Origin of the sequence: Rhodococcus qingshengii JCM 15477 (genome assembly GCF_023221595.1) — a bacterium.
Lineage (GTDB): Bacteria > Actinomycetota > Actinomycetes > Mycobacteriales > Mycobacteriaceae > Rhodococcus_F > Rhodococcus_F qingshengii.
Window position 1 is genome coordinate 288,358 of sequence record NZ_CP096567.1, and the last position, 56,822, is coordinate 345,179.

The 56,822-nt window shown below is 63.9% G+C and carries 53 protein-coding genes and 4 pseudogenes (2 of these 57 only partly in view); 36 read left to right on the forward strand and 21 right to left on the reverse strand.

Annotated features, from left to right (window positions below):
* The 6 genes from M0639_RS32445 to M0639_RS32470 all read left to right on the forward strand — a co-directional run.
* On the forward strand, positions 1–354 hold the 3' portion of the coding sequence (locus M0639_RS32445; protein WP_064074859.1) for a quinone oxidoreductase family protein. Its footprint begins 567 nt before the window's first position; only the last 354 of its 921 coding nucleotides appear in the window; the start codon falls outside the window, past its left edge; the stop codon is at positions 352–354.
* A gap of 492 nt (positions 355–846) precedes the next feature.
* The gene (locus M0639_RS32450; protein ID WP_058228054.1) at positions 847–1,455 is read left to right on the forward strand and encodes a helix-turn-helix domain-containing protein; all 609 of its coding nucleotides are present in this window, start codon (positions 847–849) and stop codon (positions 1,453–1,455) included.
* Positions 1,347–1,679, forward strand: a complete 333-nt coding sequence (locus M0639_RS32455) for an IclR family transcriptional regulator domain-containing protein (RefSeq protein ID WP_231915187.1) — start codon at positions 1,347–1,349, stop codon at positions 1,677–1,679. The genes M0639_RS32450 and M0639_RS32455 overlap by 109 nt, the downstream gene beginning before the upstream one ends.
* Before the next feature lie 110 nt (positions 1,680–1,789).
* Positions 1,790–3,349, forward strand: coding sequence for a long-chain-fatty-acid--CoA ligase (locus M0639_RS32460; protein ID WP_167349902.1), 1,560 nt, complete (start codon positions 1,790–1,792; stop codon positions 3,347–3,349).
* 92 nt (positions 3,350–3,441) lie between these two features.
* The gene (locus tag M0639_RS32465) at positions 3,442–4,179 is read left to right on the forward strand and encodes a dienelactone hydrolase family protein (protein WP_058228056.1); all 738 of its coding nucleotides are present in this window, start codon (positions 3,442–3,444) and stop codon (positions 4,177–4,179) included.
* A gap of 152 nt (positions 4,180–4,331) precedes the next feature.
* Complete coding sequence (locus M0639_RS32470) at positions 4,332–5,648, forward strand: aromatic ring-hydroxylating oxygenase subunit alpha (RefSeq protein ID WP_058228100.1); 1,317 nt, start codon at positions 4,332–4,334, stop codon at positions 5,646–5,648.
* A gap of 165 nt (positions 5,649–5,813) precedes the next feature.
* On the opposite strand, the gene M0639_RS32475 is transcribed toward M0639_RS32470, so the two are convergent.
* On the reverse strand, positions 5,814–6,788 hold the full coding sequence (locus M0639_RS32475; protein WP_064074860.1) for a zinc-binding dehydrogenase: 975 nt from the start codon (positions 6,786–6,788) through the stop codon (positions 5,814–5,816).
* Positions 6,789–7,249: 461 nt separating this feature from the next.
* Here M0639_RS32475 and M0639_RS32480 point away from each other — a divergent pair, with 461 nt between their 5' ends.
* The 6 genes from M0639_RS32480 (at position 7,250) to M0639_RS32505 (ending at position 12,589) form a co-directional block, all read left to right on the forward strand.
* Positions 7,250–8,014, forward strand: a complete 765-nt coding sequence (locus M0639_RS32480; RefSeq protein WP_058228058.1) for an ABC transporter ATP-binding protein — start codon at positions 7,250–7,252, stop codon at positions 8,012–8,014.
* On the forward strand, positions 8,011–8,721 hold the full coding sequence (locus M0639_RS32485) for an ABC transporter ATP-binding protein (protein WP_058228059.1): 711 nt from the start codon (positions 8,011–8,013) through the stop codon (positions 8,719–8,721). The genes M0639_RS32480 and M0639_RS32485 overlap by 4 nt, the downstream gene beginning before the upstream one ends.
* Positions 8,722–8,734: 13 nt before the next feature.
* Positions 8,735–9,625 carry a branched-chain amino acid ABC transporter permease gene (locus M0639_RS32490; protein WP_058228060.1) on the forward strand — a complete coding sequence of 297 codons (891 nt, stop codon included), beginning with the start codon at positions 8,735–8,737 and terminating at the stop codon, positions 9,623–9,625.
* The gene (locus tag M0639_RS32495) at positions 9,625–10,758 is read left to right on the forward strand and encodes a branched-chain amino acid ABC transporter permease (protein WP_058228061.1); all 1,134 of its coding nucleotides are present in this window, start codon (positions 9,625–9,627) and stop codon (positions 10,756–10,758) included. The genes M0639_RS32490 and M0639_RS32495 overlap by 1 nt, the downstream gene beginning before the upstream one ends.
* A gap of 148 nt (positions 10,759–10,906) precedes the next feature.
* Positions 10,907–12,214, forward strand: a complete 1,308-nt coding sequence (locus tag M0639_RS32500) for an ABC transporter substrate-binding protein (RefSeq protein ID WP_058228062.1) — start codon at positions 10,907–10,909, stop codon at positions 12,212–12,214.
* A 174-nt stretch (positions 12,215–12,388) separates the two neighbouring features.
* Entirely contained in the window at positions 12,389–12,589 is a 201-nt protein-coding gene (locus tag M0639_RS32505) for a hypothetical protein (RefSeq protein WP_231915181.1), read from the forward strand.
* Positions 12,590–12,778: 189 nt separating this feature from the next.
* Here the strand turns inward: M0639_RS32505 and M0639_RS32510 are convergent, their stop codons facing one another.
* The 3 genes from M0639_RS32510 to M0639_RS32520 are packed head-to-tail and all read right to left on the reverse strand — an operon-like array spanning position 12,779 to position 15,630.
* Complete coding sequence (locus M0639_RS32510; RefSeq protein ID WP_058228063.1) at positions 12,779–13,678, reverse strand: SDR family NAD(P)-dependent oxidoreductase; 900 nt, start codon at positions 13,676–13,678, stop codon at positions 12,779–12,781.
* Positions 13,675–14,178, reverse strand: a complete 504-nt coding sequence (locus M0639_RS32515; RefSeq protein ID WP_058228064.1) for a nuclear transport factor 2 family protein — start codon at positions 14,176–14,178, stop codon at positions 13,675–13,677. Before M0639_RS32515 ends, M0639_RS32510 begins: the two co-directional genes overlap by 4 nt.
* A gap of 39 nt (positions 14,179–14,217) precedes the next feature.
* Positions 14,218–15,630 (reverse strand): FAD-dependent oxidoreductase, encoded by a 1,413-nt coding sequence (locus M0639_RS32520; RefSeq protein ID WP_063892161.1) that lies wholly within the window; start codon positions 15,628–15,630, stop codon positions 14,218–14,220.
* A 179-nt stretch (positions 15,631–15,809) separates the two neighbouring features.
* Here M0639_RS32520 and M0639_RS32525 point away from each other — a divergent pair, with 179 nt between their 5' ends.
* On the forward strand, positions 15,810–16,667 hold the full coding sequence (locus tag M0639_RS32525; protein WP_231915182.1) for an alpha/beta fold hydrolase: 858 nt from the start codon (positions 15,810–15,812) through the stop codon (positions 16,665–16,667).
* A gap of 87 nt (positions 16,668–16,754) precedes the next feature.
* Positions 16,755–17,078, forward strand: coding sequence for a non-heme iron oxygenase ferredoxin subunit (locus M0639_RS32530; protein ID WP_054801916.1), 324 nt, complete (start codon positions 16,755–16,757; stop codon positions 17,076–17,078).
* Here the strand turns inward: M0639_RS32530 and M0639_RS32535 are convergent.
* On the reverse strand, positions 17,063–18,706 hold the full coding sequence (locus M0639_RS32535; RefSeq protein ID WP_197486194.1) for an FAD-dependent monooxygenase: 1,644 nt from the start codon (positions 18,704–18,706) through the stop codon (positions 17,063–17,065). The genes M0639_RS32530 and M0639_RS32535 overlap by 16 nt on opposite strands.
* Positions 18,707–18,886: 180 nt before the next feature.
* Between M0639_RS32535 and M0639_RS32540 the strand changes: the two genes are divergently transcribed.
* The 4 genes from M0639_RS32540 (at position 18,887) to M0639_RS32555 (ending at position 23,626) form a co-directional block, all read left to right on the forward strand.
* The gene (locus tag M0639_RS32540; protein WP_064074862.1) at positions 18,887–20,086 is read left to right on the forward strand and encodes an NAD(P)/FAD-dependent oxidoreductase; all 1,200 of its coding nucleotides are present in this window, start codon (positions 18,887–18,889) and stop codon (positions 20,084–20,086) included.
* A 68-nt stretch (positions 20,087–20,154) separates the two neighbouring features.
* Positions 20,155–21,126 carry an alpha/beta fold hydrolase gene (locus tag M0639_RS32545; RefSeq protein ID WP_058228103.1) on the forward strand — a complete coding sequence of 324 codons (972 nt, stop codon included), beginning with the start codon at positions 20,155–20,157 and terminating at the stop codon, positions 21,124–21,126.
* Positions 21,127–21,163: 37 nt separating this feature from the next.
* Complete coding sequence (locus M0639_RS32550) at positions 21,164–22,030, forward strand: alpha/beta fold hydrolase (RefSeq protein WP_058228067.1); 867 nt, start codon at positions 21,164–21,166, stop codon at positions 22,028–22,030.
* Between the two features lie 531 nt (positions 22,031–22,561).
* Positions 22,562–23,626, forward strand: a complete 1,065-nt coding sequence (locus M0639_RS32555) for a DODA-type extradiol aromatic ring-opening family dioxygenase (protein WP_058228068.1) — start codon at positions 22,562–22,564, stop codon at positions 23,624–23,626.
* 54 nt (positions 23,627–23,680) lie between these two features.
* Here M0639_RS32555 and M0639_RS32560 read toward each other — a convergent pair whose 3' ends face one another.
* On the reverse strand, positions 23,681–24,484 hold the full coding sequence (locus M0639_RS32560; protein ID WP_231915183.1) for an IclR family transcriptional regulator: 804 nt from the start codon (positions 24,482–24,484) through the stop codon (positions 23,681–23,683).
* 217 nt (positions 24,485–24,701) lie between these two features.
* Between M0639_RS32560 and M0639_RS32565 the strand changes: the two genes are divergently transcribed.
* Positions 24,702–25,763 carry an amidohydrolase family protein gene (locus tag M0639_RS32565; RefSeq protein WP_063892154.1) on the forward strand — a complete coding sequence of 354 codons (1,062 nt, stop codon included), beginning with the start codon at positions 24,702–24,704 and terminating at the stop codon, positions 25,761–25,763.
* On the forward strand, positions 25,760–26,962 hold the full coding sequence (locus tag M0639_RS32570; RefSeq protein WP_063892155.1) for an FAD-dependent oxidoreductase: 1,203 nt from the start codon (positions 25,760–25,762) through the stop codon (positions 26,960–26,962). The genes M0639_RS32565 and M0639_RS32570 overlap by 4 nt, the downstream gene beginning before the upstream one ends.
* A 70-nt stretch (positions 26,963–27,032) precedes the next feature.
* On the opposite strand, the gene M0639_RS32575 is transcribed toward M0639_RS32570, so the two are convergent.
* Complete coding sequence (locus M0639_RS32575; RefSeq protein WP_058228070.1) at positions 27,033–27,833, reverse strand: enoyl-CoA hydratase/isomerase family protein; 801 nt, start codon at positions 27,831–27,833, stop codon at positions 27,033–27,035.
* A 183-nt stretch (positions 27,834–28,016) separates the two neighbouring features.
* On the opposite strand from M0639_RS32575, the gene M0639_RS32580 reads away from it, so the two are divergent.
* The 5 genes from M0639_RS32580 to M0639_RS32600 all read left to right on the forward strand — a co-directional run bounded on the left by M0639_RS32580 (position 28,017) and on the right by M0639_RS32600 (position 31,700).
* Positions 28,017–29,684: an acetate--CoA ligase gene (locus M0639_RS32580; protein ID WP_063892163.1), complete on the forward strand. Its 1,668-nt coding sequence runs from the start codon at positions 28,017–28,019 to the stop codon at positions 29,682–29,684.
* A 4-nt stretch (positions 29,685–29,688) separates the two neighbouring features.
* Positions 29,689–30,444, forward strand: coding sequence for an SDR family NAD(P)-dependent oxidoreductase (locus M0639_RS32585; protein ID WP_082908868.1), 756 nt, complete (start codon positions 29,689–29,691; stop codon positions 30,442–30,444).
* A 58-nt stretch (positions 30,445–30,502) separates the two neighbouring features.
* Entirely contained in the window at positions 30,503–30,991 is a 489-nt protein-coding gene (locus M0639_RS32590) for an FAS1-like dehydratase domain-containing protein (protein ID WP_064074881.1), read from the forward strand.
* Positions 30,992–30,993: 2 nt separating this feature from the next.
* Positions 30,994–31,416 carry a MaoC/PaaZ C-terminal domain-containing protein gene (locus M0639_RS32595; RefSeq protein ID WP_082893239.1) on the forward strand — a complete coding sequence of 141 codons (423 nt, stop codon included), beginning with the start codon at positions 30,994–30,996 and terminating at the stop codon, positions 31,414–31,416.
* 140 nt (positions 31,417–31,556) lie between these two features.
* Positions 31,557–31,700, forward strand: a complete 144-nt coding sequence (locus M0639_RS32600; protein WP_156525060.1) for a hypothetical protein — start codon at positions 31,557–31,559, stop codon at positions 31,698–31,700.
* Between the two features lie 227 nt (positions 31,701–31,927).
* On the opposite strand, the gene M0639_RS32605 is transcribed toward M0639_RS32600, so the two are convergent.
* The 3 genes from M0639_RS32605 to M0639_RS32615 are packed head-to-tail and all read right to left on the reverse strand — an operon-like array spanning position 31,928 to position 35,883.
* Positions 31,928–34,270 carry a CoA transferase gene (locus M0639_RS32605; protein ID WP_064074864.1) on the reverse strand — a complete coding sequence of 781 codons (2,343 nt, stop codon included), beginning with the start codon at positions 34,268–34,270 and terminating at the stop codon, positions 31,928–31,930.
* Positions 34,271–34,291: 21 nt separating this feature from the next.
* Complete coding sequence (locus M0639_RS32610) at positions 34,292–35,092, reverse strand: SDR family oxidoreductase (RefSeq protein ID WP_064074865.1); 801 nt, start codon at positions 35,090–35,092, stop codon at positions 34,292–34,294.
* An 8-nt stretch (positions 35,093–35,100) separates the two neighbouring features.
* Positions 35,101–35,883 carry an enoyl-CoA hydratase/isomerase family protein gene (locus M0639_RS32615; RefSeq protein ID WP_064074866.1) on the reverse strand — a complete coding sequence of 261 codons (783 nt, stop codon included), beginning with the start codon at positions 35,881–35,883 and terminating at the stop codon, positions 35,101–35,103.
* Between the two features lie 234 nt (positions 35,884–36,117).
* On the opposite strand from M0639_RS32615, the gene M0639_RS32620 reads away from it, so the two are divergent.
* Both M0639_RS32620 and M0639_RS32625 read left to right on the forward strand, forming a co-directional pair.
* Positions 36,118–37,230: an acyl-CoA dehydrogenase family protein gene (locus M0639_RS32620; protein WP_064074867.1), complete on the forward strand. Its 1,113-nt coding sequence runs from the start codon at positions 36,118–36,120 to the stop codon at positions 37,228–37,230.
* 14 nt (positions 37,231–37,244) lie between these two features.
* Positions 37,245–38,435 carry an acyl-CoA dehydrogenase family protein gene (locus M0639_RS32625; protein ID WP_064074868.1) on the forward strand — a complete coding sequence of 397 codons (1,191 nt, stop codon included), beginning with the start codon at positions 37,245–37,247 and terminating at the stop codon, positions 38,433–38,435.
* 73 nt (positions 38,436–38,508) lie between these two features.
* Here the strand turns inward: M0639_RS32625 and M0639_RS32630 are convergent, their stop codons facing one another.
* The 6 genes from M0639_RS32630 to M0639_RS32655 form a co-directional block, all read right to left on the reverse strand.
* A complete protein-coding gene (locus M0639_RS32630; RefSeq protein WP_064074869.1) occupies positions 38,509–39,315 on the reverse strand; it encodes an SDR family NAD(P)-dependent oxidoreductase in 807 nt (268 codons plus the stop codon).
* 143 nt (positions 39,316–39,458) lie between these two features.
* On the reverse strand, positions 39,459–40,457 hold the full coding sequence (locus M0639_RS32635; RefSeq protein ID WP_064074870.1) for an NADPH:quinone oxidoreductase family protein: 999 nt from the start codon (positions 40,455–40,457) through the stop codon (positions 39,459–39,461).
* Between the two features lies 1 nt (position 40,458).
* The gene (locus M0639_RS32640) at positions 40,459–41,202 is read right to left on the reverse strand and encodes an SDR family NAD(P)-dependent oxidoreductase (RefSeq protein ID WP_064074871.1); all 744 of its coding nucleotides are present in this window, start codon (positions 41,200–41,202) and stop codon (positions 40,459–40,461) included.
* Between the two features lie 47 nt (positions 41,203–41,249).
* Entirely contained in the window at positions 41,250–42,260 is a 1,011-nt protein-coding gene (locus M0639_RS32645; RefSeq protein WP_064074872.1) for an NADPH:quinone oxidoreductase family protein, read from the reverse strand.
* Positions 42,257–42,934, reverse strand: coding sequence for a nitroreductase (locus M0639_RS32650; protein WP_064074873.1), 678 nt, complete (start codon positions 42,932–42,934; stop codon positions 42,257–42,259). The genes M0639_RS32645 and M0639_RS32650 overlap by 4 nt, the downstream gene beginning before the upstream one ends.
* A gap of 87 nt (positions 42,935–43,021) precedes the next feature.
* A complete protein-coding gene (locus tag M0639_RS32655) occupies positions 43,022–43,714 on the reverse strand; it encodes a TetR/AcrR family transcriptional regulator (RefSeq protein WP_054801403.1) in 693 nt (230 codons plus the stop codon).
* Positions 43,715–43,835: 121 nt separating this feature from the next.
* Here M0639_RS32655 and M0639_RS32660 point away from each other — a divergent pair, with 121 nt between their 5' ends.
* The 7 genes and pseudogenes from M0639_RS32660 (at position 43,836) to M0639_RS32690 (ending at position 51,782) form a co-directional block, all read left to right on the forward strand.
* Positions 43,836–44,879, forward strand: a complete 1,044-nt coding sequence (locus M0639_RS32660; protein ID WP_064074883.1) for a phosphotransferase family protein — start codon at positions 43,836–43,838, stop codon at positions 44,877–44,879.
* A 232-nt stretch (positions 44,880–45,111) separates the two neighbouring features.
* A pseudogene (locus M0639_RS32665) lies at positions 45,112–46,015 on the forward strand (enoyl-CoA hydratase-related protein).
* A gap of 89 nt (positions 46,016–46,104) precedes the next feature.
* Complete coding sequence (locus M0639_RS32670; protein WP_082893240.1) at positions 46,105–47,247, forward strand: CaiB/BaiF CoA transferase family protein; 1,143 nt, start codon at positions 46,105–46,107, stop codon at positions 47,245–47,247.
* A 162-nt stretch (positions 47,248–47,409) separates the two neighbouring features.
* The gene (locus tag M0639_RS32675) at positions 47,410–48,600 is read left to right on the forward strand and encodes an FAD-dependent oxidoreductase (RefSeq protein WP_064074875.1); all 1,191 of its coding nucleotides are present in this window, start codon (positions 47,410–47,412) and stop codon (positions 48,598–48,600) included.
* Between the two features lie 74 nt (positions 48,601–48,674).
* Complete coding sequence (locus M0639_RS32680; protein WP_064074876.1) at positions 48,675–49,712, forward strand: zinc-binding dehydrogenase; 1,038 nt, start codon at positions 48,675–48,677, stop codon at positions 49,710–49,712.
* 70 nt (positions 49,713–49,782) lie between these two features.
* The gene (locus M0639_RS32685) at positions 49,783–50,955 is read left to right on the forward strand and encodes an acyl-CoA dehydrogenase family protein (protein ID WP_248671237.1); all 1,173 of its coding nucleotides are present in this window, start codon (positions 49,783–49,785) and stop codon (positions 50,953–50,955) included.
* Positions 50,952–51,782 (forward strand): NUDIX hydrolase, encoded by an 831-nt coding sequence (locus M0639_RS32690; RefSeq protein WP_058228089.1) that lies wholly within the window; start codon positions 50,952–50,954, stop codon positions 51,780–51,782. Before M0639_RS32685 ends, M0639_RS32690 begins: the two co-directional genes overlap by 4 nt.
* Positions 51,783–52,092: 310 nt before the next feature.
* On the opposite strand, the pseudogene M0639_RS35295 reads toward M0639_RS32690, so the two are convergent.
* Positions 52,093–52,316 (reverse strand): annotated as a pseudogene (locus tag M0639_RS35295) (IS6 family transposase); the annotation flags it as partial.
* A gap of 791 nt (positions 52,317–53,107) precedes the next feature.
* Positions 53,108–53,242, reverse strand: a complete 135-nt coding sequence (locus M0639_RS35040; protein ID WP_270923085.1) for a hypothetical protein — start codon at positions 53,240–53,242, stop codon at positions 53,108–53,110.
* A 2-nt stretch (positions 53,243–53,244) separates the two neighbouring features.
* Between M0639_RS35040 and M0639_RS32700 the strand changes: the two are divergent.
* Positions 53,245–53,567 (forward strand): annotated as a pseudogene (locus M0639_RS32700) (SDR family oxidoreductase); the annotation flags it as partial.
* A 105-nt stretch (positions 53,568–53,672) separates the two neighbouring features.
* Here M0639_RS32700 and M0639_RS32705 read toward each other — a convergent pair.
* Positions 53,673–54,545, reverse strand: a complete 873-nt coding sequence (locus M0639_RS32705; protein WP_064074434.1) for a LysR family transcriptional regulator — start codon at positions 54,543–54,545, stop codon at positions 53,673–53,675.
* Between the two features lie 83 nt (positions 54,546–54,628).
* On the opposite strand from M0639_RS32705, the gene M0639_RS32710 reads away from it, so the two are divergent.
* The gene (locus M0639_RS32710; RefSeq protein WP_197486169.1) at positions 54,629–55,354 is read left to right on the forward strand and encodes an SDR family oxidoreductase; all 726 of its coding nucleotides are present in this window, start codon (positions 54,629–54,631) and stop codon (positions 55,352–55,354) included.
* 283 nt (positions 55,355–55,637) lie between these two features.
* On the opposite strand, the pseudogene M0639_RS32715 reads toward M0639_RS32710, so the two are convergent.
* A pseudogene (locus M0639_RS32715) lies at positions 55,638–56,374 on the reverse strand (IS6 family transposase).
* A gap of 84 nt (positions 56,375–56,458) precedes the next feature.
* On the reverse strand, positions 56,459–56,822 hold the 3' portion of the coding sequence (locus M0639_RS32720; protein ID WP_082893181.1) for an SDR family NAD(P)-dependent oxidoreductase. Its footprint extends 248 nt past the window's final position; the window shows 364 of its 612 coding nt (coding positions 249–612); the start codon falls outside the window, past its right edge; it ends in the stop codon at positions 56,459–56,461.

Genomic DNA, 56,822 nt, shown 5'->3' on the forward strand with positions numbered 1-56,822 from the left:
CTCGTCGACGCCTCCGAGGGGGGCTTCGATCTCGTCGTCGACTCTTTGTTCGGCGACCCCATGGTGGCCGGCATCCGGGCGACCCGGGCCGGCGGGCGGATCGTCAACCTCGGAATGCGCGCAGGCCGGACCGTCGAACTCCCCGGGATCCCCCTCAAAGGGCGTGACCTGCTCTCGTGCAGCATCGACATGGTGCCGACCGCCGTCAAGGCGCGGGCCTTCGGCGACCTGTGCCAGGTGGCACGCACAGGTGGGATCCACGTCGAGTTCGAGCGTACGGCCCTCGCAGACGTCGCCGAGACGTGGAAACGCCAGGCAACCAGTCCACACTGCAAGCTGCTCATCGTGCCCTAAGCGTGGGACCTCGGCTCAGGTGGTGATGGCGGTCATGATCGTGCAACTCGGGCGCGTGCCGTTCGAGTCGGCCCGAGTTGCCGCCACATTGCGGTTCAGCCATGCATGGGCTGGCGGTCTCCAGAGTCGTGACCAGGAGCGCGATGGTGTCGGCTCTTGCACCGGGGTGGGGCGATACGCCCGCGTGCCTCGACCCTGTGTGACTCGACATAGACGAGGAATCCGTCCTCGGTCTCGATGACCAACAACAGTGCAGGCTACCGCTGTTCCATCTGACGGGACGGTACTCATGCTGACCGTGATCAGGGAACCCGGGCGGTGCGCAGACGTTCCAGCGGTCGGAACCGTGGGTGCCATTTATCGGACACGGATCCCACGATAGCCATTGATTACGGCGTTATCTACGTCACACCGATTTGGCTGCACCGATAGCGACACTCCCGTCGCACCAGCGCGCTCTGGGTAGGTGGCAGCGATGAGGAAGAGGTCCAAATGAGCATCGACATCATTGAACCGTTCACGCTCGACCGGGAAGTCAACGCGTCCCGTGAACCGACTGAGAATGTAGCGCAGTCTTCCGCGTCGAAGGCGCTGGAACTGCTCGAGGTCATCTCGAAGGCCCGCGGAAACTCCTTCGGACTCACCGAGGTCGCGGCCGACATCGGCGTCCCCAAGAGCACGGCGCACCGGCTGCTCAAAACTCTCGTTGAGCACGGCTTCGTTGGACGCAGCGGCTCACGCTACCGAGTTGGCGGCACATTCTTCGAGCTCAGCGAAGCAGCTCGGTGGTCGGAGTTCGGCGAGTTGCGTGATGTCGCGTCCGGACCGCTCAACTGGCTGTTCGAGCGCTCGAACGCCGACGCTGTCCACGTCGCGACCCTGAGCGGTCGCGACGTGCTCTACCTCGACAAGATCACCAGACCAGCTGGAACCGGCTGCCGAGCCGAGTCGGCGGTCGCTTCCCAGCTACCTGCACGGCACTCGGCAAGGCGATCCTCGCCTATAGCTCGCGGGCGACGGTGTTGTCCGTCATCGGACAGCCACTGTCCCGGGTCACCCCCTACTCGGTTGCTCTACGCAACCAGTTCGTCGAGCAGTTGAGCAAGGCGCACACGGATGGTTACGCGATCGAGCGTGAGGAGGCATGCCACGGAACGATTTGCGTCGCTGCCCCGGTTCTGCGCGATGGAAAGACAATCGCTGCGATCTCGCTGAGTGTCCCGACTGCGGGTGTGGCGCGCACCGGTGACGCCGGTCTGGATTCCTTGGGCCGGCTCGCGGTCGACGCTGCTGCCCGAATCACGCGCCTGCTCCCTCTCGACTGAAAGAGGTCGCTATTGCCCGTGAAAACGACCCGTCCTTAACCGAGCACGCGCATCGCTTCCCGAATCGCCTGCCTGTTTCATCTCGTCCATCTACCCTGAAAGAGGTCCCTGTGCCCATAGACACCGACCCGTCCATTGCCGAGCATGTTCGCCGCTGGGCGACCACGGCGCCCGATAAGCCCTGCATGAGTTGCGATGATGTGACCCTGACGTGGGCCGAGCTCCACGACAGGGCTAGCCGGCTCGCACACGGGCTCACCGAGTCCGGAGTCGGACCGCAAGACCGGGTCATCTTCCTCGACAAGAACAACCCGGAGTTCTTCGAAATCACGGCCGGCTCCGCGATGGCAGGGGCCGTGACCGCAGCGGTAAATTGGCGCCTCGCGCCACGTGAGATGCTGCAGATCATCAACCACTCCACGGCCAAGGTGTTGTTCGTGGGGGAAGAGTTCGTAGGGCAGTACGAGCAGTTTCGTGACGATCTGACGACGGTCGAGAAAGTCGTCGTGATCGGCAGGGCGCAGGGCCTGGAAAGCTACGAAGACTGGCTCGAGCGTCACGTCGCGAAGGATCCCCTCGTCCCGGTCCGGTCCGACGACACCGCGATGCAGATGTACACCTCGGGCACGACGGGCCTACCCAAGGGAGTTTTGTTCAGTAGCCGCGCCGTGCTCGCGACGGAGGGAATGGCCGAGGTCCTGCGCATTGACGAGACGTCAACCCTGCTGATCTCGATGCCGGTCTTTCACTCGGCAGGAGCATGCTTGGGGGTACTGGGTTTCCGCACAGGTGCCCACATCGTCATCGCGCGCGATACCGCTCCGACCACAGTCTTGTCGCTCATCGCACGGTGGCGGATCACGATGACGACGCTCGTTCCGGCGGTGCTCAAGATGATCGCCGAGTCGTCCGAGATCGACCGATATGATCTCTCCAGCCTGGATACGATCGCTTACGCCGCTTCACCGATCTCACCTGAACTGCTTCGTCGGTGCCTGGCCGTCTTCGATGCCAGGTTCCTGCAAATGTACGGTCTGACCGAGACGCAGAGCGCCACTACCTTGCTCCCCGAGGACCATCTCGACCCCGAGCATCCCGAACGTATCCTGTCGGTCGGCAGGGCCATACCTGGTGTCACCTTGCGCGTCGTCGACCCCGGGACGGGCGACGACGTCGAGGACGATGTCGTCGGTGAGGTCTGGATCAAAGCGCCTACCAATATGCACGGATACTGGTGCAACGAAGAAGCCACGCGCGACACGCTGACCGAGGATGGTTTCGTCCGAACCGGTGACGGTGCATTGCTACGGGACGGATACGTTTACATGCGTGACCGGCTCAAGGACATGATCGTGAGCGGGGCCGAGAACGTCTACCCGATCGAGATCGAGAACGTCCTGATCGAGCATCCCGCCATCAACGACATCGCAGTGATCGGCGTCCCGTCGAACCGGTGGGGTGAGACGGTCAAGGCGATGGTCGTCCTGAACGCCGATGCTGCACTGACCGAGGCCGAAGTCATCGCCTACGCGCGGGCCAACCTTGCGGTCTACAAGTGTCCTACATCCGTTGAATTCCTCGACGAATTACCGCGCAATCCCTCAGGCAAAATCCTCAAACGGGTACTGCGCCAGCCCTATTGGAACGATGCGGAAGGCCACATCGGCTGACCGGCAGCGTTCCAGCGTCCAGAACGTTCACGTGACGGGTGGTGGTCGGTGGGACACCATCGACCGATAGACGACGAGAGGGGCAAGGAACGATGATTCCCGTTCCCAGGATCATACCAACGTACGCCGAAGTCGTTGCTGCAGGTGGTAATTGGCCGATCGCGCAGATCAACCTGCCCGGCATCCCCCGCGGCGCCGTGATCTTGCTGTTTGACCAGGATGGGCTGGGCGAACAGTCGGTCGAACTCATGAACGGGTTCGCGGAGCAAGGCTACGAGTCGCTCGCGGCCGACATGACGGCCGTCAGTCCCGATCTCATTGATGACGACCGCGTGCTTGAGGTCCTGCGATCCTTCGTGGCGCAGCTCGAGAAGCGAGGCTGGCGCGAGGAACAGATCGGCATCGTGGGCTACGGCTTCGGTGGACGGATCGCCCTGCGGGCGGCCGCCGATCTGGACCTCGGCGCCGCCGTCAGCGTCTCGCCAGACGGAGTGGCCCGCGGCACCGACGTCCGACCCGCACTGGTCGACGACGCCCGACCGGTCACGACGCCCTGGCTGGGCATGTTCGGAGCCGACGACGAGGCCGCGCCGATTGAATCCGTCAGGCTTCTGGCCGAGCGGCTGACGGACTCGTCACCGGCATACACCGAGGTCGTGACTTACCCCGGTGTCGGCGATGACTTCTTCCGCGAGTCGGCCGAGGCCTTGGGCCATGCAGCGATGTTCGACTCCCGGCAGCGTGTCATGGAGTGGCTAAACCTGCGGGTCGTGCCGCGGCAGTCGCCGTTCGCCGAGATCTGGTCCCTCAAGGAAGCCATGAGTGACTGACATGGCTTCGTTCGATCTCCCCGCGTTTCCGATGATCGGAACGTCCACTATCCCGTGCCGTATGGCCCAGGCACGTTTGACCGAGCAATGATTCGGCGGAGGTCAGTTCTCCGCAGCACCCAGAGCACCGAGAATACAAAGGAAGTGTGCTGATGTCGCAATTCATCGACGACGACCGCGAGATGCCCCGTTTCCGGGTAAACCGTCAAGCGATGGTCGATCCCGAGGTCTTCGCCAAGGAACGCGACCAGATCTTCAGCCAGGTTTGGCTCTACCTCGGTCACGAGACAGAGCTGAAGAAGCCCAACGACTTCAAGACGCGCAACGTCGCGGGTCGTCCGCTGATCTTCGGTCGTGACTCCAAGGGCAAGATTCAGGTCTGGATCAATTCGTGCCCGCATCGCGGCGCGATGATCTGCCGCGAGCCGGAGGGCAATGCCCGGTTCATGACGTGCTTCTACCATGGCTGGAGCTTCAGCTCTGCGGGCAAGCTAGTCTCTGTCCCTGGCGACACCTCGTACGGTCCGGCTTTCGAGCGTCCAGGCTTGTCGACCCCAGCGAAGGTCGACTCGTACCGAGGCTTCGTTTTCGTCAGCTTCAACCCTGACGTCGAGCCGCTGGTCGACTACCTCGCTGGTGCAACAGACTTCATCGACCTGGTCGCAGATCAGTCCGAGGCGGGCATGCAGATCCTCGAGGGGTCGCACGAGTACTCGGTCAAGGCCAACTGGAAGTTACTCGTTGAGAACAGCGTCGATGGCTACCACGCGGTCTCGGCGCACCAGCGCTACTTCGAGATGGTTATGGCATCCGGGGTCGAAATCGACAGCGCCAAATTGTCGCAGTCCGTGGGCCTCGATCTGGGTAACGGACATGCTGTCGTCGCCGGCGGACCCGATACAGGCGGACTGTTCGGACGTCCGCTTTCCGTAGAGGGCAATGCTGAGAGGGAGTCGCGCTTCGAGGAGTTCCGGGCGAAGTACGGCGACGAGTGGGTCGACCGGATGTCAGGGTCCCGCAATCTTGTGATCTTCCCCAATCTGGTCATCATCGACTTGGTTATGGGCGTCGTGGTCCGCAAGATTGACCCACTCGCACCCGACTATATGGAAGTCTCGGCCTGGCAGCTCATCCCGCCGGAGGAGGGCGACGAACTCAAGCGCCAGCGCCTCGACAACTTTCTGACGTTCTGGGGGCCGGGCGGCCTGGCCTCACCCGACGACGTCGAGGCGCTCGAGACCTGTCAACGGTCCTTCGCCTCATACCAGGAATTGCCGTGGTCGGACGTTTCGCGCGGCATGGCAGGGGAGGACCAGCCCGTAGGATCCGACGAGTTGCAGATGCGGGCATGGTGGCGGCGCTGGAACGCACTGATCACCGGAGAGGTCCTGCCCCCGGAGCAGCACAATCCGCCGGCCGCGGGATACACCGCCGCACGTAGGGTCCAAGAGCAGCAGCCCGCCACCTGAGTGCGAGAACGCGAGACGTAACGATGCCCACCAGATTCACGACTGGTGGGCATCGTCCGTTTTTCGGGGCACCTCAGGAGCCGCATGGCATCCCGTAGTGCGTAGAGCTGTGACGGTTGGTTCCGTTCCGGCGTTCTGCAGGGCTGAACGCCGGAACGGTTGACGTCACGGGTGGGTCACGAGTCGCCCCACGACCTCGCCACGCTCGAGCCGGGCGTAGGCCTCATTGAGGTCGGCCAGGTCGACGACGGTCGTTTCGGGCCGCAGATGCCCTTGCGCGAGTAGGTCGAGGACCTCGGCCATATCCGTGACGGTGCGGCCGAAGGAGCCGCGCAGGGTCTGGCGGCGCAATATCAGGCTGTGTGTGTCGACCTTCGCGGCGGCCGCAGACATCCCGACCACGACGACCCGCCCTCCGCTGCGCACGACACTTAAGGCTTGCTCGGTCGTGGAGCCGGTGCCCGCGAAGTCGACGAGGACATCGGGGCGCAGGTCACGCAGCGACTCGATCTCGGTGAAACACTCGGTCGCTCCAGCGCCTCGTGCCGCGTCGAACGTCACGGGGTTCACGTCTACGCCGTAGACCGTGCTGTCGAGCAGTGCTGCTGTCCGCACGCCGTTGAGGCCGAGGCCTCCCAGTCCGATGATCGCCACCGTTTCACCGGCATTGACTCCTGCGGTGGTTCGGACGGCCGAGTAGGCCGTTGCGATCGAGTCGGTCGCGACTGCTGCCTCATCGAAGCCGACACCGTCGGGGATGGGTTGCAGCTTCTCGTGCGGCACCGTGACGTACTGGGCGAAGCCGCCGTCGATAGTGAGGCCCGGTGTGGCTCGAGGGATCATCGGCCCGCCGGAGATAACTCGATCGCCCACCGAGAAGTGGGTGGGAACCCCGTTACCGATTTCGAATATGGTTCCGGCGATTTCGTGACCGAGCGTGATCGGTGCGGTGGTGGCGAGCAGCTCGCCCTCCTCGGTGGACATCGTGTGGACCAGTGAGCCGTCCAGGATGTGCAGGTCGGAGTGACACAACCCGGCGGCTTCGACGCGCAGCACGACCCATCCTGGTGCTGCGTCCGGTATCGGAATGTCCTGCAGTTCCATGGGTCGCCCGGCGACGGTCATGCGCATAGCTTTCATGGGCTCAGGATGTCTTCGAGGGCGACGTCGATAGGAAATGTTCCACGGGCCGAAACGGCAAAGCTGGCGTTATGCGCCGCGGTAGCTGACTTTGCGCAAGCGTTCCGTCTGCCGGAACTTGTGCTTCGCGCCACGGCTGTCTCGATGGAGGCTTCAGCCGATCACACGGATGGCACTTCCTGCATTGTCGCGTCCGGCATGCCAGGAAATTCCAGAGAAACGCGGGCATGCGGGAACGGCTCCACGTCGGAGACAGCAGCAGGATTTGTCGTCCGCAGAGTCTCCGCGGTGCCTCGTTCCGTTCGGTGGAACTAGCTGTGACACCTCGATGTAGTCCACATCACACTGACGAAAACGGATGGTCAGTGTGCCTTCGCTCACACCTAGTGCGACGCACATGCCACACGAACCACGGGAGACCACATGAAACAGTTCCTGGCCAGAGAGACGAGGAGATCACCATGAGTGGGCTCATCATCGACGACGTTTCGATGCACTTCGGCGGGATAAAAGCCCTCGACGGCCTTTCATTCACGATCGGCAGCGGACAGATCTGCGGCCTGATCGGCCCTAACGGGGCCGGCAAGACCACGCTGTTCAACTGTGTCAGCCGGATCTACCAGCCGAGCTCAGGCAGCATCAGGATGGATGGAGAGGAACTCCTTTCCGTACCTGCTCACAAGATCGCCGGGCACGGCGTTGCACGCACGTTCCAGAACCTCGGCCTGTTCCCGTCGCTGACCTTCCTCGAGAACACGATGGCCGGCGCCTACTCCTGTGGCAGGGGCGGCTATGTGCGGTCTCTGCTTCGCTTCGGTGAAGACAAGGCAGAAAAGCAACTCCGGAGTGAGTCGTTCGAACTGCTCGAACGGCTCGACCTTGCGGACCTCGCCTTCCTTCCCGCGGCTGATCAACCGTTCGGCACCCTCAAGCGGCTCGAGTTGGCACGCGCGCTGGCCGCCAAGCCCAAGTTGCTGCTGCTCGACGAGCCCGCCGGTGGGCTGACCCACAGCGAGGTCGACGAGCTGTCCAGCACGATACTGCGCGTCCGCGACGAGTTCGACCTCTCGATCCTGCTGGTCGAGCACCACATGGCGATGGTCATGGGCATCTCCGACCTCGTCGTCGCGATGAACTTCGGCAAGAAGATCGCCGAGGGAAAGCCCACCGAGGTCCGTTCACACCCCGAGGTCATCTCGGCCTATCTGGGAGCGCCCGCCGCATGAGCCTTCTCGAAGTACAAGATCTGTACGCCAACTACGGCACCGCTGATGTTCTGCACGGGATCAACCTGACTGTCGAAAATGGGGAGGTCGTCGTGATTCTGGGTGCCAACGGCGCTGGTAAGACGACGACGATGCGCGCCATCTCCGGCATGATCCAGCGTCGTGGCCGCGTGATGTTCGACGGTAACGACATTTCCGCAGCCTCACCCGACGAAGTCGTGCGACTCGGACTGGCCCAGGTCCCGCAGGGACGTGGCACGATCGCAGACCTCACAGTGGAGGAAAACCTTCGGGCAGGTGCACACGTGCGCACGGATAAGAAGGGGATCGTCGACGACATCGCGCGCTGGTTCGACACATACCCGCGCCTGTCGGAGCGACGCAAGCAAAAGGCCGGTCTGCTGTCCGGTGGCGAACAGCAGATGCTCGCGGTCTCGAGGGCCATGATGAGCCGCCCCCAGCTGTTGCTGTGCGACGAGCCGAGTCTGGGGCTCTCTCCCAAGCTCACGCAGGAACTTTTCGTCTCGCTGGCGCAGATCAGCAAAGAGATGAGCATGGCCATCCTGCTCGTCGAGCAGAACGCCACCCTGGCGCTCGGCATCGCCGATCGCGGCTACCTGATCGAGGTGGGCACGATTGCCGCATCTCGACCGGCAGCCGAACTTGCCGGTGACGACGCCATCCGCGCCGCATACCTCGGGTACTAGGGAGAACTGACTCATGGATCTCTTGATCGCCCGCATCATCGACGGGCTCAACAACGGCGTGATCTACGCGTTCCTCGCCCTCGCGCTGGTATGCGTCTACCGCAGCACCAAGCACCTCAACCTGGCCCAGGGCGAGATGGCCATGTTCAGCGCCTTCCTCGCCTTCGCATTTACCCAAGCCGGTGTCCCGGTTGTGTTCGCGATCCTTTTGGCCGTTGCGGCGGGTGCGATCGGCGGCGGACTGATAGAGCGGGTACTCGTGCGGCCGCTGGGTAATAACGCCGATTACTCGATCCTGTTGGTCGGGATCGGCGTCTTCCTCGCCCTCAATGCGGGAGCGGGGTTGATCTGGGGAGGCGAGCCGCTGCCCTTCCCCAGCGTGCTGCCATCTGGTCCCGACGACTACATCTCGATCTTCGGCGGTCGACTGCGATACCAGCAGCTGTTGATGATGGTCCTGTTGGGACTCGTCCTTGCCGGCATCTTCGCGCTGTTCAAGTACACCAAGCTCGGCCTGGCGATGCGCACCGCGACCAGTAACCCCGAGTCCGCGAAGCTGCTGGGCATCCGGGTCAATCGGATCAACGCGTTGGGCTGGATCATGGCCGGCGCCGTCGGCGGACTGCTGGGGCCGCTCGTGGCACCTGGCACGACCCTGACGACGTTCATGATGTTCAACTTCCTGATCTACGCATCCGCGGCGGCCACGCTCGGCGGTTTCGATTCCCCCGGCGGCGCGGTCGTGGCGGGGCTGATTATCGGTGTGCTCGAGAGTCTCGTAGGCGGCTACGTGTCCTTCATCGGCTCGGATCTCAAGCTGGCCGTGGCGCTCGGGTTGCTGCTCGTGGTCCTCATGGTTAAACCGTCCGGCCTTTTCGGGTCCAAGCGAGTGGAGAGAGTCTGATGGAACTTCCGATCACTGTTCACGAAGGCACGGCCGCGCACCGCGGCCTCAACCTCGGCCGTGCCATCCTCGTTGTGGCCGTCATCGTGGTGCTTCCGTACGTCGTGAAGTCCTACCTGCTCGACCAGATCACAGGCGCGCTGATCCTGGCGATCGCCGCGGTCGGCCTCAATCTGCTGTCGGGATTCGGCGGACAGATATCGCTGGGCCATGCAGCCTTCTTCGGATTCGGTGCATACTCGACCGCCATCCTGGTGACCGACCACGGTTGGTCGGCTCCGCTGGCTTTCGTGATGGGCATGCTGGTCTGTTTCATCGTGGGAGTGCTGGTCGGCATACCCGCTTTGCGGGTGAAGGGCATGTACCTCGCGTTGGTGACACTGGCGGTGGGCGTGGTCTTCCCGAGTCTCGTCCGCCGGTTCGAGTCGCTGACCGGAGGCTCAGCCGGTCTGTTCGGCATCGAGTTCAAAGCTCCGGACATCGCCTACTTCGCCGGCCGGTCAGGTCAGGTGGTCTGGCTTTACTACGTAGCAGTCGTCGCACTGCTGCTGGCGTGCCTGATCGTCTGGAACATCATGCGGGGGCGGACGGGACGCGCCATTGTCGCCCTTCGCGACAACGAGTCGGCCGCGATCGTCATGGGTGTTGACCGCACCGTCGTAAGGACTGTGCTGTTCGGCATCTCGGCAGCGATCGCCGGACTCGCCGGCGGCCTCTTCGCTGTCGACACCGGCATTCTGACCCCCGATAGCTTCTCGCTGCTGTTCACGATCTACCTGCTGGTCGCGATGGTCCTGGGTGGCCGCGCGAGCTACTGGGGACCGATAATCGGCGGCTTCGCGATCTACTTCTTGCCGCTGTGGACGGGCGAGATCACCGAGGGACCCGCAGCTGGCGTTGTCTTCGGTGTCCTCATTATCGTCATGGTCTTCACCCTTCGCGATGGTGTCATCGGCGGTCTCAAGAGCCTCGGTGCCAGGTTCCTCGTCGTACAGCCGTCCCAGCCCGCGTCCAGCGTGAAACTCGGCGAGGACCCTCTGACGGGAGATTTCGAGGTCCTCGATCCCGACGAGGTGCCGGCCGCTCTGGAAGAGATGCCCGCCGGCAGATCACCCGTGACAGACCCCGTCTGACACCCAGAATTCTCGGGAAAACCGCCACCACATGTCGCGGGATCCCTTCGACTCGGTGCGCTTGATGAGGGCGCACTGCTGACAGCACCACTTGTTCTATTCGGCAATCTCTCGGTCCGTCCCGGACCCTTTCTTGAAGGAGTACGACGTGTTCACACATCGCAAACACCTGGCGGGAGCAGTGCTGGCTCTCGGCCTCCTGGTCACGGCCTGTAGTTCACCGGGCGGTGACAGCGCAGGCGCCGCGGACACGTCCAGCGAGTCGAATGCGGCCGCGAAGGCGCTCGGCATCGACCTGGCAGCCTGCCCGACCGACGTGACCAAGGCATTCGGCACGACAGTCAAGGTTGGGAACACGATCCCGCAGACAGGACCGGTTGCACCTGCCTTGGGTGGCATCGGACCTGCCATGAAGGAGGCGTTCCGTCAGTTCAACGAGACCTCGGGTCTGGGCACCACGTTCGAGTTGGTTCAGGGTGATGACGCTTTTACACCGGACAAGGCATTAACTACGACGCAGACTTTGCTGGACAAGGACGGCGTCGACCTGATCACCGGGGTTGTCGGCACCGCTCAGGTCGCTGCGATACGCGGAGTCCTCGGCGGGGAGTGCGTGCCGCTGATGCCCGGGATCTCGGGCGGTACTTCGGCCAACAATCCCGCCGAGTATCCATGGACATCGGTGTTCACTCAGCCGTCCGCTCTCGACGCGCGGATCATGATGGCCAGCATCAACGAAAACCACCCCGACGGCGCGAATGTCGCAGTGCTGTATTCCAACAACGAGTCGGGCAAAGATTATCTGAGTGCGCTCGAGAAGTACGCGGGCAAGAGCAAGATCGTAAAAACCGAGACGATCGAAGCAACCGAAACAGGGTCACCCTCCTCACAGATCACGACGCTGCGTTCCACCGGGGCCACCGTGGTGATCGCAGTTCCGACAGCTGCTCAGTGTGCGTCGACGATGCAGGAGGTCTCGAACCAGGGATGGAATGCCGACCGATACATGTCGTCAGTGTGCGCGAGCTTGACGTTTGACGTCGCCGGCGCGGCAGCCAATGGCTGGCACATCACGACGTATGCGAAGGACCCCACGCGTGGTGAGTTCGTCAACGACCCAGTCGTAGTGACCGCGATCGACTCAATTAAGAAGGCCTCGCCCAGTACGCCGATCACGACCACGACGATGACTGGCTTCCTCTACCCGCAGCCGTTCTTCGAAGCGGCAAAGGTTGCGGCGAAGTCTCCGCTGGGTCTGAGCCGACTCGGGATGATGGACGCCGTCACTCACCTGGACTTCCAGCCTGCACTCCTCAAGCCGGGCGTGAAGTTCAAACTCGACGGTCTCAAGGACCAGGTCGCGATCGAGGCGTCCTATCTGAGTGTCTACAACTCTGACACCAAGCTGTTCGAGGACGGCAAGCTGTACGACTTCGAAGGACAGATGACGGGGTAGTCGAGCACCAGCTCAGAGACCCGGCGGACGATCGTCCGCCGGGTCTCTGAACTACTTCCTGACCAGGCCCACGGGTCTGGCTTGCTCCGCCACATCCAAGGAGAAGACATATGACTGATAGACGTCTACTTCGACAGCGTCGGCGGTCGTATCTTGGAGGTTGCCCTGCACAATATGAACCTGCATGGTCGAGTCGTGTGCTGTGGTGCGGTATCCCAGTACGAAGGCCCGGCTGGATCTCCAGGCCCAGCGAACGTTCCTACTGTGCTCGTGACGAAGAGGCTCGCGATGCAGGGCTTCATCGTCTACGACTTCGCGGAGTCGTTCCCCACTGCACTCGCTGACCTCGAGGCCTGGTTTCCTCTGGCGATGTGAAGGTTCTTGAGGACGTCCGGGAAGGCATGCAGGCGGCCCCGTCAGCGTTGGTCGACCTGCTGGGCGGAGGCAACGTCGGCAAGTTGATGGTGCGTGTCGGTCCAGACGCCTGAGTCTCGACGCTCACCGGATCCATAGCCTTCGTTGGCGCCCGCGACGAGGACGTGATCCTCGGCGAGGGCGTCGCATTCAGTCGTTGAAGCGGGGGAGTAGTCCGTACTGCTCGACCGAGCTGTCGAGGATGCGGAACCCCTCGGCGTCGGTGACCTGGTCGAGTCCGGCCGCGACCTCCTCGATCGAGAGTGTTCGACTCGACAGTCCAGGCACCGCGGCGCTGAACAGCAGAGCCGCGCGTCCTCCGCCCGCAGCTAGCGTCTGGCAGGTGAGTTCACACGATCCGTGGGACAGGTAGGCCACCACCGGGGAGACGATCGACGCCTGTAGGTACCGAAGATCGAGATCGGGATGGTTCTCGAAATATGCCTTGGCATATCCGGTCGCAGCGACAGGCGCCAGCGCGTTTATCCGGATGTCGAGGTCGCGATTGTCCAGCGAGGCTGCTTTCGTGAGCCCGACGACGCCGGCCTTGGCGGTCACGTAGGGCACCGAGTCGGGCGCGCCGAACACACCGAGGGCTGACGTCGTATTGACGATGCGGCCGTGCCCCTGACCTCGCATGTGCCGCAGGGCCTCCTGCATTGTCCAGAAGGTCCCGAACAAATGCATGTTCAAAGTCTCGGCAAAGGTCTGCGTCGAGACCTCCTGGGCAGACCCGCTCCCGCCGGCCCCGGCGTTGTTGACCAGGATGTCGATGCGCCCGAAGGTGTCGACGGTCTGCCGGACAAGACCGATCGCCTCGGTCTCGACACCGACGTTCCCGGTGGCCGAGACGGCCGTCAAGCCCTCGTCGCGTAGCTGTTCGGAGACGACGTCGGCCAGTGGTCGCCCGTCGTCGGCGGTGCTGATGTCATTGATCACGACCTGGGCGCCACGCTCGGCCAGCAGCCGCGCGTGAGCCAGTTCCAGGCCTGCTCCCGACCCGGTGACCAAGGCGACTTGACCGTCGAAACGGTACTCGGCGGTGTTCATGAGGAGAGGGATTCGACTGTGATGTGACCGGCGATCGGTCGGCCGAACGCGTACGCGGACTGAATCGGGTTGTAATACTCGCGGACATGTTTGACCATGTTGTTCTCGGTGATCATCTTCATGATGTAGCGGTTGCGGTAGTCACGGCCGTTGGCCATCGTGAGCTTGCCGTAGGTCTCGAGGAACACCGTTGTGCCGTCAGCAGACAGCGTGATTTCGCAGTTACAGGGTCCCTCGCTTTCGCCTTCGGCAGTAAAGGCGACGGCCCAGAAGTCGGTTGCCGCATCGATGCCGACGTAGGAGCGGAACTTGCCCTCCTCTACCTGCCCCGACTCACTGAAGGGGATCTCGACCACGATGTCGTCGGCCATGCAGCTACGGACCGCTGCGAGATCCTGCGCGTCGACGGCCTCATGCCAGCGGCGGAACACGTCGAGGGTGGCTGTGGGGCCTTCGGTACGGGCCAGGACCTCATGGAAGTCAGGCTTGAGCTCGGTCATGATCGTCCTTCGTCGTGCGGTCGGTGATGGGATCTGGGGCTATGAGCGTGGAAGTTGCGCGACGCTGGACAGGCCGGCGGCCCGGCCGAAGACACCGGCCTTGCCGAGCCCGGTGCCGCTGAGATACGTCGCGCCGTGAAAGCCGCCGACGACCTCGCCGGCCGCGAAGAGCCCCGGGATCGGCTTGCCGAACACGTCGACGACGTTCAGTTGCTCGTCGACCCGGACACCACAGAAGGTCGTGGTCAGACCCGAGCGGCAGGGGAATGCATAGTAGGGCGCTGTGTCGAGGTGGCCGCCGCGCGCGACGCCGTAGTCGCTCAGCGATCGTCCGAACTCGGGATCGACGCCCTCGTCGACGAAGCCGTTGTAGGCATTGATCGTGGCCCGCAACATATACGGATCGATCTGCAGTTTCTCGGCGAGATCCTCGACCGTGTCGGCGACGATGACATACCCGTCGGCCAGAGCCGATTTGAAGTCCGCCGGCGTCGGGGCGACCTGAGAACGATTCATCATCCAGTCGTCGAACACCTGGAAGCCGATTCCCGCCGGCTGACGGACGCAGATCGAGCTGATGGTCTTGTAGTTGAGGTTCTCGTCGACGAAACGTTTGCCGTCGAGGTTGACGATGATGGCACCCTGCGAGTTCGGGTACAGCAGGCGGGGCTCCTCGTTCGGGTCTTCCGACAGGTCCGGGTAGTTCTTGATCGAGGCGCCGAAGGAAGCCTCGACGTAGCCCATGTCGGCGACGTCGGCGCCCAGTGCCCACGCCATGCGCAGCCCGTCACCGGTATTGTCGACACCGCCCATCTTGGTAGCGTCAGCCCACTGTGGGGCGAAGGTTTCCAGCAGCTCACGGCTGCGGGCGAAGCCCCCGCTCGTCAGGATCACGGCGGCGGCGTGCAGCACGATCTCCTGCCCGTCGCGCTCGAGGACGACGCCGGTGACGCGACCCTCCGCAGCCTGGACGAGCCGCCGAGCAGTGCTGGATGGCCAGTAGTGGGTGTGGTCGAGCGCCACGAACTTCTCGTGCATGACCTTCGTCGCGTAACCCTGAGGTGCCGCGTGCATGCGCGAGACCACGTCGGTGCCGGTGATCGTCAAAGTGAAGTCGATTCCGTGACCTCGCATGAACTCGAAGGTATCGAGCTGGTGCTCGAGGTAGGCCTGGACGGGTGCCGGATCGTTCTTGCCCCGTCCGGCGGCGAGGATCGACGCGCGCAACTGCTCGTTGTCGTCCTCGATGCCGGCGGCCGCCTGAATGTCGGTGCCGGCGAACAGCATTCCGCCACCGGATTTCACCGATGAGCCGCCGTATTGCGCGCCCTTCTCCAGTAGCAGAACCGTGGCGCCGCTCTCGGCGGCGGACAGTGCTGCGATGTTCCCCGCCAGGCCGGCTCCGACGACGATGACGTCGTATATGGCGGGCTGCGATTCGTGGATACTCATCGGTTCACTCCTGATTCGGACGGATCTGACGCCGGGAACGGCGTGCGTCATTGCCGCCGATGCTGCTCGCCGTCATCGATTGTCGACATCGAATGTTCCGACTGGCGAAACCGACCTGCGTCACGGGGCGGCGGACCTGTTAGTCCTTGGTTATGTTCTCTCCCACTACGGCCGCCCCGGTGACACTCACTCCAGCATGGTTCCAGCGGGCTCTGGCGCAGCACGCCATTGTCCACACGCTCGATGTGGACGGGGTCGCGGTGACCTGCCGATCGTGGGGTGAGCCCGGGGCGCCCGGTGTGGTGCTGGTGCACGGCGGCGCGGCGCACGCTCGGTGGTGGGACCACATCGCGCCGCTGCTCGCGACCACGCGCCACGTCGTCGCGCTGGATCTGAGCGGTCACGGCGACAGTGGTCGCCGGGAAACGTATTCGCTCGAGGCATGGGCGGACGAGGTCATGGCAGTCGCTCGGGACTCCTTCGACGCACCGCCCGTCGTGATCGGGCACAGCATGGGCGGCATGGTGACCCTCGCCGCCGCGACGTGGCACGGGGCCGACCTGGCGGGCGCGATCATCATCGACACACCGATCCACGAGGCGACACCCGAGGAAGCTGCGGCACGGGACAAAGTCGCGTTCGGACCACAGAAGGTCTACGTGACGCGTGAAGAGGTCGTGGCACGGTTCCGCGTGATCCCCGGCCAGGACACCGAGCCGTACATCTTCGACCACATCGCCGAGCACTCTGTCCGTCAGGTCGGCGGTGGCTGGGCATGGAAGTTCGATCCCGCGATCTTCGCCCACGAGCCTCTGCGTCCCTGTGAGCTGTCACGGCTCCAATGCAGCGTTGCACTTCTCCGGCCGGAGCAGGGCCTGGTGGACACCGCGATGGGCGAGATGATTTCCGAGCGACTGAACGGCGCGGCTCGGGTCATCGATATCCCTGCTGCGGAGCACCACGTCATGCTCGACCAACCGATTGCCCTGGTCACTGGGCTGCGGGTACTGCTTGCTTGTGACGTTTCCGCCGAGTGAAACGGTCCCTGTCGGGTTTTCGGTTACCGAACCAGACTGATCGTCTGCCGAGAGAATTTCCGGCAATGACGAGGAGGTCGATACCTGATGGAAGATACACAGACGATGAAGCGCCAGTTAGCCTGCGCTGTAGATGATCTCACGCCGGGTGAGTCCATGACCCTCGACGGTGGACAGATCGCCCTGCACCGGGCCGAGGATGGGACGTTCTTCGCCACGGCCGACAGTTGCTCCCACGAGAAATGGTCGCTCGGCAGTGAGGGTGAGATCGAGGGCAGTGAGCTCGTCTGTCCGCTGCACATGGCGCGCTTCGATCTGGCCAGCGGCAAGCCGTTGTGTCTGCCGGCGACCATCGCGCTTGCGACCTATCGGGTCGAAATCGACGACGACCAAGTTTACGTCGTCTCCTGAGCCATTGCGTCGCGCTCAGCTTGGGTGAGGTGGCCGACCGCCTGCTCGGCCCAGTGGTCGACATCCTCGGGCAGCACGTCGCCGCGCCAGAACACGTGTAGGTCGGGCCGCACTAACAACAGCGAGCAATCGTAGGCCGCACGGACGTTCGGGTCGTCGATTCGAAGTACCTCCAGAGGTGCACCCAGCCTGGCGAAGTCCGCCTCGACGGCTGTCGTGTCGGCCGAACCGGTCAGGTCGATGAATGTGTAGTCCTGACCTAAAGCATCCTGCATGGCACGGCCGTCCTGGAGCCAGATGTGCGGGACACGTACGCCAGGACGCGTGTGCGCCGTGTAGGTCGTGGTGTCCCAGTCGGTGATGTTGTCGTCCTCATGGGCGATCAAATCCGAGCCGGCATAGCTGTAGCCCCACTCGACGCCGATCATCTCGTGGACGCGACGGTGGTGGATGTTCGCCGCGGCACCCACCTCCGACCGTAGTGTCGCGCCAGCGGGGGTGTCCTCGGTAATCTCAGGCGTCACGAGATCACGCCATAGGCTCATGCCTTGGGCGGCCCATCCGGAGGCCTGGACGTTGCGAGCGCCGACCTTGCGCCGCTCGGTCTCGTAGCTGTCGAGCAGACCCGGCCCACCCCAGCCCTGGACCGTTCCGGCCAGCTTCCAGGCCAGGTCGATCGCGTCACCGACGCCGGTGTTCATGCCCAAGCCACCGGTGGGGATCACCAGGTGGACCGCGTCGCCGGCCAGTAGTACACGTTCGTCGCGGTATCGCTCGGCCAGTAGGAGATGCAGCTTCCAGTTCGTCGAGTTGCGGATCGTGAAGTCGAAGTCGAAACCCACACGGTCGCGCACGGCCTGTGCGAGGTCGGCGTCCACGTCGATCGCGATATTGAGGGTGAAGTCCTTTCGGCTGCCCTGCACGACGAAGGCGCTGCCTTCGGCGTCGGCGACGTAGTAGTGGCGTCCCTTGCCAATTGGGATCTTGTCGTAGAGCTCATCGGAACGGAACGTGACCTGACGCAGCTGGCGGATACTGCCTTGCCCTTCGAGTTTGATGCCGAGTTTTTTGCGGATTGTGCTGATGCCGCCGTCACAGCCGGAGAGATATCCGGTGCGAACCGTCTCCCGGGCTCCCGCGAGGTCTTCGAGGGTCACGGTCACGCCTTCGTCGTCCTGGATGAAGTCGACGAGGTTGTAGCCGAAGCGCACCGTGACGTTCGGGGTGCTCTCGGCGACCCGCTTGAGCACAGGTTCGAGGTCGTTCTGTGCGACGAGTTGGTATGGCTCGAGCGGTTCGGAGGCGTCGGTCGTTGCGGCGATTGTGGCGCGGTGCTCGGCGACGCTGGGATATTCGAGCTTGACCAGGGGCGGGTCCGACAACCGGGTCACGATGAAGACATCCATCGAGCCATCGGCAGGGTAGCCTGCCGCACGAACTTCGTCGGCGATGCCGAGACGTCGGTAGAACTCCATCGTGCGTGCGTTGGAGCGGTCCATCTTGGGCCACTCCTTGGTTGTCGGATCCTTCTCGACCAGCAGCGTTCGGACTCCGCGCCTGCCGAGGTCGATGGCCAGGGTGAACCCGACCGGTCCTGCTCCTACGACGACGACATCGAACTCATTCACGATGGTGTGCTCCAAGATTGATGTTGATTTCGGTCGCGCACCGGTGATGCGTCCGCACAGTTTGGGGCGCCGTGTGCTCTGCGACCCAGCCGATGTTCCATCGTGCGAAACGTGCCCGCCGGGTTCCAGCCAGCGGTATACCTCGTTGCCCGACCCAGTGACCCCGATGACACTTGCGCCGTGTCCATCTTGATAATCGGCGCGTCCGTGGCGGGAATCCGCACGGCGCAGGCCCTCCGCATGCAGGGTTACAACGACGCCATCACGGTCGTGGGCGAAGAGGTCCACCAGCCCTACGACAAACCTCCGCTGTCCAAGGAGATGTTGCTCCCCGACGGCCCCAATCAGCCCGTTCCGCTGTTGTCGAGCGCCGAGTTGGAGGCTCTCGACGTCCAGATGCATCTCGGCACTCGCGCTGTCGCGCTCGACGTCAATGAACGCGTCGTCACGACCCATGACGGCACGACATTTCCGTTCGACGACTTGGTGATCGCGACCGGCGTCACCCCTCGAACACTGCCGGGGGCCGATACGCTCACCGGGATCCACACGTTGCGTAACGCCGAGGACGCCGTCGCACTGCGGGTCGGCCTGGCGACCGCACAAGACGTTGTTGTCATCGGTGCGGGATTCATCGGTGCCGAGTTCGCTTCGGCTGCACGGGCATACGGCACGCGCGTGACGATTATCGAGACGCAGCAGGTTCCGCTGACACGTGTACTCGGAGCTGAAGTAGGTGCCGAGCTCGCACGCTTGCATGAGGTCAACGGTGTCACCGTCCACACAGGTGTGCAGTTCTCCCATTTCGTCGGAGATTCGCACGTCTCGGGAGTAGCACTAGAGGACGGTCGAGTCTTGCCTGCCGACCTGGTGGTCGTGGGAATCGGCGCAACTCCTGCCACCGAGTGGCTGGCGTCGTCCGGCCTACCGATTACCAACGGTCTGGAATGCGACGCGTCGCTGCATGTCCGCGGCACCGACCGGATTTTCGCGGCAGGCGACATCGCCCGATGGGCACACGGCTTCTACGGTTCGGACCTGCGGATCGAGCACTGGACCAATGCCAATGAGCACGCCGGGATCATTGCCGCCGACGTGATGGGTACGTCCGTCCCACATGCTCAGGTGCCGTACGTCTGGTCCGACCAGTACGGCCATCGGATCCAGATCGTGGGCCGTCCGGGCGACGGCGCCGTGGCGATCTCTCACGGCACGGTCGAGTGCGGGCTTGTCGCGGTATACGCGGACGAGGCCGGCATCGTGACCGGCGCGTTGGTCGTGGACGACCCGCGGATGTTGATGAAGTGCCGAAAGGCCGTGACCAAGCGCGTTGCGGTTACCGACCTGGATCTGGGCCTGACGCCCGCTCGTCCGGTGTGACCCGACCTAACGGCAGACAACTGACCCGGAGGCGTCCGCGTCCGGTGCACGTCAATGAAGGAGTGAACATGGCGTTGACGGAAGAGGGACTCATCGAGGTTCCGGGAATGATGAGTCGCTGGGTTCGGCTCGCGAGTGGCGCGAAGGCCCACTACATGACCTCCGGCACGACCGGCCCGGCCGTCGTGCTGCTGCACGGTGGCCTTCCAGGCTCGTCGGGCACGGCGGGGTGGCGCTTCATGGCACCGTTCCTGGGGGCCAACGGTTTCCGGGTCTACTGCCCGGACATGCCGGCATTCGGTCTGTCGGACGACCGTGAGGAGTTCTGGCCCGAAGGCGTCCACAGCTATGTCGACTTCATCCATGAGTTCACGACTGCACTCTGCCTCGACGAGTTCCACCTGTCCGGCAACTCGATGGGCTGTATGAACACGACCAACTACGTTGTGGCCCATCCGGAGAGGGTGCTGAGCTTCGCGCTGATCGCCGGTGACATCGGCGACGTCGTACCCGCCGGGCTCAAGCCGCCGGCCAAGGTCGAGCTGACGCAGTACGACGGCACCCGTGAAGGAATGCGCTCGATGATGAGCGCCATCATCCACCGAGGCGAAGCGATCAACGACGACCTGATCGAGATGCGGTTCGCTGCGGCTGAGCGCGGCAAGGAGGCCCACGCGCAGTTCTGGCCCGGTCTGCTCCAGTACGGCCGGATCATCCCGTGGGAGGACCCCAATATCGAGGCGCGTCTCTCGACCAAGGGCCGGCTCGACAAGCTCACGATTCCCGGGATCTACCTCTACGGCACCGAGGACGTCTTGACGCCGGTCGAGTGGGGTTACGAGCAGGAGAAGGTCCTGCCGAACATTCAGTTCTTCTATCCCGAAGAGACCGGGCACCAGGGACAGACGGACTCGCCGGAGATCTTCAACCAGGTGTTTCTGGAGTTCTTCCGGGACGGCCAGGTCTCCCGTCAGAGCGCGGATGCAGCCGGTGTGTCCAAGTTGCGTCCCGAGCTTCCCGACCTCGTCGCGCAGGTCTGAAGTCCGGTTCCGGTCCTCGACGAAAGGAAACAGAATTATGAGCATTGCCACCGAGAAGTCCTCGGTCACCGCAGAGAGCACGAGCCGGACGGTCCTGACCAGCCGTTACAAAATCCACTACTACGAGGCCGGAGTCGGCCATCCCGTAATCCTGCTGCACGGCAGCGGTCCGGGCGCGACGGGGTGGAGCAACTTCCGCCCCAACATCGAGCCGCTCTCTCGCCAGTTCCACGTCCACGCGGTCGATATGCCCGGTTGGGGCGAGAGCGACACTCAGAACGACACAATCGGCCGTGATCACTCCGCCGATCTCATCGCGTTCATGGACGAGCTCGGGATCGAAAAGGCTGCCTTGGTCGGCAACTCAATGGGTGGAATGACGTCCGTCGAGACTGCCGTCCGCTACCCGGAGCGGGTCAGTCACCTGGTTTCGATGGGCGCACCAGCGCCTGGCCTCGACCTCTTCAGCCCCGGAGGCGGCCTCTCCGAGGGCCTGAAAGTTCTCTTCCAGGCATACCGAGTGCCCACACCGGAGAACATGAAGAAGCTCGTACAGATCATGTGCTTCGATCAGTCGATGGCCACGGACGAACTTGCCGGGCTGCGTTCGGCTGCAGCACTCGCCCACAGAGGGCACCTCGATAGCTGGAACACGTTGTGGGACAACCCACAGCCGCCCAACCCGTATTTCGGGTTGCTTCCCGATCTCGCCAAGATCACGGTGCCGACGCTCGCTCTGCACGGACGAGATGATCGGGTCGTGAGCTTCGAGCACACTCTGCGCTTCCTGGCTGCGGTTCCGACGTCACGTGCTCACATCATCAACCGCTGCGGTCACTGGCTACAGATCGAGCATGCCGATGAGTTCAACCGCATCATCACCGATTTTGTGAGCAACGCCTGAGGCAGCACGACACCGATGAGGGGTGAGGTCGATAGCCTCACCCCTCGTCCTCCGTCAAAGTCAGCTGCGTGACGCGATCCGCTCCAGCGCTACGTCGACCAGCAGGTCCTCCTGCCGCCGACCCTCTTGCGGGGTCCGGCCCAGACTGGAACGTCGCGGGCTGCTCACGATGTGTTGTTGCACTAGGTATGCCAAGGGGATGTCGTCGGTCCCGATGAGGTTGCGGACTGGCGCACAGGGGACGCCGGTAGTCGCCGACTGCTCGCGCCATGCAACGGCGGCATCCTTGCGTCGTCACGACGTGGGTCATCGGCAGACGTGGGTCATCGGCAGTAGGGGGCGTGGATGGGGAGTTCTCCATGTGGATCACCACCGAGCGCTGCGGGCGTTGCCGCGGAAGGTTCCAAGCACCAGAACTTCTGGTGGTGGGATGCGTTCCACAAGTCTCTAATGACGAATACGTTCGGATCATCGGCGCTTATCGACGAAGCTCGACGGCGCCGGTGTCAGCAATGAGGAGGAGCAGCACACATGGCAGAAGTGATAGGTCTCGGTATGACTCACTACCCGATGCTGGCCGGTGCGGACACGCACATGGCAAACCTGATGAAGAGCGTTCTGAAAGATCCAGATATCCCCGAGGATCGCAAGGACCCGGACAACTGGTCCGCGTTAGCGCAAAGCGAGTGGGGTGACGATCAGGGGACCACTGCCGCGGCCGGTCACCGGGCGCAGCTGCGCAAGGGACTCGACAAGGTCCGCGCCGCGCTCGACGACTTCGAACCCGATGTTGTCCTGGTGTGGGGCGACGACCAGTACGAGAACTTTCGAGAGGAGGTCATCCCGTCTTTCTGCGTCCTGGCGTATGCGGACACAGAGGTTGAGCCCTTCGCGGTGTTGAAGTTGCTCGATGTCCCCAACGTTTGGGGTCTTCCGGACGAGGAGCGGTTCACGATGAAGGGCGACCCCAAGTTCGCCAAGCAGATCGCGACTGCCGTGCTCAACGACGGCATCGATGTCGCCTACTCGTACGAGCAGCGTGAAGGGATCCACTTCCCGCACGCGTTCGGCAACACTCAGATCTTTCTCGACTACGACAACGTCGGTAAGGAGTTCCCGTATCCGGTGATTCCCTTGGCGGTCAACTGCTACGGCGAGCACGTCATCGCGCGCAAGGGCGGCATCGCCCGCTTCGCCGACATCAAGGCAGGGGAGAATCTCGATCCTCCGGGACCGTCCCCGTTACGCTGTTTCCAGTTCGGCCAGGCCATCGGTCGTGCCGCACGTGCCAGCGACAAGCGCGTCGCGCTGATTGCCTCGGCGAGTTGGTCACACGCCTTCCTGAACGACAAGGACTGGCACCTGCGTCCGGACATCGAGGCTGACCGCGCGTTGTACGACGCGATGGTCGCATGCGACTACGAGGCATGGAAGAAGGTCACAACGCGTGAGGTCATCGAGGCAGGCCAGCATGAGATGCTCAACTGGTTTTGTCTGCTGGGTGCGATGTCCGAGCTCGATCTGAAGCTCGAGTGGAGCGAGTTCGTGGAGACCGAGGTTCTCAACTCCAACAAGACGTTCGCGATCTACCGCTGATTGGAACGTTCGACGGCGCCGTCTTCCCGATCGGGGGTTCGGCGCCGTCGAACGTCAGAGCTCGCGCGGAAACCAGTGCGCTCGTCCCTGAGCCAGGCCCCCACGGGACCCCTTTGCGATCTGGGCTGCGGTGTCACGCAAGGCATTCACGATCTTCTGACCGGTATCGGTATCGGCGCGGTGGGAGATCGAGATCGCGCCGATCGCGACGTCGTGAACCACGATCGGGGCTGCGACGCAGGCCTGGCCGAGCTGTGCCTCGTTGTGCTCATAGGCGATGCCGCTGGTGCGGATCTTGCGGAGCTCGATCACAAAATCCTCGACGTTCGTGATCGACCGCGGCGTCAGCATGGGCATGGGCGAGGGGAGGAACGCCTCGAGGTCTTCGAGGTTCTCCCAGGACAGCAATGCCTTACCGACGGCTGTGCAGTTGGCCGGGAGACGGACACCGACACCGGAAGGGCCGGTCGGGGCAACGGGATTGGCGAGCTTCTCCAGATAGACGACGTCGTAGCGCCGCAGCACCGCGAGGTGGACGGTCTGGCCCGACCACCGGTGGAGTGCGGCGAGGTAAGGCATCGCCATGTCGCGCATGCTGCCGGCCGGCGTGTTGGCCGCAAGTTCCAGCAGTCCCAGCCCCAGCTTGTAGCCGGAGCGGTGCTGCTCGATGGCATCGAGGTCGATCAGCCGAGCGATCAGCCGATGCACGGTGGACTTGGGTAAGCCCGACGCGCGCGACAGCTCGCTGAGTGTCATGACCCGTTCGTTGTTGTTGAAGGCGCGGAGGAGGTCGAACGCCTTGGACAGGATCGATGGTGGCTCGGGGGTCCGAGACCCATGGGCGAGAGGGTCATTCACAGTGTGCAACTCCGAGGGGTTGTACGGCACTCGCAACGTGACGTGGTTCACCCACCTTAACCAGGTGGATATTGTGCGCTTTTTTGTGGCTTCGGGCGATCACGTGGCTATTCCGTCGGATGGAACAGGGACTGGTATTTCGCGTTGGGTCGTATTTAACCTTCCGTGGGGACGACTCTCCGGTTCTCCCTTACGCCCTCTTTTAGGAGCAATTCGGATGTTCACCGATGCCCCAGGTACCCACTGCGGAACGACGGTTGACGTCCACGCACATCATTTCCCACGTGGGCTCGACGATTTCGCGGCGCGTACGGGCGACAGACGGTGGCCCTGCCTGGTCCGCGACGACGACAGTTCGGGCCGGATCATGCTTGGTGACAGCGAGTTTCGGAAGGTCCGCTCTGCCCTGTGGGACGTGACCCACCGGGTCGGTGAGCTCGACGTTGCAGGGATCGATGTGCAGCTCGTGTCGCCCGTCCCGATCACGCTGACCGATTGGGCACCTCCGCAGGAGGCTGCGGATTTCGCCCGTGCCATGAACGACGGCATCGCCGAGGATGTAGCCGCCGCTGACGGTCGATTGCTGGGCCTCGGTGCGCTACCGGTCCAGGATATCGACGCAGCAGTCGTCGAGCTCGAGCGCGCGGTGAGGACGCTCGGGCTACGAGGTGTCGAGATAGGCTGCCGACTGGCGGGCCGCGAGCTTGACGACCCGGCGGTACGACCGCTCTTCGAGGCCGCTGCCGCGCTGGGTGCCGTCGTCTACGTACACCCACTGGGAGGGGGAGACGGAGCACTGCGTCGCACCGGTCAGCCGTACGATTTCGGTCTCGGCATGTTGACCGACACGGCGCTCGCCGCGGGAGCTCTGGTATTCGGGGGAGTCCTACGGGACCTGCCCGAGCTGCGTGTCGTGATGTCGCACGGCTGCGGAACCTTCCCCTGGTCGTTGCCGCGCCTTCGCCTCGGTGCCGTCCTCGCCGGCGACACCGACCACGACCACGACGACCTAGCTCGTAGGCTGTGGGTCGACACTCTGGTCTTCGATGCCGAACACCTGGCGCTGTTGGTCCGGCGCTTCGGTGCCGAGCACGTCATGATCGGCACGGATCACCCGTTCATCGCCGGCCAGCTCGAAGGTCAACAGACGCAGGTCCGCGACGCGGTCGATGCTGGAATCCTGACGGCGGAGCAAGCACTCGGGGTGTTGGGGACCAACGCCCTGGATCTTGTCCGAGGCAGCAGGCTCACTTCGGGCGCCGAGGCTACAGCACCATGACGACACACGACGTCACTGTCGTCGGTGGGGGCCCCATCGGACTCATCACGGCACTGGGCCTCGCGCAGGCTGGTATCGGTGTCACGGTACTCGAGGCCACGCCTACCGTCGTCCGCACGCCGCGGACAATGTTGTTCCACTGGTCGATCATGGCCGAACTGGAGCGACTCGGTCTGCTGGCCGCCGCGGCGTCGGCCGGGCTGGTTCAGCGGAGCTGGACGCTTTCGGTCCCGCGGACCGGTGAGGAGCTCGTGTTCGACCTGAGCGTGCTGGACGACTCCGTCGAGCACCCCTTCACTCTCCACCTCGGGCAGGACACGCTCAGTGAGATCGTGCTGGCCCGGCTCGGTGCAATGTCCAACGTCCGGATCGAGTGGGATATGTCGGCCCGCTCGTTCGAGCAGGATGCGCACGGCTGCACCGTGTCGGCGGTTGGTCCGGCGGGTGAGCGTGACTACCGCTCGTCGTGGGTCGTGGCGGCCGACGGCGCCCACAGCATCATCCGGCGTCAGCTCGGGCTCGCCTTCCCCGGTATGACATGGCCCGAGCGCTTCGTCGCCACGGATCTGGACCTCGATCTGGCGACACTGGGCTACGCGCGCTCCGTCGCCCGGGTGGACCCGACGCACGGTGCGCTGATCGCGCAGTTCGGTGATCCCGTGCCGTGGCGCTACACGTACGCCGAGAGCCTGATGCTGCCGAACGACTCGGTCGCAGACCGAATGCCCGACGTCTTCCGCGCCTTGCTGCCCGACGATGTCGATCCGCAGGTCACGGCGTGGGCGGCCTTCCGGATGCACGAGCGTGTCGCAGACCGGTTCCGAGTCGGCCGCGCGCTACTGGTCGGCGACTCGGCACACGTCACCAACCCGTCGAGCGGCTACGGCGTGGCAGGAGGGTTCTTCGACTCGGCCCTGCTCGTGGAGACGCTGGCCGCGGTGGTCCACGGCGACGCCCCAGAGGACATGCTCGACCACTACTCGGGCGTCCGGCGTCGGGTCTTCACCGAGATCTCGTCGCCGGTGTCCTCGGAGCGGAAACAGCTAATCTTCGACAGTCATGACCCGGTCAGGCTCGAGGCAGACCTGGAACACTATCGCCGGATCACCGGAGACCGTGACTTGATGCGTCGGGCCATGCTGGTCGAGCGCGAACTGCAAAGCGAATCGTTGCTGTCGAAGGGAAACCTGCCGGTCTGATGCGGTATCCCCTGGACCGATGTTGCCGATTGCTTCGCGGAGTTCGACCAGTATGTGGCATTTCCCGCGATCAGCGGTTGTTGTAGACGGGTACGCGACGCTGCATCTGGGCATTGATCGCCTCGATGAAGTCCTCGGTTGCAGCTCCTGCAGAGGCGTGCTCACGCTCGAGCAATAGCTGCTCCTCGAATGAGGCATCGATCGAGTTGCGCAGCAATGCCTTGGTGCGCCACAGCGAGCCCGGAGCGACAGCGAGTAGGCCATCGACGACCTCTTGAGTCCGGCTCTCGAGGTGTGCATCGCTGCTGAGCCAGTTGCACAGGCCGAACCGCTCGAGATCCTCGGATCCGACGACGTCGCCGAGCAGACAGATCTGCAGCGCGCGTGACGGTCCTACGCGGCGGGGGAGGAGCCAACTCTCGCCGTGATCCAGCGAATGCCCGAGATGGGGCTGCGGGAGGGATATCTTCGTCGTGTCGGACGCGATCACGAGGTCGGCGGCGAGCATGAACATGACGCCGATGCCGATCGCGTAGCCGCGCGTGCTCGCGACAATGGGCTGTGGCAGGGCCAGCAGATCTCGCAGCAGCGGCTGAATAGTCCCGGAGATACTCGAGTCGAAAGCTTCTCGACGCTCGTCGGCAGGCGCACCGAGGACACTTGCGATATCGCCCATGTCGGACCCGGTACAGAAGTCGGTGCCCTCGCCGCGGATCACCACGACATCGACGCACTTTCGGGTGCGCAGGTCGGCGACGGTGTCATGCAGTGCGGCGACCATGTCGGAAGTGAGCGCACCTTTGGCCTCAGGGCGGTCGATCGTGATCCATGCGACGCGTTCTGTGTGCTCGATCCGCACCTGTCCGGTCATCTCGCCATTCTCCTCACCATAAACACACTGCTGGCAGCCGCGGTGCTGCTCCGGAAGGCCTCAGAGTAAGCAGGGGCCTACACATCGACAGCCCACGGTTCCGAGGCACGGAACACGATGGTGCGGTCCGCCGCGAGGGGTGGTTCGGTGAGATTCCTACCGTTCGACACCGAGGTGAAAACTATGTCCGTAGTGCGCGAAAACCTGTACGCCGAACTCCACGCCGAGCGTGGGCTCTCGAGCTCCGAGATCTGGCGAGCTGCCGAGAAGCGACTCGACTGGCCGATCGATCGCGGGCTCAACACCGCACATGAGTGTGCGGACCGGTGGGCGCGCGACCGGGCTCGTCTCGCAATGATCATTCGGCACCCCGACGGCAGCAGCGACCGCTGGACCTACGCCGAGCTGGCCCGGACGTCGAGCCGACTGGCCTCAGCGTGGAAGGCCGCAGGGCTCGTGCGTGGTGACAAGGTTGCAGCCCTGGTCAATCAGCAGGTCGAGGCGTTCATCGGAGCGCTCGCCGCGTGGCGTTCGGGCATGGTCTACGTGCCGCTGTTCGCCGGCTTCGGCACCGATGCCATCGTGCAGCGGCTCAATGGCGCCGAGCCGGCAGCGGTCGTGGTCGATCACCGGTACCGGGGCCAGCTCGCAGAGGCGTTGCCGTTTCTGACCGTCGACCCTCAGATCTACACCGTGGCAGGCGCTGCAGGACGCGGCCTGGTCAAGGGCGACCGGAGCCTGTGGGCTGAGATCGACAGCCATGCTCCCGATTTCGGCATGGTCGAGACGGCGCCCTCCGACCCGGCGACGTTGATCTACACCAGCGGTACGACTGGTGCGGCGAAAGGCTGCATCCAGCCCCACTCATTGATTCTCACCATTCAGCCGTTCATCCGGCACACCTGGGCGTTAACCCCCGACGACATGTTCTTCACCGGCGCAGCACCCGGATGGTCCTACGGCCTGTACACGACCGGTGCTGGACCGATGGCGCTCGGCATCCCGCGCGTGGTCTACAGCGGGGACTTCGATCCGGCTGCGTGGTTGCGTATCTTCGAGGAGGAACAGGTCACCTACATTGCGGCTGCGCCCAGCGCGCTGCGTCGTCTCGTTCCGATCGCTGCGCGCCGGGGGATCTCGAGTAGCGTGCGCGGCGCGACCAGCGCGGGCGAACCGCTCGACGCGCCGCTCGCTCAAGCGTGGATGGAATTGACCGGCAGCACGATCCAGGACGGCTACGGCCAGAGTGAGGCCGCCATGGTGCTGGCCAACCTCGCAGACCCGGCGACTCCGGACGTCCCGGGCGCGATGTCATCGGTTGTCCCTGGCTTCGATATCGTGCTCGTTGACGACGAGGGCGTCGAGCAGGAGAGCCAGGGCATTTTGGCGCTGCGCAACCCCGAGTATCAGGCTGCGACCGGCTACCTGAACGGTGACGACCTGTGGAAGGCCCGTTGGCGTGATGACCTTTTCCTGACCGGCGACGTCGTGCGCCGTGACGAGGACGGTCGCTACTGGTTCGTCGGCAGGGACGACGATCTGATCGTGACGTCCGGCTACAACGTAGGGCCCAGCGAGGTCGAGAACCTCATCCTGGCGCACCCCGGAGTCACAGAGGTCGCCGTCGTGGCGGCGCCCGACCCTGAGCGCGGCTCGGTCGTGCGCGCGATTATCGTGCTTAACGGGACAGTCGGCCAGCAGCAGGTTTCCGACGAGATCGCCGCGGACGTGCGTAAGAACCTCGGACGCCACGCGTACCCCAAGATCATCGACTACGTCGACGAGTTGCCGCGTACGGAGGCTGGCAAGATCAAGCGCAACGAACTGCGCCGGCAGACCGCGCCGGTGTGAGGCAGTGACCGACCGGATGTTCCGGCTCGACGGCAAGGTGGCCGTGGTGACGGGTGCGAGCCAGGGCATTGGCGCGGCGATCGCTCGAGCCTTCGCCGAAGCTGGGGCAGATCTGCTGCTGGTAGCCCGTCGCCACGACGCGCTGACGGAATTTGCTGACGAACTGAGAGTTGGGACCGGGCAGAGGGTCGTCACCGTCATGACCGACGTCATGGCCGAAGATGCGCCGGCTCAGATCGCGGAGCGCGCCCAGGCATCATGGTCGGGCATCGATGTGCTGGTCAACAACGCCTACTCGTCGGGCGGCGTGGTGTGCCCGGTGCTCGACCTCGACGACGAGGTCTGGGACGAAGTTCTGGCCGCCAACGTCGTTGCGCCGTTCCGACTGTGTCGGGAACTCGTGCCGCTCATGGCAGGCCGGTCGGGGTGCTCGGTGATCAACGTCGTCTCGGGTTCGGGTTTCCTGCCGTCCCAGGGCATCGGAGCCTACGGGGTCAGCAAGGCTGCACTGTGGATGTTGACACGTCAGCTTGCGGTCGAGTTGGCGCCCAAGGTCCGGGTCAACGCACTGTGTCCCGGCATCGTCAGTCCTGACGGTGAGCCAGCGCACCAAGCACACATCGACCTGCTGCCGCATGTGCCGATGGGGCGGTTGGGACGTCCAGAGGAGATGGCCGGCGCGGCCGTCTATCTCGCGTCTTCAGCCGCGTCCTACACGACGGGTGAGGTCGTTTTCGTAAATGGGGGCCGGCCATGGTGATCACACCGCACACCGCAGCATCGCGACACAGTTCGTGTTGATACTCAAGGAGTTGCCAATGGCCATCGGCCGATTCCCCATCGAGGCAGGGCAGGTTCTGCAGTTCGCGCGCTCGCTCGGCGATGCCAACCCCGTCTTTACCGATCCGGAGGTCGCCGCGACTGCAGGCCTGGACGCGATCCCGGCACTGCCGACGTATGTTCAGGCGAGCGCACACTTCGACCCGGACTACCCGCTGCGCCCGCACCTGGATGGACCTTGGTTCGGATCGGGGGGCGATGCGACGGGCTACGGTCCTGACGACGAGGACACTGCCAGTGGGACGCTGCACGGTGAGCAGCACTTCGTATATCACCGGCCGCTGCTTGTGGGCGATGTCCTCACGGCGACCGTCCGCGACGGTGATACCTGGCGCAAGCAAGGCCGTCGGGGCGGTGATCTGCGCTTCTTCGAGACCATCACTGACTACCGCGACGAGGCGGGAGAGCTCGTCGTGACGGCTCGCGTCGTCGGTGTCGCCACACAGCACCAGCCCAAGGACGACTGACCATGACCGATCAGCAAACTGCCGCGACCGCTACGGTGGGAGACACCCACGAGCAGGTTCTCGTGGAGAACCTCACTCGAACGCAGATCGTCCAGTACGCCGGTGCATCCGGCGACTTCAACGCTCTGCACACCGATGCGACCTACGCGACCGAGATCGCTGGCTTCCCAGGTGTTTTCGCACACGGCATGCTGACGATGGGCATGACGGGACGCATCCTGACCGACGTATTCGGCCCGCAGAATCTGCGGGCTTTCGGTGGCCGCTTCGTGACGCAGGTCTGGCCTGGAGACTCATTGACGGCTACTGCGACGGTTACCGAAATACTCGAGGAAGGCGGGGAGCTTCGTGCCCGCGTGGCTGTCGAGACCGTCCGTCAGGACGGTAGGACGGTCTTCGTCGGCCTCGGCACCGTCGCGATCTAGATCGGCTCGGCACTTCTGGGGATCTAGCGGCAGCAGCAATGTGAGCTGCTGCGTCGCTGCAGACCGCGAACGCCGCCGTCACAACCGTCCCGACCAACGGCCGCGGGAAGCTGTGCCATTCACGGATCATGATCGCCAGCATGACCAGTGACGCGTCGATGATGACGCACCTTGGCGGCGGACGGACGGCAATGATCGTGCCGGACGAGAGCAGGAAGATCCCTGCGACGCTACCGACGAAGACCAGCGTCCAGAGCCGGCGAGCAGTCCGGTGCGGACCGTGATGAGTAAACAGCTCGGCGCTTCCCCACCCCGACTCTGAAACTTGACGACGAGGCGGTCGATCACCACCAAGCCCACGGTTCGCTCGCCCGCGACGAGGGTGTTGGTCATGAAGATCGGCGTCACGGATCGTGATGTCGATCCGTGACGCCGATAAGTTGAAGATCTTGTGGCTACTGGCGCGGCTAGTGCATCGTCCAGAGATGTTGTGCACCGGCCGTTCCCGCAGTCACCGCAGGGTATAGGTGCGTTCGAACGGAGTGTTGAACGGCGAGTCCGAGATCAGTCCGTCCTCGCGAAGTGCGGCGATCTCCTCGGCCGTGCGACCCAGCCGGGTCAGGATCTCGTCGTTGTGCTGCCCGAACAGAGGTGCCGGAGAGCATGGCGCCATATCAGGTCCCTCGACGAACCGGACCGGTCCCGCGAGGTACTCCTGCGGCCCGATGACAGGGTGCGCGATTTCCACGACCCGTTTGCGGGCGAGCAGCTGGCGATGCCGCACTACCTCGTCTCCGACCTCGAGGCGTGCCGACGGGATGCCCGCTGCTCTGAGGTCGTCGACGACCTGTGTCGAGTCGAGCTCGGCGCATGCCTGCCGCAGTAGACCGTCGAGCTCAGCCCCCATAGCCTCTCGACCGGCCACGTCGGCGAATCGCTCGTCGTCTGCCCATGCTTTGGCCCACGGCAGCGCAGCGAGAGCGGACCACTGCTCGTCGTTCTCGACCGACACAGCGAATTCAGCGCCGTCGGTACCGCGATAGACACCTTGCGGGGCCGATCCTGGCCGGTTGTTGCCGGTGCGGCTGAAGGTCCGACCGGACGCGGACTGCTGGACTACCGCCTCGGCCGTCAGCTGGATCGCGGCGTCGCACAGCGGCACCTCCAGGAGTGCCCCGTGCCCGGTCACCCGTCGCCGTCTGATGGCGGTGATCGTGGCGAACGAGCACACGAACGCCGCGAACGGGTCGACCGCTGATCCGGTCAGCAGTGGCTCGCCGTCGGCATAGCCGGTCAGCTCCGCCATGCCGGATGCTGCGTTGACCGTATAGGTGAAGCCCGGCCGGTCGCGCCACGGTCCGTCGAGCCCCCAGGCCGGCATACGCACCATGACGATGTCAGGGTTGATCGCCCGGATGCCCTCGTAGTCGAGTCCGCGCGACTCCAGCACCCTTGGTCCGTAGTTCTCCAGGATGACGTCGGCCTCGGCGATCAACTCGCGGACCACGGTGAGCCCGCGGGGGTCGGCGAGATCCGCAGTGATGTCCTTCTTACCCAGGTTGGCACCCACGAACGGCGCACCACGCTCCCAGAAACGATCGACCGTCCCGGGCACGCCGTTGAATCGGATGAGGTCGGGTCGGTTGACGGTCTCTACCTTGATCACTTCGGCGCCAAGGCTCGCGAGGTTCATAGTCACCATCGGGCCGGCCTGGAAGGTGCCGAATTCGACGACGCGCAGACCCGCCAATGGCAGCCGAGGATCGATGCCGTCGGCGGTGTTGCGGATGCGGGGCGCCGTGCACGACCAGTCCTGGTTGTCGTCTTGGCCGATGTCTGCGAGAAGAGCAGGCGTCCACCTAGCGTCACCGTTCACACGGAACGGGGGGCCGGGTGCGGTGAACACACCCGAGGCGCTCCGGACGAACGAGTTCCGTGCCGCGAACGGCGCGATCGACGCGATCGTCCCTGGAGTGGCGACCGGAACGATCGGCACCCTGTTGGCGGCACCAAGCTCGACAAGTTCGTCGATGGTGTGACGGCGAGTGAACTCACGGACGAGCGCAGTGACCTCGGCGGCGTGATCGACCCGGTCGTTGAGGGTGTCGAATCGCGGATCGTCGAGCGCAGGGACCTGGGCGATCTGCTTGAAGTCCTTCCACTGCGGCGGCGTCACGCTGACGACACATACCCATCCGTCACTGGCCTGTTCGATGCCGGGGATCGGTGCCTGCGGCAGCGGGTATTTCGAGTGGTGCTCGATGCGGTTGTAGAGCCAAGGGAACTGCTGCAGTGCAACGGCCGACTCGAACAGTGACACGTCCGCCACCACGGGGGCCTCGTCGGCGTCGTTGGCCAACAGTCCGACGACTACTGCCATTGCCGCCGCAGCGCCGCCGGTCATCTCGACGATCGGCACACCCACCGAGATCGATGGCTTGTCGCCGCTCGGGTGCACCAACGAGATGCCGGCCTCGGCCTGCAGCGTGAAGTCCGTCGCGGGGGTCGTCGCGTCGGGACCGTCGAGGCCGTATGGGGACACCGCGACGACGATGAGGCGCGGTCGACGCGACCGCAAATCGCGGACCAGTGACTGGACGTCGGATTTCTCGTCGCAGATCACGACGTCGACCCGGTCGGCGAGAGCAAGGCCAGCAGAGGAGCTGCTCACGTCGGTCACCGATCCCTTGCCGGCATGGAGGTACTCGGCGTACTCCGGGGAATCCGTGCGGAGCGGGTCGCCTTCGGAGGGCTCGAGTCGTATAACCGTTGCACCGGCATCACGCAGCAGCTTGCCGGCGTAGCCGGTGGAGACCCGGCGTCCTGCTTCCAGGACCACGATGTCGTCAAGCATGTGTATCTCCTTGTCGGTTAGTCACGGGGTCGCGCGTCGCGCGCCACCGTCCATGTAGAGCACGGATGCCTGTACGTAGCTGCAGGCATCCGGGGCGAGGAAGCAGACGACGCGCGCGACCTCGGCGGGATCGGCGGCACGACCCGCCGGTAGTCCGGAACCCACCTCGGCGATGAGTTCCTGTGGGGATCGGTCCTGTTGCTCCGCCGCTCGCGCGACGAGCGTCACTGCCCGGTCGGTCAGTGTCATACCGGGAGCCACCAGGTTTACCTGGATCCCAGACGACGTGAGCTCGTCGCTCAGGGCGCGGGTCAGGTTGTGGACCGCGATATTGGCCAGGCTGGTCGGCAGGTTGTCGGCTGTGGCGCTTGTGCCTGCGATGTTGACGATGCGGCCCCACCGGCGCACCGTCATCGACGGGATGACTCGCTGCGCCATCCTCAGGTAGCCGTGGAATTTCAGCAGGAGCGCATCGTCGACGTCGTCGGCCGAGATTTCGAGAATGTTGCCCATCCCTGCCGACCCGGCGCAGTTGACGAGGATGTCGATCCGGTCGAATGCATCGAGGCAAGCCTTGGCCGCCAGGTCGCAGCCCTCGACGGTCGTGAGGTCACAGCTCGCCGTCACCAGGTGCCCCGCGGACGAGGCGACGAGTTCGTCGAGCAGTGTGATGTCGCGGCTTACGGCGCAGACATTCGCACCCTCGGCCAGTAGCAGAACACTGCCGGGGGCCGATACGCTCACCGGGCAGCATGGCCCGACGCATCTACCTTTGCTGCCGCCGGTCACGATGGCCGCGCGTCCGGTGATCCCCAGGTCCATGCTGCCTCTCAGCGGTCCTGAGGGCTCGATGCCCCGTTGGTTGCGAACGACGCGAGCCCGGCCGTGAGGTCATCGGAGTGCATGATCATGCCGATTGCGGTGTCGTTGGCCACCCAGAGATCGTCCGTGGATTGACCGAAGGCCTGCGCCGCGACGAACATGCTCGCGGCGACTGCGGTCGACGGGTGGGCGGCGATGAACTCGGCGCGCTCGATCGCCGCGGACACGACGTCCGAGTCCGTCAGAGTGCTCACGAGCCCGAGGGCGTACGCGCGCTCCGCGTCGATCGGCTGTCCGGTCAGGATCATGTCCATCGCGGTCGCCCGGCCGATCGCCCATGGGAGCCGGAACATTCCGCCGGCACCGGCGACGAGGCCCCAACGGACCTCTGCCAGTGCGAAGGAGGAGCGTCGTGTCGCGACAACGAGGTCGCACGACAGCACGATCTCGAGCCCGCCGGACGTCGCGAGCCCATCGACGGCGGCAATCAGCGGCTTGGTGCGGGTCAACTGGGTGACGCCCGCGAAGCCACCCGCCGAGGTCTCGGCCCGAGCGCCGCCGTCGCGCTCGTCCTCGATCGTCCGTAGATCGTGACCGGCGCAGAAAACCGGTCGCGGCTCGGTGACGGTCGCAGTGAGGATCGCGACTCGCAGTTCAGGATCGTCCTCGACCTGAGCGAGTGCGGCACCGAGTGCCTGCGCCATCGGGTGGTCGAAGGCATTGCGGATGTCGGGCCGGTCGAGAGTGATGATCGCGATCGGCCCGCGGCGTTCGAGCGTGACGAGGGACATGGACGTTGACAGTAGGTGCATCCCGACCTCGACCGGCACAGTGTTTTCCGACCTCCGGAACGTTGGACTGGATCTGATGCCTCCGCGTCTCGGCCACGCTTCGGGGGGCTGCTTCCGGGGAGCGGAACACGCCGTTGTCCTCGTGACTGGGGTCACGAAATATGCAGCGAGGCTCGCCGACGTACGTGTTCGTCCCGGCGACCCACCGCGCCCGACGAGTTGAGGAGACTTGAGATGAACCTGTTACCCGATGAAGACCACGAGGCAGTCGCGGAGTTGGCGCGCAGCATCGCGACCGACATCTTGTCGCCTGCTGCGTGTGAGGCGGAGCGAGAGCAGTCCGTACCCAAGGATGTCTGGAGCAAGCTCTTCGATAGTGGACTGACCGTCCCGATCCCGGAGGAGTTCGGCGGTGGTGGTGTTCCCGACACGATCACCCAGTTGCTTGCGGTCGAGAACCTTGCGTTCGGTGACGCCGGGATCGCGATGGCGGCTGTGTGGAGCGGAGCTGCCGGTGGTCTGATCGCTCGGCACGGCACGGCGTCGCAGACCGATGGCCTGCGCATTTTCGCATCGAGCCCCGACGCACGGGGCGCGGTGGCCCTGTATGAGGGTCACGGCCGAGGACCGGCCGAGCTCGAGACCACCATCGCGATCGACGGAGACACTGTGAGGGTCACCGGCCGGAAGGTCGGGGTGGCTTTCGCTGCGTCGGCCGATCCGCTAGTTGTCGTGGGCCGTGACGCACAGGACGGGCGTCTTCGAGCAGTCGTTCTGGCGAGCGGTGACGCCGGAGTGACGGTCGACGACGTGACCCGAGGTATCGCGCTCGATGCCGCTGCTTCAGGTTCGATTACGTTCGACGTCACGACGACGACCGACGCACTCGTTGGTGGCACCGATGCCGACGCGGTGGCGCTGACGACGTCCGTGCAGCAGCTCCGGCTCCTCAATGCCGCCGCACAGGTCGGTACCGCGCAGCGTGCGATCGAGTACGCCGCGGCATACGCGACGACGCGCATCGCATTCGGCACGCCCATCGCCACCTTCCAGGGTATTTCGTTCCCGCTCGCCGAGGCCGTTATGCAGCTCGACGCCGCGCGGCTTGAGATCAGCGACGTCGCAGAGCGCCTCGACCTCGGCGTTGGTGTGGGTGAGGTCGATGTCGCACGTGCGGTGTCATACGCCTCCGAGATCGCACTCGAAGCGACTCGCGACAGCGTGCAGACGCTCGGCGGTCACGGCTTCATCACGGACCACCCGGTGGAGATCTGGTACCGGTCCGCAGCCGCCCTCGCGGCACTCGACTTCGACCCGACGCGCTCGTCCTTCGAGCCCGCGCTCTGAATAGGGGAAAGAACATGTCTTACAGCTTCCAGCTCAGCAAGCCGCTCGTCGATTACGGTCGCGCAGTCCGCGAGTGGTCCGCGTCCGAGGCCCGCCCGTACGCGCGGCAGGCCGACACGGAGCACAAGGTCCCGGACAACTGGGCCGAGATTATTGGCACCAGTCCGGTATCGCTCGGTCGGAGCGACCTGGCCGAGCCCGACCCGATCCCCACGTTCGACGAGGGCTATTGGGTGCGCAACCTGGTCTTCTACGAGAACATCAACTATGGCGATATTTGGGTCCAGCAGACCCTCGGTAGCGGCATTGCCCACCTGGTCGTGGAGTCGATGGGTACCCCTGAGCAGGTCGAGAAGTGGTACACGCCCGCCATCGAGGAGAACACGCCGACTGGTTTCGCGCTGACCGAGCCTCACTTCGGCTCCGACACCTCGCAGGTCTCGACCACGGCGACCCGCGATGGCGACAGCTGGGTGCTGAACGGCACCAAGATCTTCTGCAGCGGTGGTGCCACCGCGGAGTACATCGTGGTGTTCGCGACAGTCGACAAGTCGCTCGGCGCCAAGGGCATCAACGCTTTCGTCGTGCCAGCCGATGCACCAGGCTTCATCATCGCGAAGGAAAACGAGCAGAAGCTCGGTATCCGAAGCTGGGTCACGTCGGAACTGTTGTTCGACAACTGCATCATCCCGGTCGAGAACCAACTCGGCTGGACCGCCGACGGTTCCGCGGCTCCGCGCCGCAGCGGGCAGGGCGGCGCGCTGGGCGCGCTGGCCAACAACCGCCCCAACATGTCGGCGATGTGCATCGGGCTCGGTCAGGCGGCGATCGACGTCACGACCGGTATTCTCGGGGGCCAGAAAGCAGCCTTCTCTCCGCAGCGATGGCGCGCAGTCGAGGAGGATCTCGAGGCGATGAACTTCGCCCTCGAGCGTGGACGCCGGATGTCGTATAAGGCACAGTTCCTCGTGGATCAGGGTAAGGAAGACCGGGCGATCTCGGCCGCCGGTAAGGGCTATGCGCCCGAAACCGTCGAGCGTGTCATTCGTCGGTGCATGCAGCTGCTGGGACCTGAGGGTACGAGCGAGGAGCTTCTGCTCGAGAAGTGGTACCGGGACGTCAAGATCATGGACATCTTCGAGGGTTCGGGCCAGGTTCAGCGCATTGTTGTCGGACGGACGCTGATGGGTCGTCTCGCCGGCTGATCACGGTACCGGCGCTTGCATAGTCATGGCGGGACCCGACTCAGGGTCCCGCCATGACGCATCTCTGCATCCGTCAGACGATCGATGCACCACCGTCGACGGCGATGAGCTGACCGGTCAGGAAACCGGCCAGCGGGCTGAGCAGGAGCTCGACTACGTCGGCGATATCCGACGGCTCACCTTGTCTCTGAAGGGGAATCATGGAGAGCTCCTCGTCGCTGGCGACGAATCCGGTGACCTTTGACTGGGCAATCAGACGTGAGGTTCGGATGACGCCCGGGGCGATGCAGTTCACCCGGATGCCGTCTTTCCCGACTTCGGCCGCGAGGTACTTCGAGTAGTGCAGCACTGCGGCCTTGCTCATGGCGTAGCCCGCGATATAGCCGTCGGCTGCAACCTTGAAGCCCGAGCCACTCGAGACTGTGATGATCGATCCGCCGCCCGCAGCTTTGAGGTGAGGTACCGCCGAGCGGCAGCAGTTGACGACCGTCGTCATGTTGACGGCGACGAGCTTGCTGTAGTCGTCGTGAGAGGTCCGGCTCGCCGCGCTGTCGGGGTAGGGAGTGATGGCCCCGCCAGCAGGTATGAAGAGGTGGTTGAGGTGTCCGAACCGCTCGACGACTGTGGCGATCGCGCGTTCGGTCTCCTCAGGATCGGTCAGGTTGACCTGCACGCCGAGGCCGTCGCCGGCCCGGTTTTTCAGCTCGTCCTCGACGGAAGCTGCCGTCAGGTCCTCGTCGAATTCGGTTGCTGCGCTGAGGTTGACGTCGAGTACCGCTACTTTCGCGCCTCGCTCGGCGAGCCTCAGCGCGGTGGCCCGGCCGATGCCGCGTGCCCCTCCAGCGACGACGACCACGGACTCGTTCAGGGCAGGTGACATGTTTGAACTCCTCGGTGACTGTGACGGTTCGCCGTCGTGCCTGCGAACCCGGATACCCGTCGGCCGGGCACCTCATCACAGTGCCGGTCGTTCGCCGCCGAGGACACCGGAAATTCCGTGTGATGAAACGTCGGACGGGCTCGTCAGGATCGGTCGAAGTGCACCGTGATCTTGCCGGGCGGCATGCCTTGGTCAAGACGATGGAGCACATCGGACACTTCGGAGAACGCGTACGAGCTCCCGAGGGCGGGTCGGATGAGTCCCTGCTCGGCCATCTCCAGCAATGTCCGATTCATCGCTTCGTCTTCCTCGGCGGAGAAGCTGCCGGCGAAGACTCCGACCAGTGCGAGGTTGTGTAGCACGACGTCACCCATGGCGGCATCGATCCAGCTGCCGCTCGCGAAGCCGATCACGGCCACGGAGCCCCGGCTTCGGACGCCCTTGACAGCCTGCGCAGCGACGGCCCCGCCAACCGGGTCGAACAGGACGTCCACACCGATACCGCCCGTCAGCGCGAGGAGTTCGTCACCGACATCCGACACACGGTGATCGATACAGTCGTCAGCGCCGGCATTGGCGCAGTACGCCAGCTTCTCCATGCTGCTGCCCACCGCAATCACCCGCGCACCGAGAGCTTTGGAGAGGGCGATGGCGGCGAGCCCCGAGCTGCCACTGGCACCAAGCACAGCGATGGTTTGCCCGGCGCGCACCGTCAGCCGGCTGATGAGCGCGGCGTGAGCGGTGCGGAATCCGATCATGAAGCCTGCAGCCTCGGCGTCGGACAGCGTCGACGGCGCGAGCACCGCCTTGGACGCGCGGATGTAGGCATGGTCTCCGAATCCACCATGTCCTTCGGTAAACGGGGTCAGACCCATGACCCGGTCACCGACCCTGAAGTTGGCGTTCGCGCCCGCCTCGACGACGATGCCGACAACCTCCTGGCCCGGTTGGACCGGCGGTGTCGGCGTCAGCGGATAGGTGCCCTGCACCATCAGAAGGTCCGGAAGGCCCACACCGCACGCGGCGACACGGACGAGCAACCGGTCCGGCGTCGGCGGTTCCCACGTGACGTCCTCCAAGCGTAGGACGGCACGTGGGTCGCCGAACGCGTGTGCGCGCCAACTGCGCCCCTCGGTCGCCATCTCAGCGCCATCCGCCGTCGACGCGGAGCAGTGCCCCGGTGGAGTACGACGACGCCGACCCGCTGAAGAACAGCACAGCGCCGACGATCTCGGAGGGTTCGGCGCAGCGGCCGAGGGCAACAACGGCCTCGAGTTCCTCGCGGGCGCCGTCGGCCCAGTTGTCCGAGATGTCGGTCAGGAACGGTCCGGGCTGGATCGTGTTGACGCGCACGGACGGTGCATACTCCTGGGCGAAACCCTCGGTGAGGACGTGCAACCCGGCTTTGGCCGCGGCGTAGGGGAGGGCTTTCTCCGATGGCCGGATGGCCTCGATGGAACCGATGTTGACGATGGACCCGCCGCCGGATTTCACCATCTTGTGGCCGATCAGCGCGGCCAGCCTGAACGGTCCCCGTAGGTTGACGGCGATGGTCTTATCGAACAGGGCTTCGGTGACATCGACCAGGCTCGGGTAGTGCGGGGACAGGCCCGCGTTGTTGATCAAGACATCGACACGGCCGAACTCGGCGTAGGCCGCTTCGACGAGCCTGTCGCACTGCTCCCAGTCACTGACATTGCAGGCAACGGGGAGGGCACGGACCCCGAACCTCACGCGGACGTCCTCGGCGAGCGTCTCGCATGGCTCGATCTTGCGGCTCGCGATGACGACGTGGGCACCGCGCTGAGCGAAGGCCAGCACGATCTCTTTGCCCATGCCGCGGCTGCCGCCGGTCACGACGACAACTTTGTCTCTGAACTCTTCCATGGTTACTCCTGGTGTGGTCAGTGGTGTGTGAAGGAGGGCCGGGGTGGTCACCCGACGGTCCCGTCGAGCATGACGACAGAGCGGCCGACTGTGACCCTGTCGGCCAGGTCTTGTAGGGCACGGGGTGCATCGGCAAGAGGGATCCGTTCGCCGATCAGAGGCCGGATCGCCCCGCCGGTGGCGAGGGCCGAGAGCTCGGCGATGGCGCGGGCGACGACATCCGGCCGTTTTACCGTGTAGAGGCCGGAGTTGATCCCGATGATCGAATAGTTCTTGACGAGCGGGTGGTTGAGCGGCTGGGACAGGATCTCGCCGCCGGCAAACCCGATGATGAGGAGCCTGCCCTCGAAGGACACGCACTTGGTCGACTCGAACCAGGACGGACCACCCACAGGGTCGTAGATGACATCGGCGCCTCGGCCGCCGGTGGCGTCCTTGACGGCGTCGATGACAGAAACCTGTTCCCTGTCGATCACCAGGTGTGCACCGAGGTTTCGCACGGCCTCGGCCTTCCGAGTGCCACGCGTGACGCCGATGACGGTCGCGCCGGCTGCGAGGCCGAGTTGGACGGCGGCGCTGCCCACGCCACCGGCGGCAGCGTGGACCAGCAAAACCTCGCCGGCCTGGATACGCGCGCTGTGGGTGAGGGCTAGCCAGCCCGTGAGATACGCGTTGAAGAGGGCGGCAGACTCGGCGGCGTCCAGGCCGACTGGTGCGGGGAAGAGCAGGTCGAGGTCGACCAGCGCGATGTCGGCGAGTCCGCCGTGCAGTCCGGCGCCGATCGCGATGACCTTCGACCCGACCGAGAGATCGCGGCCGACCAGGTCTACGCCGGGACCGATCGAGACGATCTCTCCGTAGAAGTCTGCGCCGGGGGAGAACGGGAGGGTCGGCTTGTGCTGGTAGCCGGCGCGGCACATCAGGACGTCGGGGAAACCCAGGGTGCAGGCCGCGACCCGTACTGCGACCTGTCCCGCACCGGGCTGGGGGTCCGGGACTTGGACAAGACGCATGACCTCTGTCGGGGCACCGAAGGCCTCGACGTGCCAGGCTCTCATAGCGACGCGCCCGTGGTATTTACGTGGTGGACTGCTTCGTGCACGTCGGCCCGTGTTGTGCGGAACGCGTTGACCGGGTGGGTCGTGTCGGCGTGGCCGAACGAGACGGTGCAGACGATGTGCTGGTCCTCGGGGATCCCCAGCTCGGAGCGAACGACGTCGGTGTGGAACGCGATGGCACCCTGGGCGACCGCGCCCAAGCCAAGCTCCTGCGTAGCCAGGAGCAACGTCGAAACGTAGGCTCCGCAGTCGACGGCGCCGTATACGCCCAGCTCGGCTGCGGACGTGATGACGGCAGTGTGGGGGGCCCCGAAGAAGTCGAAGTTGCGTGCCATCTGCGCGTCTCGGCCTTCGCGGTCGGAACGCTCGATGCCCAATGCCGAGTACAGGCCGTAGCCCGCTTCCCGGCGTCGGTCGGCCCGGACCCCCGTGTAGCCGACTGGCAGCTGCAGGCACGAGACGGGCTCTTGGGAGGTGGCATAGACGGAGAGGGCTTCGGCAAGCTGCGTCGTCGCATCACCACTCGTGACATACACCTGCCACGGCTGAGTATTGCACCACGAGGGCGTCCGCTGCGCGAGCGTGAAGCGCTCGTTGAGCGTTTCTTCGTCGACCTGTGCAGGCAGGAAGGCGCGACAGCTGTAGCGCGAGGACAGGAGGGTCGACAGGCTCATGCGGTGACACTAAATCTCTAGCGGTCGTTCGCTACAGGCAGTGTTCCGCTAGATGGGCCACCCCGCGGCGTGATTCGTGCGGGGGTGTCAGCTCGATTTCTGTCGGTAGCGCTCGTCGAGCAGTCGTTGCGTCTCGTCAGAGATCTCGGCGCCGAGCAATGCCGCGGACAGGTCGACGAGTTGGCTCGAGAACAAAGCGTGGTCGCCCTCGGGCGAGTTGTTGGCGCGCCGTCCAATCTCGATGTACGCAAAGCGGATGGCCGCGAATCGGCGGTGCAGTGGGCTCCCCGCTGTGCCGGGTGGCATGAGCTGCTCGACCAGGCGACTCCAACGGTCCTGGCTGCCGCTGCGGTCGTAGATGATGGCGCCCGCCGGTCCGTTGGGATCGATCACCTTGTTGTCCCGGTTGACCAGCTGGGCGGCGATCTGCAGGAACTCCGGGCCACCGTCAGGATCATTGAGCTTGGCGACGAGCGGCTGGACGAGTGCGGAGCACGCGTCACGGAGCGAAGTCTTTTCGCGTGACGCAAGCAGGTCGAGAATCGCATCCCTGCGCAGGGAGACGGACTGGATGTGCTTCTCGACCAAGGCGCGGAGCAGTCCGTCGCGGTCGCCGAAGTGATACTGCAACGAGGTGGTGTTGCGCTGGCCGGCCGCGCGCATGATCTCTCGCAGGGAGACTCCTTCGATGCCTTGGTCGGCAAACAGCCGCTCGGCGGCTGTGATTATCGCTGAGTGTGCGTCGCGAGTCGGTTCGCGATTCGTCGTGCTTGCGGTCATGGACAAAGCGTACCTGTGTGTACTGCTACTGCGACAGTTTGTGTTTCATTTGATCATATCTATGATTCACTTGAATTAATTTGTTTGCAGGGAGCCGCCTGACGAATGCGAGGACTAAATGATGACGATCTCCGGTGATGCCTACATCGACGCGACAGCGGTGGCTGCATGGATGGACGGTGCAGGCCTGGGCGGAGGTTCGCTCGAGCAAGTCGAGCCACTTGCAGGGGGCACACAGAACATCATGGTGTCGTTCGTTCGGGCAGGACGACGCTACATCCTGCGTCGTGGTCCCCAGCACCTGCGAGCAGGCAGCAACAGGATCATGGGCCGCGAGATCACCCTGCTTGGCGGTCTGGCACAGACCGCTGTTCCGCACGCTCGACTGATCGCCAGCTGCGAGGACGAGTCGGTTCTCGGTGGTGCGGTCTTCTACCTGATGGAGCCGATCGACGGGTACAACGCCCTCGTGAGCTTGCCCCAAGGTCAAGCCGCTTCGCCCGAGATGCGTCACCGGATGGGTCTGAGCATGGTCGAGGCGCTTGCGACGCTCGGTGAGGTCGACTACAAGGCCGTGGGGCTCTCGGGGTACGCGCGGCCCGACGGCTTCCTCGAACGTCAGGTGCCACGTTGGCTCAGCGAGCTCGATTCCTACTCCCAACTCGAGGGCTACCCCGGTCCCGACATCGGCGATGTCACCCGCGTGGCCGAATGGCTGGAACGGCACCGTCCGCGAGCCTGGACACCCGGCATCATGCACGGCGACTTCCACGTATCGAACGTGATGTTCCGTCACGACGAGCCGGAGATCGCGGCCATCGTCGATTGGGAGATGACGACAATCGGGGACCCACTGCTCGACCTCGGATGGATGCTGTCGCTATGGGCAGGTCCGGACGACGTCGAGGACCTCCTTGGTTCGGCCTACGCCACCGGCGGCGGGTTGCCGACAGAGCAGGAGATCGTGCAGCGCTATGCCGACCGGTCTTCGCGAGACGTCTCCGCTATCGACTGGTACGTCGCGCTGGCGTGCTTCAAGCTCGGCATCGTCCTGGAGGGGACCTATGCGCGTTCTCTTGCCGGGCAGGCGTCTGTCGAGACAGGGCTGCGCCTACACGCGATAACGCTGCGGCTCTTCGACAGGGCGATTCAGCGGATCTCGTAGCGACGATTCGGAGAATCGAAATACTCGGTGCGTAGTCGGCTACTACAGTCATGTTCTGAGCCTCGGAACACCCTCTTGGCCGTTAGACCGTAGCGCACATAGAGTCCCTGAACGATCGTCAAGTAGCAAAGGGATCTCTCATGTCGTCAGCCGTCATCGTCAGAACAGAGTCACGACCGCGTCCGGCTGTGACGAGCGGCGCGGTGCATTGTTCGGGCGCGCAGGGGCCGTCATGAGCGATGTCAAACTCGAGACATCCGGGCACATTGCGACGATCACTCTTGATCGTCCGGAGGCACTTAACACCTTCACCGACACTATGGTGGCCGAGCTCATCGCGGCCTTCGATCGGTGTGACGCCGACGACGGTGTCCGTGCCGTGGTCCTGACAGGGGCCGGTCGTGTGTTCTGCGCGGGAATGGATCTGTCGGAATCGGATGCGACATTCGAAGGGTGGCGCACGAGCGATCTCGCGCCCGCCGGAACCAAGTTCACCGTGGACGGTGAGGAGTTGCCGTTTCGGCGAGACGGTGGCGGGCGGGACGGACTGCGGATGCACGCCCTCGACAAGCCGATCATTGCGGCTATCAATGGCCACGCGGTGGGCGTCGGGATCACGATGACACACGCGGCTGACATCCGGGTCTGCGCGGACCACGCCAGGATCGGGTTTGTCTTCAACAGGCGAGGCCTGGTCCCGGAGTCGTGCTCGTCGTGGTTTCTTCCGCGGCTTGTCCCGATGAGTCGGCACTTGAGGGGGGTGGGTTCTGACCGGACGGGTCTTCGACGCCGATGAGGCGCTGCGGCGCGGGCTCGTGCGGAGCCTGCACCCGGCGGACGAGGTAGTCGACGTGGCGTACGCCTTGGCTCGCGAGGTCAGCGACAACACGGCGCCGGTCTCGGCGGCCCTTGCGCGGCAGATGATGTGGCGGATGCTCGGTGCCGCTCACCCGATGGAGGCCCACGAAATCGAGACCCATGCCCTTAACGTGCGGGATGTCAGCCGCGACGCGGTGGAAGGCATCTCTGCCTTCATCGACAAACGCAGCCCCGCCTTCGCAGACTCCGTGTCTGCCGACCTGCCCGATCTCCTCAGACACATGCCGGCGCCCGATTTCGGTGCCCTACCGAATTGAGAGCCATGACCCAGCAGGTCAACCGGCGCTGACGTGGAGCGCCCCAAACATCATCTAGCGCCCCAAACATCATCTATGGAAGGCAGAATATGAACGGACCACTCAGAGGGCTCCGGGTTGTCGAGCTGGCCGGGATCGGCCCGGGACCCCATGCAGCCATGATGCTGTCCGACCTCGGCGCTGACGTCGTACGGGTGGTTAGGCCCTCGAGGCCTGAGGGGGAGTACACCACTACGTCGCACGTTCTGCGCGGACGCACCACAGTGCTCGCGGACCTCAAGATCAGCGAGGACGTGGAGCGAGTGCGTAATTTGGTCGCCTTGGCCGATGTTCTCATCGAGGGGTTCCGGCCAGGGGTCGCTGAACGTCTCGGTCTCGGACCGGACGAGTTCACGACGAGCAACCCGCGGCTCGTGTACGCCCGGATGACCGGATGGGGACAGTCCGGCCCGCTGGCGAACACTGCGGGGCACGACATAAACTACATTTCGCTGACCGGGGCCCTCGACGCGATCGGGCCCGCCGAGACGCCACTCCCCCCGCTGAACTTAGTGGGCGACTACGGTGGCGGCTCGATGTTCCTCGTTACGGGAATCCTCGCGGCGCTCCACGAGCGTCACTCGTCGGGAATCGGCCAAGTCGTTGACGCAGCCATGATCGATGGTATCAGTGCACTGGTCCAGCCGATCCACGAGCTCCGAGCGATCGGCCAGTGGAAGGACAGTCGTGCTCAGAACGTCCTCGACGGCGCTGCTCCGTTCTACCGGACGTACGAGTGCAGTGACGGTCGCTTCATGGCAGTCGGCGCGGTAGAACCGCAATTCTGGGCTCTCGTCATGGCGGGACTCGGGTTGGATGCATCGTCAATCCCTGATCGGGACGACCGCTCGATGTGGCCGGAGCTCTGCACAACGCTCGCTGCCGTATTCCGGAAGCACGATCGTGATCACTGGGTAGATGTATTCGACGGCACGGATGCGTGTGTGACGCCGGTACTGACCTTCGGTGAGGCGTCGGCTCACCCACACATCACCGCTCGTGGGGTTCTCGTTGGCACGGGTACCGACGTCGTGGCGGCGTCGGCACCCCGCTTCTCCCGCACTGCCGGCCGTATCGCCGAGGGCACGCCCTCCTCAGTGGTTGCTCTCGACGCGGCGATCGATACCTGGGCGCGCTGGGGTTCAGCGTCGGGTCCGCAGTGCACGACAGTGCCTGTGACCAGTGATTCGTGATCCGGTTCGCACTACCTGGCATCACCCGCATCGGCGACACTGACGTTCCCCGTCACGCTTCACAGCTCGACGCCCCCGCCGACGCAGTTGCCGCGCGATGTCAATACCACGCGTTGTAGGTCGGGTGCGGCGAACTCAATGAGGTTGTGCGACTCTGGTTCGATGTCGACGAATAGTGTGCTTATAGTGGGCGGCGGCCCACTGGGACTGCTGCAAGCGCTCGGACTGGCTCAGATCGGTGTTGAGGTGACTGTCCTCGCGCCCGGACCTGAACGACAGCCCGTCACCCGCACACTGGTTTTCAACTGGTCGATGATGGCCGGGCTCGACCATCTCGGGATCCTCGACGAGATGATGGCAGTCGGAGTGGTCCAGCACGCGGTGTCGCTGAACGTCCTGCGCACCGGCGAGAGAATCGTCTTCGATCTGTCTGCATTGTCCGCCGACGTTGAGCATGCTTTCACACTCAATATGGAGCAGGGCCAGTTCGTCGATATCTTGCTGACGCACCTCGCGGCATCGTCGGCCGTGACGATCGAGTGGGACACGCGCATCGTGAGCCTAGACCAGGGCAAGGACGGCTGCACCGTTGTAGCCGCAGGAGTCGACGGCGAAATCACTCGGCGCGTGGGGTGGGTTGTCGGAGCCGACGGAACGCGCAGCGTTGTGCGTCGCCAGCTGGGCCTCGGCTTCCCTGGCCTGACCTGGCCCGAACGCTTCGTCGCGGTCAACCTGCGCTTTGACTTTTCGACGATGGGTATCAAAGAGGCAGCGACCCACATCGATCCCGACCGAGGCGCCTTGATCGCCCAGATAGACCGAACAGGCCTCTGGAGCTACCTCTACGCCGAGAACGAACGGCTACCGGAGGAGTCGATCGAAGCACGCATGCAGGCGGTGTTCGCAGACGTTCTGCCCGACGGCGCCGATCCCCGCGTCGAGTCATGGGTGGCCCACCGGATGCATCAGCGGGTCGCCGACACGTTCCGAGTAGGACGAGTCCTCCTGGTCGGCGGCGCGGCGCACGTCACTGCACCCACGAGCGGGTTCGGACTTGTGGGTTCCTTCTTCGACGTCCTGGCCGCAACCGAGGTGCTCGGCGCAATGGCCAGCGGCGAAGCCGACGAGGTCGTTCTCGACCGCTACGCCGACGATCGGCGGCGGGTTTTCACCGAAATCACCTCGCCGATCTCCTCAGATACCAAGATGTTGATTTTCAACGGCTCGGAGACGGGGCGACTCGAGCGCGAGCTCACCCGCTACCGTGCGGCAGCTGCCAGTCGCGCGTCGGTGCAAGAATTCCTGCTGCTCGCCGGAGAGCTCGCAAGTCCCTCGTTGCTCGCATCGCCCTAGAACCACGGCCCACCAGGTTCCGGCCCACGGAACGAGCTGCGGAACGGGCCGCTCCGGCGTGGGAAAGTCGAGCCATGGTGGAGACTATTGAACTCGAGATCGATGATTCGATGCGCGCGATGCGGTTCGACGTCGAGAGCAGGACTTTGGCGCTGAGGACGGTCCCCGTCCCGGAAATTGGGCACGACGAGGTTCTCGTCCGGGTGGAGGCAGCTGGCGTCTGTCTCTCGGATGTCCATATCGCCCAGGGGCTGATCAAGCCTCGCCACATCCGCACAGGTGAGGTAACGCTGGGTCACGAGGTGGCCGGTACCGTGGCCCGGATAGGCGAGGGCGTCGCGGGCTGGACCGTTGGCGATCGTGTCGCGTTGCAGCCACTGGTTTTGCGGTCCGACGGACCGCGCACACTCGGCGTCGACTACGACGGTGGCTGGGCAGAGTACGTTGTGACCCCGGCCTCGACGCTGGTCGCGATCCCCACCGGGCTCGCCTTCGAGGAGGCAGCGATCATCCCCGATGCCGTCTCCACTCCGTGGAGCGCGATTCGCACCACAGGCCAAGTGCGAGCGGGGGAGTCGGTCGGAGTGTGGGGTGTGGGCGGACTCGGTGCCCATGCCATCCAACTTTTGCGACTGGTCGGTGCTGCACCCATTGTTGCGGTCGACCCGCTGCTGGTGGCCCGTGATCGGGCGCTGGCGCTCGGTGCCGACGCGGCGCTAGACCCTACTGCTGCCGACTTCTTAGCGCAGCTGAAAGACGCAACCCGGGGGCGAATGCTCGACCTTGCTCTCGACTTTGCAGGCGTGTCCGCCGCCCAGCAGCAGACGCTCTCCAGCCTGGCATACGGTGGTCGGATCGTCCTGGTGGGCCTGAGCGGCCGGCCGATCACGATCGAGAACAGCGTGGACTTCAGCGTCTTCAAGCACACGGTCCGCGGCCATTTCGGTCAGGACTACAGTGACGTCCCCGAACTGATCGATCTTGTCTCGTGGGGTCGCCTCGATCTGTCGGGCTCGATCAGCGGCGTTCTACCGCTCGAGGAAGCCGCCGACGCGATCCGCCGACTCGACGAGAAGATCGATGACCCAATCAGATTGATACTCCGACCCTGACCTGCCAGACACCGCAGCGCGGTCGCAGCCCTCCAGATCCCGAAAGGCATCCCCATCTATGACATCTACGATGCCCAACCAGTCCCGTACGGTTATCCAGCGGAACTTGTTCGACACCGAGCACGACGACCTCCGTCGAAGTTTCAGGTCGTTCCTCGAGCGGGAAGTAGTCCCGCACGACGCAGAGTGGGAACGGGATCAATCCATACCCGCGGAGATATTTCGCAAGGCAGGAGCAGCGGGGTTTCTGGGTCCCGGCATCGCCGAGGAGCATTCCGGAATGGGGCCGGTCGATTATCGCTTCAGCGTCGTCCTGAACGAGGAATGTTCGAGGCTCGGACTTACCGGGATCGGTCAGGGAATCACCGTGCACAACGATGTTGTCCTTCCGTATCTTCTCGATCACGCGACTAGCGAGCAGAAGGACCGGTGGTTGCCGGGTGTGGCGAGCGGTGAGGCGATCCTCGCGGTGGGGATGACCGAACCGGGAGCTGGGTCCGACCTCGCAGGTATCACTACCCGCGCAGTTCGTGATGGCGAAGATTACGTTGTCAACGGTTCGAAGATCTTTATCACCAACGGAATCAATGCAGATCTCGTACTCGCGGCAGTGCGTACCGGCCCCGAGCGATACGCAGGTCTTTCGTTGTTGATGATCGAGCGTGGAATGGCCGGGTTCGGACGCGGCAGGAACCTCAAGAAACTAGGGATGCACTCCCAGGACACAGCCGAATTGTTCTTCTCCGATGTTCGCGTTCCGGCAACCAATCTTGTCGGATCTGCAGGTGACGGTTTTGCTCTGATGGCACGCCATCTCGGTCAGGAGCGACTTAACACGGCCATCCACGGAGTGGCTGCTGCGCGGGCAGCGCTCGACATGACAATCGAATACCTCACGCAGCGTACGGCTTTCGGCCAGAAGCTCGGATCGTTCCAGAACTCTGCGTTCACCGTCGCCGAAATGCGAACGGAAATCGAAATCGCTCAGGTTTTTGTCGACCGCTGCACAGTCGACCTGATCGATGGTCGACTGTCCTCCGAGCAGGCAGCCATGGCGAAGTGGTGGTGTACCGAACTCCAAGGCCGCGTGGTCGATTCGTGTCTGCAATTGTTCGGAGGGTACGGATACATGGAGGAGTACCCGATTTCGCGTTTCTATGCAGATGCACGAGTGACTCGCATCTTCGCCGGTACGACGGAGATCATGAAGAAAATCATCGGAAAGACAGATGGACTCGGATGAATAGTGAAATCAAGACCAACCCGAGATCCCTGGATGGAGCCGCCGCTCCGATTAAGGACGCGGCCTCGGTCATCCTTGTACGCGACGGTGCGAGTGGCATCGAAGTATTCCTGCAACGCCGTGTAAAGGGTATGGCGTTCGCCGGTGGAATGACGGTGTTCCCGGGCGGGCGCGTGGACAGTGCCGACGGCTCTCCGGACATCGGTTGGAGCGGTCCAAGTCCCGAATGGTGGGGGCGACAGTGGGGGACAGACTCCGCAACGTCCAGGCAGTTGGTCCTCGCTGCGGTCCGCGAAACATTCGAGGAATGCGGTGTACTGCTCGCCGGGCCCAGCGCGGACGGTGCAGTGAGTACACCTCCAGGCGGTATCGAGGGTCGCGAGATGCTCGAACGCCACAAGCTTTCGTTCTCGGACTATCTCCGGCGAGAAAAGCTGATCGTTCTCAGCGGGATGCTCAAACCTTGGTCGAACTGGATCACGCCGTCAGTGGAACCGCGTCGATACGACACTCGCTTCTTCGTTGCTGCCCTACCAGCCGGGCAGATAGCAGACGATGCGACATCGGAAGCCGATGCTGCGGAATGGATGTCGCCTACGGACGCGATTCAATCATGGTGTGACGGCACCTCCATGTTGCTCCCGCCGACCTGGAGTCAGCTGCACTCCCTCTGCGCATTCGACTCAGTGTCCGACGTCATGGAGTCGCGGCGGATCGTCGACACAGTGATACCCGAGATCGTGCAGGATGTCGGTGCCGGGCCGCTACTGTTTCCCGGTTCCGATCTGTACATCCGCGTAGGTGGCACATTGCCGTGGCAGCGGTGAAGGTTTCCAGTAGTTCCACAGCTATCCTCGGATCGGGGGACAGCGAGTAGGCGGGCGCGGTAGTTTACGGGTCTTTCGAATGGGTCGGGCGCGGGCACCGTGGGCCTGCGGTTCTTGCAGGTGTGTGTCGGGGGCGATTGCCGAGATCGACATGCCCCGTTTGTTCAGTGCGTATAAATCCCTGTCTGCTTCCTATGTAAGCCGCCCGCCTCAACATATCCAACCGTGTGATCTGCGGCGTCAGTTCCCATGTGGTGAGGTACTCGTCGACTTCGGTGTTCGGACGGTCGAGTCAGTCGGTGATTAGCCATCAGCGGAGCGTTACTCCGGCTACCGAGTCCAACTCGGTAATCTGATCCCACACCTGGAATCGGTCGGCTAGTTCACTGCGGTGATCGGCGGCGCCCATACGGTGGCGGGCGGTCGGAAGTGCGGGGAGGTGCGACTGAAAGCGGCCAGAAGCCGTTGCGCTGAGCCGACAGTACGGAACCCTTTTATCGCGCGTTCATGTTGCTGGTGCGGTTGGTGGGAGTCTCGCACGCTGCACTCCTAACAACTTGACAGCGCCCTTCTGGCTGCGACCGAACAAAGTCTCCGGACTCGCCGGTGCGATTCAGGTTCAACCACCGACGCCTCTACGGGCACTGCGGAGACGTTCCACCGGCCGAACTTGAGGCGTTCTACTACGGTGAACACAGAACTACGCGAATCGCGGAGTTCTCAAATCAGTAAGTGATGTACCCCGAGTTCTCCGGACTCGCCGGTGCGATTCAATCTGAATGTGAAGCAATGCCGCCTATCTGAACCCTCAACTCCCGGCTACGGCATACCGACTAGAACACTGCGCTGAGGAGCTTTGTCGTGCAACGGGTTTGGATTAGTTCGACGGTGGGCATCTAGTGCTTGTTGCGGCGATTTCGTGTGGGCGGATTCCGCCGCGCCCGGCCCGCCCACCGGCCGTCCCCGGAGGGCGGGCCTTTCCCTGCACTAACACCAGGCGAAGGTGGGTTCTCATGCTGCCTATCTGTTTGATCACCAGTTTTCAACGCTCGGTGAATCGCCGGACTGCATCGTCGTCGCCGGCCAGCTGGGCTCGCGCAACCAGGTACTGACAAAAGTCCAGTTGATCATTGAGAGTCCTCAGCGACCTCCCCTCCGGCCCCAATTTTCAAGTCCCGAGCACAAATGGATGCCACGTGCCCGCAGGCGGACAATTCACCGACGCGTAAGGAGCGAGAGTGAGGGAGCGGCCGAAGACCATCCACAAAGGTTGACCGGAGAAAAGGTCGCTCCCGTGGTATCCGGTTCTTCTTGCCTCGATTGACCTATTCGGGCCAGCTCGAGTTTTGGATGACCTCGACGAAATCGATGTGGCGGTAGCCCGGAACGATCAGACGAGGCTTGTACGTCACTTCGATCCCTCGCTCGGCCATGAGTAGTCCGATCTTCCTCGTGACCACGGGTGTCGACGTCCGGTCTGAAGATCATCCCGACTCCGGTGGTCTATGTCGGAACCAAGAATGCCGCCCGCACCCCATTGGAGGGACTGTGGCAGGAGTCGCGGGACGGTGTATTGCGGACAACGTCGGTGTCGCCGGGATTTGATCGTACCGATCTGGCCAGCTCTATCGATGACGCCCAGGTTCGCGATCAGATCCAGCCGAGCATGAACGAATTCGCGATCGCGCCGGAAGCTGTTGCGCCGGCTATCGCGTTTGTGCGGCTATCGCGTTTGTGATTGAGCAGACCCGCGATGTCGAAATCGGCGACATTGCCATCCGTCCACCGTTCAAGGCTGATGCAAGTGATCGGGTCAGGACGCGCCGGCGTGGTTATCGACAGGGCCAACGAAACAGGGAACGGACAGAGGGGACGGAGGCACGAGTAGTGTCATCGAGCTGCTGATTCGGTGTGGTGGAGCTTGGCCGCTGAGCGGACGAGTGCGGCAACCGCCTGGGAGCGACTGTTTGGCGGCCAGGCGATCACCGTGGTGACGTTCGGTGCGTCGATGACGGGCACCGCGACGTGTTCGGGCCACTGCCAGGCGCGGCTGGAGGCAGGGATGACAAGCAGTGTTTTGCCGAGTGCTACGAGCTGGGCGAGTTTCGACTGAGTGTGTACCTCCGGACCGGGTCCGTCCGGGTACGTCCCGTCGAGTCGGGGCCATCGAGCGATCGGTAGGTCCGGCACGTTGCGGACATCGGCCAACGTGAGTTGATCGCGCGATGCGAGCGGATGTCGCGCGGGGAGGATCGCGACTTGTCCTTCGACGCAGAGGTTTTCGGTGTCGAACCCGACAAGGTCGTCGAACGGGCGATGCATGAGCGCCACGTCGGCGTGTCCGTCGCGGAGCAACCCCGCCTGCTCGCCGACCTCACACAGGAGGATTTCGATTGGTGCCGTATCGGGTTCACTCGCAAACATGTCGAGGAGCTGGCTTAGCAGTTCGTGGGACGCTCCGGCTTTTGTCACGAGTACCAGCGGGCGCTTCGGATTTCCGGCACGCCGGGTCCGGCGCGCTGCGGCGGCGAGGGCATCGAGGGTTACTGTGGCCTCGCGAAGGAGTACTCTGCCGGCGTCGGTGAGTGCCACGCCGCGACGATCCCGCTCCAGGAGTTGGACGCCGAGCCGTCGCTCGAGTTGGCGGATCGCGCGCGAGAGCGGCGGTTGGGAGATCGAGAGCCGATCGGCAGCGCGTCCGAAGTGCAATTCTTCCGCGACGGCGACGAAGTATCGAAGCTCGCGGGTCTCGAGATCGTCCACGTAAAGAGCTTACTGACTGATACCTGGTGAGTATCACAGCGGGCTGATTCGGTATTGGACGGAGAGTGCGCGGATGGCCGAGCATAGATCGAGTGAACAACAACAAGACCGCGCTGGTCACCGGCGCGAACAAGGGAATCGGTTTCGCCATCGCTCAGGGTCTCGGGGCGATGGGTTTTAGGGTCGTGGTAGGAGCTCGCGACCATGCCAGACGCGAGCGGGCCGTCGAGAGTCTGCGTGCTGGGGGAGTGGACGCGTTCGGGGTCGCTCTCGACGTCACCTCCGATGACAGCGTTGCTGCTGCGGCGGCGACCATTGAGCAGACGAGCGGGCGGCTCGACGTGCTCGTCAACAATGCGGGTATTTCAGGCCGGACCGACGGCGGCGCGCAGGATCCGACGACGCTCGACCTCGACGTCGTTCGAATGGTCCTCGACACAAACGTGTTCGGGGTTGTTCGGGTGACCAACGCGATGCTCCCGCTGCTCGGGCACGCAGAGTCTCCGCGCATCGTCAATATGTCGAGCAATATGGGCTCGTTGACGCTGCAGACCGGCCCGATCATGGCTGCGTATGCAGCGTCGAAAACAATGCTCAACAGCATCACTGCGCAGTATGCCCGCCAATTCGCTGATACGAACGTGATGGTGAACGCCAGCTGTCCCGGTTACGTGGCGACTGATTTCACGGGCTTCGCCGGGTTGCGGACGCCGGAGCAGGGTGCTGCGATCGCGATCCGGCTCGCTACGCTGCCCGATGGCGGGCCGCGTGGTGGTTTCTTCGACGATGAGGGCGTCGTCCCCTGGTGATCCACGTGTCATTTTTCTAAGTCGTCTGTACAAGTGCCCCGACTCGCCTGCGCAGCAGATAACCGCGAACCTTGACGGCGTCGTCGCGTTCCGGTTATCGACGGACTTGCCATAGTTCCCCGGAGATTCTCGACAACTCACTTCTGGCTTTGGATCGAGCCGGAGAGCTTTACCGGCTCTTCCGGATCCGGAGTGCATGAGTCGATCCACGGATGATCCGATGAGACACAAGATGTAGCGGGGCATACAGGGCTCTGCCAACTTGACTTAATGCAATTGGGATTCAACAGTATTCGGGTATGGTGGGGCGGATACTATTGGTGGAAAACCGGTTTTCGGGCGTCGGGTACGCCAGTGACGTCATGGTGGCGAATCGGTCGGTCATTTCGGAGCGGTAATCGCTCGCGGTGAGCTTGTGCCGACCGGGTCGGAAGTGCGGCGAGATCGCGCTGAACACCGCCAGGAACCGTTGTGCCGCAACGGGCGAGCGGAAGAACTTCATTGCGCGTTCTCGCTGCCTGGTCGGTTGGTGCGAGTTCTCAGCCCGGTTGTTGACATACTTCGAGCGCCGGTGTTGGGCCGATGGCATCAACTCCCCATGCGCCACAACGCAACTGGAAAGCTTGTCGGTCACCAGCACCCTCGACACCCGATCCTGCTTGCGCATCAGCTTGCCGAAGGAGCGTTTCGCCGCCTTGTGTGGCGGCGTGACTGGACCAGGACGTCGAGGACGTTGCCGTCCTGATCGACTGCCCGCCACAGGTACTTCCGGATGCCGCCGATCTTGACGAACACCTCGCCGGGAAACCAGGTGTCGTCAGGTTCGGGAGCGCGTCGGCGCAGGCTACGGGCGTATTCGGACCCGAACTTCGCGCACCACGTGCGGATCGTCTCGTGTGAGACGACGATGCCGCGGGCGAGCATCAGTTCCGCGACGTCGCACAAGCTCAACGCGAACCTGTAGTACAGCCACACGCAGTGCGTGATGATCTGGTGAGATTGTGCTCGATAGGACACCATGCGCGACGGCAGGGCCGAGAGGATTATCCGGGGTGCCTCTCGGCCCTGCAGGTTCTGGATATGTATCGCTGCTTTCCGGCTCGATCAGACTGCGGTGTAGCCGCCGTCTACAGGGATTGCTGCTGCGGTGATGTAACCGGCGTCGGGGCCGGCAAGGAAGGCCACTGCCTTCGCGATCTCTTCCGGTTCTGCCTGCCGCTTGAGTGGGTGTAGGTCGATCAGGTTTTGCAGGTAGGCGGCGCCTTCGGGACTGATCGACATCGCAGCCTGTGACATAGGCGTTCGTGTCGTTCCCAAAACCACTGCATTGGCGCGGATTCCATCGGACGCATAGGTGACTGCGTCGGTCTTCGCCATCATGATGACCGCTGCTTTCGTTGCATGGTAGAGCGGAATGTCCGCATTCGCCGCAACTCCGTAGGTGGAGGAGATATTGACGATCGCGCCC

Excerpts from the sequence above, each read along its gene's own strand:
- M0639_RS32450 (WP_058228054.1), top strand. The coding sequence starts at position 847 with ATGAGCATCGACATCATTGAACCGTTCACGCTCGACCGGGAAGTCAAC.
- M0639_RS32465 (WP_058228056.1), top strand. The coding sequence starts at position 3,442 with ATGATTCCCGTTCCCAGGATCATACCAACGTACGCCGAAGTCGTTGCT.
- M0639_RS32470 (WP_058228100.1), top strand. The coding sequence starts at position 4,332 with ATGTCGCAATTCATCGACGACGACCGCGAGATGCCCCGTTTCCGGGTA.
- M0639_RS32475 (WP_064074860.1), bottom strand. The coding sequence starts at position 6,788 with ATGAAAGCTATGCGCATGACCGTCGCCGGGCGACCCATGGAACTGCAG.
- M0639_RS32480 (WP_058228058.1), top strand. The coding sequence starts at position 7,250 with ATGAGTGGGCTCATCATCGACGACGTTTCGATGCACTTCGGCGGGATA.
- M0639_RS32485 (WP_058228059.1), top strand. The coding sequence starts at position 8,011 with ATGAGCCTTCTCGAAGTACAAGATCTGTACGCCAACTACGGCACCGCT.
- M0639_RS32490 (WP_058228060.1), top strand. The coding sequence starts at position 8,735 with ATGGATCTCTTGATCGCCCGCATCATCGACGGGCTCAACAACGGCGTG.
- M0639_RS32495 (WP_058228061.1), top strand. The coding sequence starts at position 9,625 with ATGGAACTTCCGATCACTGTTCACGAAGGCACGGCCGCGCACCGCGGC.
- M0639_RS32505 (WP_231915181.1), top strand. The coding sequence starts at position 12,389 with ATGAACCTGCATGGTCGAGTCGTGTGCTGTGGTGCGGTATCCCAGTAC.
- M0639_RS32510 (WP_058228063.1), bottom strand. The coding sequence starts at position 13,678 with ATGAACACCGCCGAGTACCGTTTCGACGGTCAAGTCGCCTTGGTCACC.
- M0639_RS32515 (WP_058228064.1), bottom strand. The coding sequence starts at position 14,178 with ATGACCGAGCTCAAGCCTGACTTCCATGAGGTCCTGGCCCGTACCGAA.
- M0639_RS32520 (WP_063892161.1), bottom strand. The coding sequence starts at position 15,630 with ATGAGTATCCACGAATCGCAGCCCGCCATATACGACGTCATCGTCGTC.
- M0639_RS32530 (WP_054801916.1), top strand. The coding sequence starts at position 16,755 with ATGGAAGATACACAGACGATGAAGCGCCAGTTAGCCTGCGCTGTAGAT.
- M0639_RS32545 (WP_058228103.1), top strand. The coding sequence starts at position 20,155 with ATGGCGTTGACGGAAGAGGGACTCATCGAGGTTCCGGGAATGATGAGT.
- M0639_RS32550 (WP_058228067.1), top strand. The coding sequence starts at position 21,164 with ATGAGCATTGCCACCGAGAAGTCCTCGGTCACCGCAGAGAGCACGAGC.
- M0639_RS32555 (WP_058228068.1), top strand. The coding sequence starts at position 22,562 with ATGGCAGAAGTGATAGGTCTCGGTATGACTCACTACCCGATGCTGGCC.
- M0639_RS32565 (WP_063892154.1), top strand. The coding sequence starts at position 24,702 with ATGTTCACCGATGCCCCAGGTACCCACTGCGGAACGACGGTTGACGTC.
- M0639_RS32570 (WP_063892155.1), top strand. The coding sequence starts at position 25,760 with ATGACGACACACGACGTCACTGTCGTCGGTGGGGGCCCCATCGGACTC.
- M0639_RS32575 (WP_058228070.1), bottom strand. The coding sequence starts at position 27,833 with ATGACCGGACAGGTGCGGATCGAGCACACAGAACGCGTCGCATGGATC.
- M0639_RS32580 (WP_063892163.1), top strand. The coding sequence starts at position 28,017 with ATGTCCGTAGTGCGCGAAAACCTGTACGCCGAACTCCACGCCGAGCGT.
- M0639_RS32590 (WP_064074881.1), top strand. The coding sequence starts at position 30,503 with ATGGCCATCGGCCGATTCCCCATCGAGGCAGGGCAGGTTCTGCAGTTC.
- M0639_RS32595 (WP_082893239.1), top strand. The coding sequence starts at position 30,994 with ATGACCGATCAGCAAACTGCCGCGACCGCTACGGTGGGAGACACCCAC.
- M0639_RS32600 (WP_156525060.1), top strand. The coding sequence starts at position 31,557 with ATGACCAGTGACGCGTCGATGATGACGCACCTTGGCGGCGGACGGACG.
- M0639_RS32605 (WP_064074864.1), bottom strand. The coding sequence starts at position 34,270 with ATGCTTGACGACATCGTGGTCCTGGAAGCAGGACGCCGGGTCTCCACC.
- M0639_RS32610 (WP_064074865.1), bottom strand. The coding sequence starts at position 35,092 with ATGGACCTGGGGATCACCGGACGCGCGGCCATCGTGACCGGCGGCAGC.
- M0639_RS32615 (WP_064074866.1), bottom strand. The coding sequence starts at position 35,883 with ATGTCCCTCGTCACGCTCGAACGCCGCGGGCCGATCGCGATCATCACT.
- M0639_RS32620 (WP_064074867.1), top strand. The coding sequence starts at position 36,118 with ATGAACCTGTTACCCGATGAAGACCACGAGGCAGTCGCGGAGTTGGCG.
- M0639_RS32625 (WP_064074868.1), top strand. The coding sequence starts at position 37,245 with ATGTCTTACAGCTTCCAGCTCAGCAAGCCGCTCGTCGATTACGGTCGC.
- M0639_RS32630 (WP_064074869.1), bottom strand. The coding sequence starts at position 39,315 with ATGTCACCTGCCCTGAACGAGTCCGTGGTCGTCGTCGCTGGAGGGGCA.
- M0639_RS32635 (WP_064074870.1), bottom strand. The coding sequence starts at position 40,457 with ATGGCGACCGAGGGGCGCAGTTGGCGCGCACACGCGTTCGGCGACCCA.
- M0639_RS32640 (WP_064074871.1), bottom strand. The coding sequence starts at position 41,202 with ATGGAAGAGTTCAGAGACAAAGTTGTCGTCGTGACCGGCGGCAGCCGC.
- M0639_RS32645 (WP_064074872.1), bottom strand. The coding sequence starts at position 42,260 with ATGAGAGCCTGGCACGTCGAGGCCTTCGGTGCCCCGACAGAGGTCATG.
- M0639_RS32650 (WP_064074873.1), bottom strand. The coding sequence starts at position 42,934 with ATGAGCCTGTCGACCCTCCTGTCCTCGCGCTACAGCTGTCGCGCCTTC.
- M0639_RS32655 (WP_054801403.1), bottom strand. The coding sequence starts at position 43,714 with ATGACCGCAAGCACGACGAATCGCGAACCGACTCGCGACGCACACTCA.
- M0639_RS32660 (WP_064074883.1), top strand. The coding sequence starts at position 43,836 with ATGACGATCTCCGGTGATGCCTACATCGACGCGACAGCGGTGGCTGCA.
- M0639_RS32670 (WP_082893240.1), top strand. The coding sequence starts at position 46,105 with ATGAACGGACCACTCAGAGGGCTCCGGGTTGTCGAGCTGGCCGGGATC.
- M0639_RS32675 (WP_064074875.1), top strand. The coding sequence starts at position 47,410 with ATGTCGACGAATAGTGTGCTTATAGTGGGCGGCGGCCCACTGGGACTG.
- M0639_RS32680 (WP_064074876.1), top strand. The coding sequence starts at position 48,675 with ATGGTGGAGACTATTGAACTCGAGATCGATGATTCGATGCGCGCGATG.
- M0639_RS32685 (WP_248671237.1), top strand. The coding sequence starts at position 49,783 with ATGCCCAACCAGTCCCGTACGGTTATCCAGCGGAACTTGTTCGACACC.
- M0639_RS32690 (WP_058228089.1), top strand. The coding sequence starts at position 50,952 with ATGAATAGTGAAATCAAGACCAACCCGAGATCCCTGGATGGAGCCGCC.